This is a genomic window from Ottowia sp. oral taxon 894 (assembly GCF_001262075.1).
Taxonomy (GTDB): Bacteria; Pseudomonadota; Gammaproteobacteria; order Burkholderiales; family Burkholderiaceae_C; genus Ottowia; species Ottowia massiliensis.
In genome coordinates this window covers 1300153-1354148 of sequence record NZ_CP012073.1, presented here as the reverse complement: position 1 = coordinate 1354148, position 53996 = coordinate 1300153, and the positions used below count along the sequence as shown (strand labels likewise).

61 protein-coding genes and 2 riboswitches (2 of these 63 only partly in view) are annotated in these 53996 nt (G+C 62.6%); of the genes, 35 read left to right on the top strand and 26 right to left on the bottom strand.

Annotated features, from left to right (window positions below; translation table 11 throughout):
- Nucleotides 1-1465, bottom strand: the 5' portion of a protein-coding gene (locus tag ADJ79_RS05745) for an ATP-dependent helicase (RefSeq protein WP_050715161.1). Its footprint begins 593 nt before the window's first position; the window shows 1465 of its 2058 coding nt (coding positions 1-1465); it begins with the start codon at nt 1463-1465; the stop codon falls past the left edge of the window.
- Nucleotides 1466-1545: 80 nt separating this feature from the next.
- Here ADJ79_RS05745 and ADJ79_RS15185 point away from each other — a divergent pair, with 80 nt between their 5' ends.
- Nucleotides 1546-1785, top strand: a complete 240-nt coding sequence (locus ADJ79_RS15185; RefSeq protein ID WP_216597157.1) for a hypothetical protein — start codon at nt 1546-1548, stop codon at nt 1783-1785.
- A gap of 10 nt (nt 1786-1795) precedes the next feature.
- Here ADJ79_RS15185 and ADJ79_RS05740 read toward each other — a convergent pair whose 3' ends face one another.
- Nucleotides 1796-2341: an NAD(P)H-dependent oxidoreductase gene (locus ADJ79_RS05740; protein WP_050716448.1), complete on the bottom strand. Its 546-nt coding sequence runs from the start codon at nt 2339-2341 to the stop codon at nt 1796-1798.
- A gap of 89 nt (nt 2342-2430) precedes the next feature.
- Between ADJ79_RS05740 and ADJ79_RS05735 the strand changes: the two genes are divergently transcribed.
- A complete protein-coding gene (locus ADJ79_RS05735) occupies nt 2431-2817 on the top strand; it encodes a helix-turn-helix domain-containing protein (RefSeq protein WP_050715160.1) in 387 nt (128 codons plus the stop codon).
- Nucleotides 2818-2905: 88 nt separating this feature from the next.
- A complete protein-coding gene (locus ADJ79_RS13105; RefSeq protein WP_216597156.1) occupies nt 2906-3043 on the top strand; it encodes a hypothetical protein in 138 nt (45 codons plus the stop codon).
- Nucleotides 3044-3093: 50 nt separating this feature from the next.
- Here ADJ79_RS13105 and ADJ79_RS05730 read toward each other — a convergent pair whose 3' ends face one another.
- The 6 genes from ADJ79_RS05730 to hisI all read right to left on the bottom strand — a co-directional run bounded on the left by ADJ79_RS05730 (nt 3094) and on the right by hisI (nt 6932).
- Nucleotides 3094-4128: a homocysteine S-methyltransferase family protein gene (locus ADJ79_RS05730; RefSeq protein WP_050715159.1), complete on the bottom strand. Its 1035-nt coding sequence runs from the start codon at nt 4126-4128 to the stop codon at nt 3094-3096.
- Nucleotides 4129-4219: 91 nt separating this feature from the next.
- Nucleotides 4220-4585 carry a histidine triad nucleotide-binding protein gene (locus tag ADJ79_RS05725; protein ID WP_050716447.1) on the bottom strand — a complete coding sequence of 122 codons (366 nt, stop codon included), beginning with the start codon at nt 4583-4585 and terminating at the stop codon, nt 4220-4222.
- A gap of 144 nt (nt 4586-4729) precedes the next feature.
- Nucleotides 4730-5728, bottom strand: a complete 999-nt coding sequence (locus ADJ79_RS05720; RefSeq protein WP_050715158.1) for a patatin-like phospholipase family protein — start codon at nt 5726-5728, stop codon at nt 4730-4732.
- Nucleotides 5729-5740: 12 nt separating this feature from the next.
- Nucleotides 5741-6157 carry a hypothetical protein gene (locus ADJ79_RS05715; protein ID WP_050715157.1) on the bottom strand — a complete coding sequence of 139 codons (417 nt, stop codon included), beginning with the start codon at nt 6155-6157 and terminating at the stop codon, nt 5741-5743.
- Nucleotides 6158-6184: 27 nt separating this feature from the next.
- The gene (locus ADJ79_RS05710; RefSeq protein ID WP_050715156.1) at nt 6185-6526 is read right to left on the bottom strand and encodes a phosphoribosyl-ATP diphosphatase; all 342 of its coding nucleotides are present in this window, start codon (nt 6524-6526) and stop codon (nt 6185-6187) included.
- The gene (gene hisI / locus ADJ79_RS05705) at nt 6519-6932 is read right to left on the bottom strand and encodes a phosphoribosyl-AMP cyclohydrolase (RefSeq protein ID WP_050715155.1); all 414 of its coding nucleotides are present in this window, start codon (nt 6930-6932) and stop codon (nt 6519-6521) included. Before hisI ends, ADJ79_RS05710 begins: the two co-directional genes overlap by 8 nt.
- Nucleotides 6933-7307: 375 nt before the next feature.
- Here hisI and hisG point away from each other — a divergent pair, with 375 nt between their 5' ends.
- From hisG to ubiB, 3 genes are all read left to right on the top strand, one after another.
- Nucleotides 7308-7952 (top strand): ATP phosphoribosyltransferase, encoded by a 645-nt coding sequence (gene hisG, locus ADJ79_RS05700; protein ID WP_050715154.1) that lies wholly within the window; start codon nt 7308-7310, stop codon nt 7950-7952.
- A 175-nt stretch (nt 7953-8127) separates the two neighbouring features.
- Complete coding sequence (locus ADJ79_RS05695) at nt 8128-8760, top strand: SCP2 domain-containing protein (RefSeq protein WP_082203146.1); 633 nt, start codon at nt 8128-8130, stop codon at nt 8758-8760.
- Entirely contained in the window at nt 8757-10331 is a 1575-nt protein-coding gene (ubiB, locus tag ADJ79_RS05690) for a ubiquinone biosynthesis regulatory protein kinase UbiB (RefSeq protein ID WP_050715153.1), read from the top strand. Before ADJ79_RS05695 ends, ubiB begins: the two co-directional genes overlap by 4 nt.
- A 148-nt stretch (nt 10332-10479) precedes the next feature.
- Here the strand turns inward: ubiB and mutY are convergent, their stop codons facing one another.
- From mutY to ADJ79_RS05655, 7 genes are all read right to left on the bottom strand, one after another.
- Nucleotides 10480-11529: an A/G-specific adenine glycosylase gene (mutY, locus tag ADJ79_RS05685; RefSeq protein ID WP_050715152.1), complete on the bottom strand. Its 1050-nt coding sequence runs from the start codon at nt 11527-11529 to the stop codon at nt 10480-10482.
- Nucleotides 11526-13514, bottom strand: a complete 1989-nt coding sequence (locus ADJ79_RS05680; protein WP_050716446.1) for a dynamin family protein — start codon at nt 13512-13514, stop codon at nt 11526-11528. The genes mutY and ADJ79_RS05680 overlap by 4 nt, the downstream gene beginning before the upstream one ends.
- A 377-nt stretch (nt 13515-13891) precedes the next feature.
- On the bottom strand, nt 13892-14113 hold the full coding sequence (locus ADJ79_RS05675) for a hypothetical protein (protein WP_050715151.1): 222 nt from the start codon (nt 14111-14113) through the stop codon (nt 13892-13894).
- A 28-nt stretch (nt 14114-14141) separates the two neighbouring features.
- Nucleotides 14142-14241: riboswitch (S-adenosyl-L-homocysteine riboswitch) on the bottom strand.
- Nucleotides 14242-14307: 66 nt separating this feature from the next.
- A complete protein-coding gene (locus tag ADJ79_RS05670; RefSeq protein ID WP_172674034.1) occupies nt 14308-14799 on the bottom strand; it encodes a hypothetical protein in 492 nt (163 codons plus the stop codon).
- A gap of 84 nt (nt 14800-14883) precedes the next feature.
- Nucleotides 14884-15213, bottom strand: coding sequence for a hypothetical protein (locus ADJ79_RS05665; protein ID WP_050715149.1), 330 nt, complete (start codon nt 15211-15213; stop codon nt 14884-14886).
- A gap of 300 nt (nt 15214-15513) precedes the next feature.
- A complete protein-coding gene (gene metH, locus ADJ79_RS05660; RefSeq protein WP_050715148.1) occupies nt 15514-18315 on the bottom strand; it encodes a methionine synthase in 2802 nt (933 codons plus the stop codon).
- A gap of 37 nt (nt 18316-18352) precedes the next feature.
- Nucleotides 18353-18431, bottom strand: a riboswitch (S-adenosyl-L-homocysteine riboswitch).
- 263 nt (nt 18432-18694) lie between these two features.
- On the bottom strand, nt 18695-20410 hold the full coding sequence (locus tag ADJ79_RS05655) for a hypothetical protein (protein WP_050715147.1): 1716 nt from the start codon (nt 20408-20410) through the stop codon (nt 18695-18697).
- Nucleotides 20411-20740: 330 nt separating this feature from the next.
- Between ADJ79_RS05655 and ADJ79_RS05650 the strand changes: the two genes are divergently transcribed.
- Nucleotides 20741-21298 (top strand): META domain-containing protein, encoded by a 558-nt coding sequence (locus ADJ79_RS05650; RefSeq protein WP_082203145.1) that lies wholly within the window; start codon nt 20741-20743, stop codon nt 21296-21298.
- A 295-nt stretch (nt 21299-21593) separates the two neighbouring features.
- Here the strand turns inward: ADJ79_RS05650 and metW are convergent, their stop codons facing one another.
- The 3 genes from metW to ADJ79_RS05635 form a co-directional block, all read right to left on the bottom strand.
- Nucleotides 21594-22178 (bottom strand): methionine biosynthesis protein MetW, encoded by a 585-nt coding sequence (gene metW, locus ADJ79_RS05645; protein ID WP_050715145.1) that lies wholly within the window; start codon nt 22176-22178, stop codon nt 21594-21596.
- Nucleotides 22175-23338 carry a homoserine O-acetyltransferase gene (locus ADJ79_RS05640; protein ID WP_050715144.1) on the bottom strand — a complete coding sequence of 388 codons (1164 nt, stop codon included), beginning with the start codon at nt 23336-23338 and terminating at the stop codon, nt 22175-22177. Before ADJ79_RS05640 ends, metW begins: the two co-directional genes overlap by 4 nt.
- A 312-nt stretch (nt 23339-23650) precedes the next feature.
- A complete protein-coding gene (locus ADJ79_RS05635) occupies nt 23651-24241 on the bottom strand; it encodes a TMEM165/GDT1 family protein (protein WP_156304045.1) in 591 nt (196 codons plus the stop codon).
- A 203-nt stretch (nt 24242-24444) separates the two neighbouring features.
- On the opposite strand from ADJ79_RS05635, the gene ADJ79_RS05630 reads away from it, so the two are divergent.
- From ADJ79_RS05630 to rpoN, 8 genes are all read left to right on the top strand, one after another.
- The gene (locus tag ADJ79_RS05630; RefSeq protein WP_050715143.1) at nt 24445-24879 is read left to right on the top strand and encodes an RNA-binding protein; all 435 of its coding nucleotides are present in this window, start codon (nt 24445-24447) and stop codon (nt 24877-24879) included.
- Between the two features lie 117 nt (nt 24880-24996).
- Nucleotides 24997-25740 (top strand): bifunctional 2-polyprenyl-6-hydroxyphenol methylase/3-demethylubiquinol 3-O-methyltransferase UbiG, encoded by a 744-nt coding sequence (gene ubiG, locus ADJ79_RS05625; protein WP_050715142.1) that lies wholly within the window; start codon nt 24997-24999, stop codon nt 25738-25740.
- 44 nt (nt 25741-25784) lie between these two features.
- Entirely contained in the window at nt 25785-27458 is a 1674-nt protein-coding gene (gene argS / locus ADJ79_RS05620; protein ID WP_050716444.1) for an arginine--tRNA ligase, read from the top strand.
- On the top strand, nt 27458-28183 hold the full coding sequence (locus ADJ79_RS05615; protein ID WP_050715141.1) for an SPOR domain-containing protein: 726 nt from the start codon (nt 27458-27460) through the stop codon (nt 28181-28183). The genes argS and ADJ79_RS05615 overlap by 1 nt, the downstream gene beginning before the upstream one ends.
- 229 nt (nt 28184-28412) lie before the next feature.
- Complete coding sequence (locus ADJ79_RS05610; protein ID WP_050715140.1) at nt 28413-29069, top strand: thiol:disulfide interchange protein DsbA/DsbL; 657 nt, start codon at nt 28413-28415, stop codon at nt 29067-29069.
- 303 nt (nt 29070-29372) lie between these two features.
- Nucleotides 29373-29990 carry a lipopolysaccharide transport periplasmic protein LptA gene (gene lptA, locus ADJ79_RS05605; RefSeq protein WP_050715139.1) on the top strand — a complete coding sequence of 206 codons (618 nt, stop codon included), beginning with the start codon at nt 29373-29375 and terminating at the stop codon, nt 29988-29990.
- Complete coding sequence (gene lptB / locus ADJ79_RS05600) at nt 29987-30766, top strand: LPS export ABC transporter ATP-binding protein (RefSeq protein WP_050715138.1); 780 nt, start codon at nt 29987-29989, stop codon at nt 30764-30766. The genes lptA and lptB overlap by 4 nt, the downstream gene beginning before the upstream one ends.
- Nucleotides 30767-30780: 14 nt before the next feature.
- Nucleotides 30781-32325, top strand: a complete 1545-nt coding sequence (gene rpoN / locus ADJ79_RS05595; RefSeq protein WP_050715137.1) for an RNA polymerase factor sigma-54 — start codon at nt 30781-30783, stop codon at nt 32323-32325.
- A gap of 218 nt (nt 32326-32543) precedes the next feature.
- Here rpoN and glmS read toward each other — a convergent pair whose 3' ends face one another.
- The gene (glmS, locus tag ADJ79_RS05590; RefSeq protein ID WP_050715136.1) at nt 32544-34427 is read right to left on the bottom strand and encodes a glutamine--fructose-6-phosphate transaminase (isomerizing); all 1884 of its coding nucleotides are present in this window, start codon (nt 34425-34427) and stop codon (nt 32544-32546) included.
- A gap of 144 nt (nt 34428-34571) precedes the next feature.
- Here glmS and ADJ79_RS05585 point away from each other — a divergent pair, with 144 nt between their 5' ends.
- The 18 genes from ADJ79_RS05585 (at nt 34572) to ADJ79_RS14955 (ending at nt 46863) form a co-directional block, all read left to right on the top strand.
- Complete coding sequence (locus tag ADJ79_RS05585) at nt 34572-35075, top strand: Lrp/AsnC family transcriptional regulator (protein ID WP_050715135.1); 504 nt, start codon at nt 34572-34574, stop codon at nt 35073-35075.
- A gap of 95 nt (nt 35076-35170) precedes the next feature.
- Complete coding sequence (gene rpsL / locus ADJ79_RS05580) at nt 35171-35548, top strand: 30S ribosomal protein S12 (protein WP_050715134.1); 378 nt, start codon at nt 35171-35173, stop codon at nt 35546-35548.
- 181 nt (nt 35549-35729) lie between these two features.
- Nucleotides 35730-36200, top strand: coding sequence for a 30S ribosomal protein S7 (rpsG, locus tag ADJ79_RS05575; protein ID WP_050715133.1), 471 nt, complete (start codon nt 35730-35732; stop codon nt 36198-36200).
- Nucleotides 36201-36282: 82 nt separating this feature from the next.
- Complete coding sequence (fusA, locus tag ADJ79_RS05570; RefSeq protein ID WP_050715132.1) at nt 36283-38385, top strand: elongation factor G; 2103 nt, start codon at nt 36283-36285, stop codon at nt 38383-38385.
- 195 nt (nt 38386-38580) lie between these two features.
- Nucleotides 38581-39771, top strand: a complete 1191-nt coding sequence (gene tuf / locus ADJ79_RS05565) for an elongation factor Tu (protein ID WP_050715131.1) — start codon at nt 38581-38583, stop codon at nt 39769-39771.
- A 13-nt stretch (nt 39772-39784) separates the two neighbouring features.
- Nucleotides 39785-40096 carry a 30S ribosomal protein S10 gene (gene rpsJ, locus ADJ79_RS05560; protein ID WP_050715130.1) on the top strand — a complete coding sequence of 104 codons (312 nt, stop codon included), beginning with the start codon at nt 39785-39787 and terminating at the stop codon, nt 40094-40096.
- Nucleotides 40097-40283: 187 nt separating this feature from the next.
- On the top strand, nt 40284-40964 hold the full coding sequence (gene rplC, locus ADJ79_RS05555) for a 50S ribosomal protein L3 (protein WP_050715129.1): 681 nt from the start codon (nt 40284-40286) through the stop codon (nt 40962-40964).
- Nucleotides 40964-41587, top strand: a complete 624-nt coding sequence (rplD, locus tag ADJ79_RS05550) for a 50S ribosomal protein L4 (protein ID WP_050716443.1) — start codon at nt 40964-40966, stop codon at nt 41585-41587. The genes rplC and rplD overlap by 1 nt, the downstream gene beginning before the upstream one ends.
- A complete protein-coding gene (gene rplW / locus ADJ79_RS05545) occupies nt 41584-41919 on the top strand; it encodes a 50S ribosomal protein L23 (protein WP_050715128.1) in 336 nt (111 codons plus the stop codon). The genes rplD and rplW overlap by 4 nt, the downstream gene beginning before the upstream one ends.
- Before the next feature lie 3 nt (nt 41920-41922).
- The gene (rplB, locus tag ADJ79_RS13100) at nt 41923-42747 is read left to right on the top strand and encodes a 50S ribosomal protein L2 (protein ID WP_082203142.1); all 825 of its coding nucleotides are present in this window, start codon (nt 41923-41925) and stop codon (nt 42745-42747) included.
- A gap of 10 nt (nt 42748-42757) precedes the next feature.
- Nucleotides 42758-43033 carry a 30S ribosomal protein S19 gene (gene rpsS / locus ADJ79_RS13095; RefSeq protein WP_082203141.1) on the top strand — a complete coding sequence of 92 codons (276 nt, stop codon included), beginning with the start codon at nt 42758-42760 and terminating at the stop codon, nt 43031-43033.
- An 11-nt stretch (nt 43034-43044) separates the two neighbouring features.
- Nucleotides 43045-43374, top strand: a complete 330-nt coding sequence (gene rplV / locus ADJ79_RS05535; RefSeq protein ID WP_050715126.1) for a 50S ribosomal protein L22 — start codon at nt 43045-43047, stop codon at nt 43372-43374.
- Nucleotides 43375-43386: 12 nt separating this feature from the next.
- A complete protein-coding gene (gene rpsC / locus ADJ79_RS05530) occupies nt 43387-44250 on the top strand; it encodes a 30S ribosomal protein S3 (protein ID WP_050715125.1) in 864 nt (287 codons plus the stop codon).
- Nucleotides 44251-44252: 2 nt separating this feature from the next.
- Nucleotides 44253-44669: a 50S ribosomal protein L16 gene (gene rplP, locus ADJ79_RS05525; protein WP_050715124.1), complete on the top strand. Its 417-nt coding sequence runs from the start codon at nt 44253-44255 to the stop codon at nt 44667-44669.
- 19 nt (nt 44670-44688) lie between these two features.
- Complete coding sequence (gene rpmC, locus ADJ79_RS05520; protein ID WP_050715123.1) at nt 44689-44886, top strand: 50S ribosomal protein L29; 198 nt, start codon at nt 44689-44691, stop codon at nt 44884-44886.
- A gap of 9 nt (nt 44887-44895) precedes the next feature.
- Entirely contained in the window at nt 44896-45165 is a 270-nt protein-coding gene (gene rpsQ / locus ADJ79_RS05515) for a 30S ribosomal protein S17 (protein ID WP_050715122.1), read from the top strand.
- Between the two features lie 221 nt (nt 45166-45386).
- Nucleotides 45387-46013, top strand: a complete 627-nt coding sequence (locus tag ADJ79_RS13090) for a methylated-DNA--[protein]-cysteine S-methyltransferase (protein ID WP_082203140.1) — start codon at nt 45387-45389, stop codon at nt 46011-46013.
- Nucleotides 46014-46245: 232 nt separating this feature from the next.
- Nucleotides 46246-46863, top strand: coding sequence for a hypothetical protein (locus ADJ79_RS14955; protein ID WP_172674033.1), 618 nt, complete (start codon nt 46246-46248; stop codon nt 46861-46863).
- 510 nt (nt 46864-47373) lie between these two features.
- On the opposite strand, the gene ADJ79_RS05510 is transcribed toward ADJ79_RS14955, so the two are convergent.
- Nucleotides 47374-47829: a DUF2214 family protein gene (locus ADJ79_RS05510; RefSeq protein ID WP_050715121.1), complete on the bottom strand. Its 456-nt coding sequence runs from the start codon at nt 47827-47829 to the stop codon at nt 47374-47376.
- Nucleotides 47830-47962: 133 nt separating this feature from the next.
- On the opposite strand from ADJ79_RS05510, the gene ADJ79_RS05505 reads away from it, so the two are divergent.
- Nucleotides 47963-48724, top strand: a complete 762-nt coding sequence (locus ADJ79_RS05505) for a hypothetical protein (protein ID WP_050715120.1) — start codon at nt 47963-47965, stop codon at nt 48722-48724.
- A gap of 68 nt (nt 48725-48792) precedes the next feature.
- On the opposite strand, the gene ADJ79_RS05500 is transcribed toward ADJ79_RS05505, so the two are convergent.
- The gene (locus tag ADJ79_RS05500; protein WP_050715119.1) at nt 48793-49176 is read right to left on the bottom strand and encodes a TraR/DksA C4-type zinc finger protein; all 384 of its coding nucleotides are present in this window, start codon (nt 49174-49176) and stop codon (nt 48793-48795) included.
- A 104-nt stretch (nt 49177-49280) separates the two neighbouring features.
- On the opposite strand from ADJ79_RS05500, the gene ADJ79_RS05495 reads away from it, so the two are divergent.
- On the top strand, nt 49281-50045 hold the full coding sequence (locus ADJ79_RS05495) for a class II glutamine amidotransferase (RefSeq protein WP_050715118.1): 765 nt from the start codon (nt 49281-49283) through the stop codon (nt 50043-50045).
- 122 nt (nt 50046-50167) lie between these two features.
- On the opposite strand, the gene ADJ79_RS05490 is transcribed toward ADJ79_RS05495, so the two are convergent.
- From ADJ79_RS05490 to ADJ79_RS05470, 5 genes are all read right to left on the bottom strand, one after another.
- The gene (locus ADJ79_RS05490) at nt 50168-51232 is read right to left on the bottom strand and encodes a MucB/RseB C-terminal domain-containing protein (RefSeq protein ID WP_050715117.1); all 1065 of its coding nucleotides are present in this window, start codon (nt 51230-51232) and stop codon (nt 50168-50170) included.
- A 36-nt stretch (nt 51233-51268) separates the two neighbouring features.
- Nucleotides 51269-51904 carry a sigma-E factor negative regulatory protein gene (locus tag ADJ79_RS05485; protein ID WP_082203138.1) on the bottom strand — a complete coding sequence of 212 codons (636 nt, stop codon included), beginning with the start codon at nt 51902-51904 and terminating at the stop codon, nt 51269-51271.
- A 9-nt stretch (nt 51905-51913) separates the two neighbouring features.
- Nucleotides 51914-52537, bottom strand: coding sequence for an RNA polymerase sigma factor RpoE (rpoE, locus tag ADJ79_RS05480; RefSeq protein WP_050715115.1), 624 nt, complete (start codon nt 52535-52537; stop codon nt 51914-51916).
- A gap of 34 nt (nt 52538-52571) precedes the next feature.
- A complete protein-coding gene (locus ADJ79_RS14085) occupies nt 52572-53048 on the bottom strand; it encodes a hypothetical protein (RefSeq protein WP_050715114.1) in 477 nt (158 codons plus the stop codon).
- Between the two features lie 198 nt (nt 53049-53246).
- A protein-coding gene (locus ADJ79_RS05470) for a DUF945 family protein (protein WP_050715113.1) crosses the window boundary here: on the bottom strand, nt 53247-53996 show its final stretch. It continues 813 nt past the right edge of the window; 750 of the gene's 1563 nt are visible here — the last part of the coding sequence; the start codon falls outside the window, past its right edge — the gene reads right to left on this strand; it ends in the stop codon at nt 53247-53249.

Genomic DNA, 53996 nt, shown 5'->3' with positions numbered 1-53996 from the left:
CGTAGGCGATGTCTTGCAGCCACTCGCTTAGCAGCTGGCGCGCGGCGCCGTGGCCCACGGCGCCGCGCGCCAGCTGCTGCTGGCGGCTGACGAGGCGGCCAAATTCATGCAGCGCGGCCACGGCGCGCGCGGGCAGGGCGGCGGGCAGCGAGTGGGCAAAAAGCGCGCCAAACAGCGACAGGTGCGCGCGGCTGGCGAATTCGCCCAGCGCGGCCAGCGTCTGGTGGCCAATGCCCCGGCGCGGCGTGGTGGCGGCGCGCATGAAGGCCGGGTCGTCGTCTTCGTTGATCCACAGGCGCAGCCAGGCACACAAGTCCTTGATTTCGGCGCGGTCAAAAAAGCTCTGCCCGCCAGAAACCTTGTAAGGGATTTGCGCGCGGCGCAGGGCCTGCTCGAATGCCTTGGCCTGGTGGTTGGCGCGGTAGAGCACGGCAAAGTCGCGCCAGCTGCGCTGCGGCGCGGTAGCGCGCAAGGACTGGATGCGCGCCACGGCCCGCTCGGCTTCGTGCTGCTCGTGGTCGCAGGCCAGCACGCGCACCGGCTCGCCTTCGCCCAGGCTGGAATACAGGCGCTTGGGAAACAGCTTGGGATTGGGGCCGATCACGTTGTTGGCCGCGCGCAAGATGGCGCCGGTGGAGCGGTAGTTCTGCTCCAGCTTGATGACTTTGAGCTGCGGAAAGTCGCGCGGCAGCTGGCGCAAGTTGTCCAGCGTGGCGCCGCGCCAGCCGTAAATGCTCTGGTCGTCATCGCCCACGGCGGTGAAGTTGGCCGCCTGACCCACCAGCGCCTTCATCAGCTGGTATTGCGTGGCGTTGGTGTCCTGGTATTCATCGACCAGCGTGTGCGCCAGGCGTGCCTGCCACTTTTGCGCCACTTCGGGCTGCGTGAGCAGCAGGCGCAGCGGCAGGCCGATCAAATCGTCAAAGTCCACACTCTGGTAGGCGGCCAGGCGCTCGTGGTAGCGGGCCATGATTTGCGCGGTCTGGCGCTCGATTTCGCCCTGGGCCTGCGCGGCGGCTTCTTCGGGCGAGAGACCCGCGTTTTTCCAGCGGCTGATGGCCCATTGCCACTGGCGGGCCGTGGCGCTGTCGGTGGTTTTGCCGCAGTCTTTGAGCAAGCTCAGCGCGTCGTCGCTGTCCAGAATGCTGAAGCCAGGCTTCAGACCCAGCGCCGCGCCATCTTCGCGCAGCAGGCGCACGCCCAGCGCGTGAAAGGTGCAAATGATGACCTGGCCCGCCTCCTTGCCCGCCAGCTGGCGGGCGCGCTCGCGCATCTCGGCGGCGGCCTTGTTGGTGAAAGTGATGGCCGCAATGCGGCTGGCCGGCACGCCTGTTTGCATCAGCCGCGCAATCTTGTGGGTGATGACGCGCGTCTTGCCCGAACCGGCCCCGGCCAGCACCAGGCAAGGGCCGCGCAAATGGTTCACGGCATCTTGCTGGGCGAGGTTCAGGCCATCGGCGGACATGGGGCGAAGCAGGCAAAAAAGCGGGCAATCATAGGCAGGCGTCCAAGGCGCCGCAGCTGCTGCCTCGCCGCAGGGTGTTGATGGGGCCAAAAGGGCCGCAAGTCCTAGTGGAATGGGCGCGAGGCGCTATTGAATCAGGAGCAACAGAAGGGCTCAAGAAAGAGCGTCCGAAGCCTGCCCGAGAGCCGGCTCTCACGCCTGCGCCGCGTAACCGCGAACAATCGTCCAAACTCGTCCCCGCGCTGGGCGTGAACTACATCGTCGAAGCCGACGAGCAAACCGCCCTGCAAAAGGCGGAAGAAGCGTTGAAGGCCGTCTGAAAACACCGCTTTATCTTTCCAACCGCCGCAGCAGCGTTACCAATCCTTCCGTACAGGTTTCCGCCCGATTTTTGATTTCATCTGTGCTGTAAAGCGCAGGCGACGTGCCGTGGAAATAAAACGGGTCGATATAGTTCATTTGCGTGTAATAGGCCGTTTGTTCGAGATTCTTGCAAAACTCGTACACGCGGAAATGCGCCTCGCCGTCGGCTCGGTAATCCTGTTCGGGCGCGCCGATGGTGATGCTGGGCACGAAGTTTTTACCCTTCAATTTATCTCCGCCCGTACCGTAGGCAAAACCGTAAGTCAGCACGCAGTCGAAATACTGCTTTAAAATCGCGGGCATGTTGTACCAATAGAGCGGATATTGAAACACAATGGTCTGATGGCGCAGCAATGCCTGCTGCTCGGCGGCGGAATCGATTCGGTAGTCGGGATACAGTGCGGCGAGGTCGCGGATTTCGATGTCCAAACCGCTGTTTTGCAGATGTCCGACAACGGCTTTGTTGGCTACGGACCGGCTGAAATCGGGATGCGCCAAAATGACGAGGGTCATGATTATTCCTTCTTGGATATTGAAAACGGTGCGATTGTAGGCAGCCGGAAACAGCCGATCAATAACTATCCTTTTGAATAGGTGGAACAATGAAAACAGAATGTCAAAGCGAATATTTCGGCTTCGGCGGCAAAACCTACCCATGCCCGCTGAGTGTGGCGATGGATTTGATCGGCGGCAAATGGAAGGCGGTCATCCTCTACCACCTGCAAGGCGGTGTAAAACGCTTCGGCGAACTGCACGAATGTCTTCCGGGCATCACCGAAACAATATTAAGCCGCCTGCTCAAACAGTTGGAACACGACGGACTGGTGTCGCGGCAGGTATTTGGCATCAAACCGCCATTGAAAACGGAATATGCCTTGACGGTATTCGGCAGCAGTTTTCTGCCCGCACTGGCCGCCCTGACCGACTGGGGTAACCAAGTGGTAACGGAACGCGGCAGCTTATCGGTGCAAACCCGACGTGCCCTGTAACAAAACCCCTTACCGCTTTATCAACAAGCTGAACCCGCTTTCAGACGGCCTTTGTCCTTCATTCTGCCCGCCCCAAGGAAAACGCCACATGATGTCGCAAACCCTCGCATCCCCCTCCCCGCGCGACTGGCTGCTGCTTATCGACGGCAGCACCTACAAATTCACGCTGACCGGTTTTTATCTGGTCGCGCTGGTCGCTATTTTGAAAACCATGGTTACAGCCTGAACCAACTGAGCTGGATACATTTAATCGGCGGTATCGAAGCGGCGAAGGTGTTATTTGAAGCGCGCCACCTGCACGCCGCGCGGCGCCAGCGGCATGACGGCGCGGGCAATGGCGTTGATGTGATCGGGCGTGGTGCCGCAACAGCCGCCCACAATGTTCACCAGCCCTTCGGCGGCAAATTCGTGCACGAGGCGGCTGGTGACTTCCGGCGTTTCGTCAAAGCCGGTTTCGCTCATCGGGTTGGGCAGGCCCGCATTGGGGTAGCAGCTGATGAAGGTGTCGGGCGCGGCCTTGGCCAGCTCCTGGATGTAGGGGCGCATGAGCGCCGCGCCCAGCGCGCAGTTCAGGCCCACGGCCAGCGGGCGGGCGTGGCGCACGCTGTGCCAGAAAGCCGTGACGGTCTGCCCCGAGAGCACGCGGCCCGAGGCGTCGGTGACGGTGCCGCTGATGATGACGGGCAGGCGCTCGCCCGTGGCGTCAAACGCTTGCTCGATGGCAAAGAGCGCAGCCTTGGCGTTGAGCGTGTCGAAGATGGTTTCCACCAGCAGCACGTCCGCGCCGCCTTCAATCAGCGCCAGCGCCTGCTCCAGATAGGCAGCGCGCAGCTGCTCGAACGTGATGTTGCGCGCGCCCGGGTCGTTCACGTCGGGGCTGATGCTGGCGGTGCGCGGCGTGGGGCCTAGCGCCCCGGCCACGTAGCGAGGGCGTTCGGGCGTGGCGTGGCGATCGCACGCGGCGCGCGCCAGCCGGGCGGAGGCCAGGTTCATCTCGCGGGCCAGATCGGCCATGCCGTAGTCCTCCTGCGCAATGCTGGTGGCGCCGAAGGTGTTGGTTTCAATCAGATCGGCGCCGGCGGCCAGGTATTTGTCGTGAATGTCGGCAATCACATCCGGGCGGGTGAGCGAGAGCAGCTCGTTGTTGCCCTTGACATCGCGCGCGAAGTCTTTGAAGCGCTCGCCCCGGTACTGCGCCTCGTCCAGCTTGAAGCGCTGAATCATGGTGCCCATGGCCCCATCCAGAATGACCAGGCGCTTGCTCAAAGTGGCAGGCAAGTCTTGGGCGCGGGTGTAGGCGGGCAGGTTCATGGCAGGCGCAAGGGAAAAAACCGGAAGCGGTCCGGGGAAACAGGCAAAGGGGGCGGATTTTTGCCCCCTCAAACAGATTGCAAACTGGCGCTCACCCCCTGGCCCAGGGGCGCGGCCCGCCCATCACGTGCACGTGCAGATGCGGCACTTCCTGGCCGCCTTCCGCGCCTGTGTTCACCACCACGCGAAAGCCCCCTTCGGGGTATGGCTTGCAGCCTTGCTCCAGCGCCAAGCGGGGCGCGAGGAGCATGATGCGGCCCATCAGCCGCTCATGCTCGCTGCCCAGCTGCGCCATGGAGGCAATGTGCGTTTTGGGCACGATGAGAAAGTGCACGGGCGCCCACGGCGCGATGTCATGAAAGGCGTACAGCTCTTCGTCCTCATACACCTTGCGCGAGGGGATCTGCCCCGCCACGATCTTGCAGAAGATGCAATCGGCGTCATGCGTATGGCTCATTTCAGTTTCCTCCAGCTGGAGCGGCTTCAGGCGCTTGCGCACCCAACTCAATTCGCTCCTTGATTGATAGCATCATGTCCCGTCGAACAAGCGGCAACCGGCATTTTCTGCGGCCTTAATTCGCTCCTGATTCGCAAGCAAAGCCTAGCGCAGAAAATCGATGCTGGAGCGCTCGCCCAAATCGTCAAAATGCTCCTTCAGCCAGGCGCGCCCCGCTTCGCGCCCGCGCGCAAAGAGGCGGCGCACAAAGGCCGAATCGGCCCGCAGCTTGCTGGCGTTCAGCACCGTCAGCGCCGAGCCGCCGTCCACGCGGTGCATCAGCATGCGCTTGTAGCGGTTCTTGTCCAGGCGGCCTTCGTCCAGCAGGCGCGTCACGAAGTCAATGGCGCGGAATTCGGCCAGCAGCGGCGCATTGAAGGTGATTTCGTTGATGCGCTCCATGATGTCCTGCGCTCCTGCGCTGCGGTCGTAGGGCGCTTCAATCGGGTTGATTTGCACCAGCAGCACATCCACGCTGCGGGTGTTGTAGATCAGCGGATAAATGGCCGGGTTGCCCGAAAAACCGCCGTCCCAGTAATGCTCGCCGTCAATTTCCACCGTTTGATACAGCGTGGGCAGGCAGGCCGAAGCCATCACCGCGTTCGCCGTGAGACGCTCGCCGGAAAAAATCTCGCCGCGCCCCGTGCGCACGTTGGTCGCGTTCACGAACACCTTGATGAGCGACTGGCTTGAAAGCAGCTCGAAGTTCACCTCGCGCTCCAGCAGGCGGCGCAGCGGGTTCAGCCCCATCGGGTTCATCTGCGAGGGCGCAAGCCACTGCGTCACCATGGTCATCATCGTCTGCACGCCCGGCACGGGAATGCCCGAGACGAAATTGCCCAGCAGCCCCACGCCGTCCCAAAAGCGCGCCAGCGCCGCGCGCGCGGCCTCGCGCGCGGCCACGCCTTCCAGGCCATCGGCTTGCGCCTTGGCCAGGCCATGCGCCAGCGCCACGGCATTCATGGCGCCCGCGCTTGTGCCGCTGATGCCTTCAAACGTCAGGCGGCCATCTTCCAGCAGTGCGTCCAGCACGCCCCAGGTAAAGGCCCCGTGCGAGCCGCCGCCTTGCAGCGCCAAATTGATTGTTTTGCTTCGTTTTCCCATTTTTTTGCTGCCTCACAAGTTCATGGCGCGGCCCGCGCTCATGCGGACCATGCCTTTGACGATGCGGTAGAGAAACCACACCGAAATCACCGCCCAGGCCAGGTAGCCCGGCACAAAAAGCAGAAAAAACAGCGGCGCCGTGAGCACATACAAAACCCCCGCCCAGATCACCGAGCGGATGCGCCAGACGAAGTGGCTTTCCTGCCAGCTGCCCTGCGCGTCTTCCTTTTTCGCCAGGTCCATCACCAGCGCGATCAACAGCAGCGTCACGCCGCCTTGCGCGCCCGGCACCACTGCGCTCAGCGCCACGATCAGGTGCAGCGCGTAACTCACCCAGCTCCAGCTTTTGAGCGAGTCGTCGCGCTCGCGGGCGGCCTCGCCGCCTGGCCGGGCGTTTTCCGGCGTCACGTCGATCACGTTGTCGTCCATCACTCTCATGGCATCAGCTCCTTGCCTTCAATGATCTTGCCGCGCGGCCTTTTCCGCCAGCCCGCCCAGCCCTTCGCGCCGCTCCAGCTCGGCCAGCACGTCGGCGGGCGTCAGGCCGAAATACGCCAGCGCCACCAGACCGTGAAACCACAAATCGGCCATCTCGGCCACGATCTTTTCGCGCGGGCCGCCGTACTCGGCGTCCTTGGCGGCCATCACGACCTCGGCGGCTTCTTCGCCCACTTTTTTCAAAAACGCATCCGGCCCCTTGGCCAGCAGGCGGGCCACATAGCTCGTTTCGGGGTTGGCGCCCTTGCGGCTTTCCACCACCTGCGCCAGGCGTGCGAGTACATCGCTTGAATCAGTCATGGCCTTTGCCCTTGTAGATGCTGCCCGGCGCTTTGAGCACCGGCTCGGCCGCCTTCCAGCGGCCGTCTTGCAGCACGTTGAAAAAGCAGCTGTGGCGCCCCGTGTGGCAGGCAATGCCTGGCTCATGCCCAAGCTGGGTGACTTTGAGCAAGATGACGTCGCGGTCGCAATCGGCGCGGATTTCATGCACCTGCTGCACGTGGCCCGACTCCTCGCCCTTGAACCAGAGCCTGCCGCGCGAGCGGCTGAAGTACACGGCGCGGCCCAGTTCGGCGGTTTTTTGCAGCGCCTCGCGGTTCATCCACGCCAGCATCAGCACGTCGCCCGTGGCCGCTTCCTGCGCAATCGCAGGAATCAGGCCCTGCGCGTCCCATGTCAATTCGTTGAGCCAGTCATCATCAATCATGAGCTTGATTATGGATAAGCGCCGCTTTTGCCGCTCCAGCAGCCGGTTCGAGCCTGGCTGACGGGCCTGCGGCTGATTTTCCTGCTCTACAGCATCAGAAACAGGAGCAAATACAGAAGCCTGAAATGCCGCTTCGCGCAGTTTTCACTAGGACATATAGCTATCAATAAAAGAGCAAAATTAACCTGCTTGCCCGCTATCTTCACCTTGGCTATTTCGGTCCGGTCTTTCTGCCTGTCAGGCGGCCCCCGGGGAACCCGTTCCGCCTGCGTTTGAAGGCCGCCAGCGGATCAAGTTTGAGTTTGGATTTGAGGCCTGACCGCCTGGCAAGGCTTCACAATTCGCGCTTTCGCCCTGCTTGGAAGGAAAACACCCGTGATCACCCTGGCGCTGTCCAAAGGCCGCATCTTCGACGAAACCCTGCCGCTGCTGGCTGCTGCGGGCATTGAAGTGCTGGAAGACCCAGAGACTTCACGCAAGCTCATCCTGCCAACCAGCCGTGATGACGTGCGCGTCATCCTCGTGCGCGCCAGCGACGTGCCCACTTACGTGACCTACGGCGGCGCCGACTTGGGCGTGGCCGGGCTGGATGTGCTGGCCGAGCAAGGCGCGCCGGGCCTGTACCAGCCGCTGGACTTGGGCATCGCCCGCTGCCACATGGCCGTGGCCGTGCCTGCGGGCTTTGACTACGCCAGCGCCACCCGCGCGGGCGGGCGTATCACCGTGGCCACCAAATATCCGGCCATTGCGCGCGAGTTTTTTGCCCGCAAGGGTGTGCACGTGGACCTCATCAAGCTCTACGGCAGCATGGAGCTGGCGCCTCTGACGGGCCTGGCGCAAGCCATCGTCGATCTGGTCAGCAGCGGCCAGACGCTCAAGGCCAACCGGCTGGTGGAAGTCGAGCGCGTCATGGACGTCAGCTCCCGCCTCGTCGTCAATCAGGCCGCGCTCAAGCTGCACACCGCGCCGCTGCGCCGCATCATCGACGCCTTCGCACAAGCCGTACACGAGCAGGCCTGAGAGCTTGTTTGCAATCTGGCCGCAGGGGCAAAAAGCCGGCTTTGGGCGGTCTGTGGCGTTGAATAATCTCCGCTCGATCTGGGCCTGCGCGCGGCGCGGGCTTTGTCCTTTTGTCTTTCCGCCCGGGCTGCTTGCGCCACGCGTGCCAGGGCGGTTTTCCTGACCAGACACCGCCATGACGACCACCCCGCCCCCTCCTTTCGCGCTGGCTTCGCAGGCGCTTGAAAAGCTCTCATCGCTGGCCTCGGGCTTGCCCCGCCCTCCCGCGCCGCCGGCCTGGCTGACGGATGAGGCAGCGCGCCGCGTGGTGCTGCTGCTCAATCACGTGCTGATGCAAGAGCCTGAGGCGCGTGCGCGGCTGGCGCGGCAAAAGGGCCGCGTGGTGCGCGTGCAGTGGCGCGGCTGGGGTGCGCAGCTGGCGGCCACGCCAGCGGGCTTGTGCGAGCTGGCCGCTGCGGACGGGCCGCCTGATCTGGTGCTGACGCTGGCCGATGAGTCGCCCCTGGCGCTGGCGCAAGCGGCCCTGAAAGGGGCTTTGCACGGCGAAAAGCCGGCGGTGCGCATTGAAGGCGACGTGCAATTGGCTGCCGAGGTGAACTGGCTGGCCGACCACGTACGCTGGGATGTGGAGGAAGACCTGGCGCGCCTGCTGGGCGACGCGCCCGCGCACGCGCTGGCCCAGGCGGGCCGCGCGCTGGCGCAGGGGTTGCGCCAGATTGCCGCCGGGCTGCCGGGCGGCGCGGGCCGTGCGGGTTGTTCAGGCGGCGCAGCTGATGTTTCCATGAACGCAGGCGCGCCACGGCCATGAAAAAACTCTTTCGCGCCTGCTTCATCGCCTGGACGGCGCTGCGCTACGGGCTGGACGAAATGGCTCTTTCCTGCCTGCCGCGCCCGTGGCTGCGCGCGCTGGGGCGGCTGACGCGGCGCGGCCGGCGGCTGACGGCGCCGCGCGGCCAGCGCCTGCGCATGGCGCTGGAGCGGCTGGGGCCGATCTTCGTGAAATTCGGCCAGGTGCTCTCCACCCGGCGCGATTTGCTGCCGCCTGACGTGGCCGATGAACTCGCCTTGCTGCAAGACCGCGTGCCGCCTTTTGCGACGAGTGAGGCCATTGCCATCATCGAAAAAGCCTTTGGCCGCCCGCTGGGGGACATCTTCACCAGCTTCGAGCGCGAGCCGGTGGCCAGCGCCTCCATCGCGCAAGTGCACTTCGCCACGCTGACAGACCGCGAGGGCAAGGCGCGCGATGTGGCCGTGAAGGTGCTGCGGCCCGGCATGCTCAAGGTGATTGACCAGGACCTGGCGCTCATCCACATGCTGGCTGGCTGGGTGGAGCGCCTGTTTGCCGACGGCAAGCGCCTGCGCCCGCGCGAAGTGGCCGAAGAATTCGACAAATACCTGCACGACGAGCTGGATTTGACGCGCGAAGCCGCCAGCGCCGCCCAGCTGCGCCGCAACATGGCCGGGCTGAACCTGGTGCTGGTGCCCGAAATGTTCTGGGACTACATCCGCGACAACGTGCTGGTGATGGAGCGCATGAGCGGCATCCCCATCAGCCAGACGCAGCGCTTGCGCGAGGCGGGGGTGGACATCCACCAGCTCGCGCGCGACGGCGTCACCATCTTTTTCACGCAGGTGTTTCGCGACGGCTTCTTTCACGCCGACATGCACCCGGGCAACATCATGGTCAGCGTCGCGCCCGGAACCTTTGGCCGCTACATCTCGCTGGACTTCGGCATCGTCGGCACCCTCACCGAGTACGACAAGGAATACCTGGCGCAGAACTTCACCGCCTTTTTCCGGCGCGACTACAAGCGCGTGGCCGAGCTGCACGTGGAAAGCGGCTGGGTGCCCGCCGACACCCGCATCGACGAGCTGGAAGCGGCCATCCGCAGCGTGTGCGAGCCTTACTTTGACCGCCCGCTCAAGGAAATTTCGCTGGGCATGGTGCTGATGCGGCTGTTTCAGACCTCGCGGCGCTTCAACGTTGTCATCCAGCCGCAGCTGGTGCTGCTGCAAAAAACCCTGCTCAACATCGAGGGCCTGGGCCGCCAGCTCGACCCGGACCTGGATTTGTGGAGCACGGCCAAGCCGTTTCTGGAGCGCTGGATGAACGAGCAAATCGGCCCGCGCCGCCTGCTGCGCGAACTCAAGGCGCAAGCGCCCTACTACGCCAAGCTGCTGCCCGAGCTGCCGCGCCTGCTGCACGCCCACCTGCAACATTCGGCCGGCCTGCCGCAGCTGCAACAGCAGGTGCGCGATCTGGCCCAGGCGCAGCGCAAAGGCCGCCGCCTGGCCGCGCTGGCCTGGTGCGCCGCAGGCTTTGCCCTGGGCCTGCTGGCCATGCTGGCGGCGCAGCGCGCTGGGTGGTGGCACGCTTGATCAGGCTTTCCGCGCAGCTTGCCTGAAGCGGCCCAGAATGCTTTGAAAAGAGAAGCAAATTCAGAGCTTGAAAAAGTGCTCTTGCGCCCGTTCCACTAGGACATCATGCTCTGAATAAAGGAGCGAAATTGCGCCTTTCGCCGTCTGCTTAGGTTTGCTCCTGTTGCAGCAGGCGGCGCATGGGCGCGGGCAGGCCCAGGTCAGGCCAATCGCGCCGCCATTGGCCGGCAATGGGCAGGCGGGCCGTGGCGGGCAGGTGAACGCGGGCGGTGTGCAAGGTGAGGTCTCTGTGCGTGAGCGCGTGCGCCAGCGGCGGCAGCCACGCCACGCTGGCGCTGGCGGGCAGCGCGTCGAGCAGGGCCTCGCGGCTGTCGAACACGGGCAAGGCGTGCAGGCCCGCCCAGATGCCTTTGGCGGGGCGCTTTTCCAGCCAGCACGCGCTTTGCGCTTCGGGCAGCGTTTGCGCCAGCAGCAGCCACAAGGTTTGGGCGCTGCGGCGCAGCTTGCGGGTTTTGACGGGGTAGCTTTCCGGGCGGCCTTGCTGGCGGGCGATGCAGTCGGCGGCAACGGGGCAGCGGCCGCACTGGGGCTGGCGCGGCGTGCAGACGGTGGCGCCCAGGTCCATCAGGCCTTGTGTGTAGGCGGGCATGTCGGCGCTGTTGGCGGGCAGCAGGGCCAGGGCGCGGGCGTGCAGGGCGCGGACGTTGGCGGCCACGGCCAGGTCGCTGGCGTCTCCCAGGTGGCGGGTGAGCACGCGCTTGACGTTGCCGTCCAGTATGGCTGCGCGTTCGTCAAAGCAGAAGGCGGCGATGGCGGCAGCTGTCGAGGGGCCGATGCCTGGCAGGGTTTGCAGCAGGGCGGCGCTGCGGGGAAATTGGCCGCCGAAGCGCTCCATCACCTGCTGCGCGCACTGGTGCAGGTTGCGGGCGCGGCTGTAGTAGCCCAGGCCGCTCCAGAGGGCCATGACTTCGTCAGACGAGGCGGCAGCCAGCGCGGCTACATCAGGAAAGCGCTGAATGAAGCGCGCGAAGTAGCCCAGCACGGTGGCCACTTGCGTTTGCTGGAGCATGATTTCCGACAGCCAGACGCGGTAAGGATCGCGCGCGCCCTGCCAGGGCAGGCCGTGGCGGCCATGCTGGCGCTGCCAGCGAACGAGGCGGGCGGCGAAGCTGGCGGGCGGCCCGCTCGCGCCGCTCACGAAAGGGCGGGCAGCATGTCGGCCACCGTGGTCTGGTAGGCGGCGGAAGGCCGGGGCGACACGGAGGCCGGGCTTTGCGCGCGGATGTCGTGCATGTGCGCGGCCAGCCCTTTTTCGGTTTCGTCCAGCAGGGCCATCTGCTCGTCGATTTCGCTCAGGCGCTGCTCCAGGTTGCCAGCGGCTTCTTCAATGCGGATGATGGCTTCCATGCGGCGGTTGAAGGCGCGGCGGCGCTCGCGAAGCTGCGTGTCCACCTGCGAGGAGGAGGTTTTGTTCCACAGCTCGATATCGCCCAGCGCGGTTTCAAAGATGGAGCGGATGCGCGAGGCCAGCGCGCGCACGAGCTTTTCGGTGAATTCGGGGCGGGCGAGCTGGAAGATGTTGCCCATGCCCAGGTACTGCAAATGGCTGCGCTCGACGGCGCCCAGGTCGTCGATGAAGCGCGACATGTCGGGCGCGGGCGGCGGCTGGAGCGTGAAGCCGTATTCGGCGTTGAGCTGGCGGAAGGTGGCGTTGAGCATGGTCTCGATTTCCATCTCCATCGTCTGCACTTGCCTGACGATGTCGCGCAGGTTGTCAAACGCCTTGCCGTAGGCTTTTTTCAGGCCGAACTTGATGCCCGGCTCGCGCAGCGAGGTGCTCAGCTCCAGCAGCTCGCGCTTGATGCTGGAGGCGCCCAGCAGCTTGATGATTTCGCGCAGCAGCTTCATGTGCACGGCGCGCACGGCCTGCACGTTGGCGCCGCTGCGGTCGAATTCGCCTTTGTCCATGTCCACGCGCATGCGCATCTGGCGGATGACGGTCTGGTTCTTGCCGCGCAGGCCCTGCAATTCCTGCTTTTGCTCGGCCAGCTCGCGCTTGCGCACGGCCAGCACGCGGTGGCAGGCGGCTTCCACGTTGCCCAGCGCCGCGCGCAGGGCGGATTCGAGCACGGCCTCGCGCTCGCCCAGCATGCGGCGGCCCAGCAGGTCTTCAAAGCGGGGCAGGCGGCTTTCCTGAAGCAGCTGCTCGTCGCCGCGCACCTTGGCCAGCAGGCCTTTCTGGGCGGACAGGGCGATCACCTGGTCTTTGTCCAGCGAGAGGATTTCGGCCGTCTGCTCGCATTGGCTGGTGATTTGCTGCTCGATGCGCGCGGGGCTGCTCAGGGCGTCCCACAGCGTATCGATCTTGTTGAGCACCACAAAGTGCGAGCTGGCGCCCGCCGTCATGGGCGAGAGGTGCTCGCGCCAGATGGTCTGGTCGGACTTGGTCACGCCCGTGTCGGCGGCCAGGATGAACACCACGGCCTGCGCCTGCGGAATCAGGTTCACCGTCAGCTCAGGCTCCGCGCCAATCGCGTTCAGGCCGGGCGTGTCCAGCACCACCAGGCCCTGCTTGAGCAGCGGATGCGCCATGTTGATGAGCGCGTGCCGCCAGCGCGGCACTTCCACCAGGCCCTGGGCGTTGGTGGGCGGGTTGTCGTCGGGCTGCTCGTCGTGCCAGAAGCCCAGCGCGCGCGCCTGCTCCACGGGCACGTGCAGGGTTTCGGAGACTTTTTCCATCACGCTGGCCAGCTGCTCGGCGTCGTTCACGTCCAGATCAAAGCGCGTCCATTTTTCGGGCGCCATGCGCCAGTCGGTGAGCGACTGCGGCTGCAAGCGCGTTTCAATGGGCAGCAGGCGCAGGCAAGGGGGCACGCTGGCGTCCCAGCCCAGCTCGGTGGGGCACATGGTGGTGCGCCCGGCGCTGGCGGGCATGATGCGGCGGCCATATCCGGCGAAAAACACGGCGTTGATCAGCTCCGACTTGCCGCGCGAGAACTCGGCCACGAAAGCGACGGTGACTTTTTCGGAGCGCAGCTGGTCCTGCACCTGCTGAAGGCGCTCGACGGCGGCATCGTCCAGCAAGTCGCGCGCGCCCAGCCATTCGGTGAGCGTGCGCAGGCGGCGGGACATGGCGTCGCGCCAGACATGGTGTTGGTCAAATTGTTGGTTGAAAGCGGTCATCGTCATCGCTGCGGCCTTGCCCCTGGGCAGTTGTTTGCCAAACGTAAGCTCAGGGATATTACCTGCTGCCTGCCGCCGCGCTCTTCCGTTTGGCGGACGCCAGACGCCTTTCCTGCCCCCGGTCAGCCGCCCGAGCCGCACCCGGCGCATCAGACCGCAAGAACGGGAGCTATTCTGCTTCTGTATCCATAGAAGACTCTCCAGGTTTGGCTAAGGCCTGTTGAGAATTGCTGAAATTGAATCACAACCGAAGCCAGATAGATCACCGCCTTGAAGCTGGCGTCGGTCTTGTCACTGTGTATGGCACAAAGCGTTTGAACTCCTTGAGCTTGCCAAAGAAGTTTTCAATGAGGTGAGGCCAGAGGTACATGTGCTCGTCAATGGACAAAGGCTGGTCTTTGTGAGATCACGATTGGCACGCCTTGCGCTTGCAATAGCTCTATCAGCCATTGGACATCAAACGCCTTGGAGCCGCTGACGTTGGTGCGCTCGCCCACATTCACGAACAGCGAGTGTTCATCAATTACCAGCGGCTCAAGGCCAGACAAGCGCAAGGGGGCAAAGCCGGACAAGGCAACGGCAGGGGCAAAAGCGTGCATGAAAAACACTCACCTACGAGGGCGCAGAAGCAGGCGAGCGTCGTTGCAAAAGGGCAAGCCGCCAAGCCAGACAGGGCAGCGCACACGGCCATTCGATGCACAGCTCTGCTGCAACGCTCCTTGGCGAGTCGGGTGTGATTTCGGGATCAGCCCCGTGCTTTTAAAACCGCTGCCGGACGGCTTCAGCCCCACCCCTAGCGGCCATACATCCACCAGACCCAGGGCAGGTAGTGGATGAAGCCGTGTTGATCTGAGCGGTGATATGAGTTTGCTTTGATCCACTGGATGACTTGACGCCACCAGACATCAAATCTTTCCGGGTCGTAGGCATAACGGCTCACCTTGTCTTCGCCGAGATATGGCCCATCAATAGTCACGCCGCGCGACCAGAACAGCCGCCCGGCTTCGCGCGAAGGCACAAAAAAGGGGTGGCGCAAGTACTCGATGACCGGCGCACGGTGCGCGTTGATCACGCCTGCGCCGTGCTGGAAGGTTTGGATTTCCGGCTCCCAGTCGAAGGCACGGTTCCAGAGTACAAAACCTCGGCTCAGCCTGTCTTGGCTGCGCCGGGGCGGAAAGGCGTTTAGCCACACGTGATCAGCACTGGGGCTGTTGAGCGCCAGGATCTGCACATCCGCCGTCGTGCGCAAAAAGGCCAGAAACCTGCGCTCGTCCCGCACGGTCATGGCCACGGCGATTTGTTTTCCACTTCTGGCACTCATTAGAACGATCTCGCAGACAGTCTCTCTGTGCGTTTCCAATGCGCGGTATCAGAACAAACTGCGGGTGCCATCCAGCAACTTCTTGCCTGCAAAGCTCCGGCAATGCCGCCCATGATGCCGTTGATGATGCATCCCACAGACGCCCCAGGAGCCAGCCGCACCACCGGCTAAACCGCTGGTGGCACGGCCGGTGGTGACATCTATGCGGTTTCCTCCTTCTCGGAACGCCTGCGTAACATTGATGGAATCCAGCATGATGCCCACAGGACGCACGATGCGCCCCGCTTTGCCTAGCCGCTGCCCGATACAAAGGATGGCCCGGTTGTCTGCAAGCTGCTGAGCGTCTTTTAAAACCTGCTCACAGGCGCCGTTCTTCATGCTAAAGCCCTGATTGAGCTTGCGCCTTGTTCAGTGAGCAGGGCGGCGGCAAATCCGCTCCTGACACACGCTCAATTCCATGCTGGTGCATTAGCGCTTCCAAAGCGACCCTAGACCTGCCTTTGTTCGTTCAAGCACTTTGCGTGAATGCCCAACGCTTCACCCAATGGGGCTTTGAGCGCTTGTCCCCAGAGAGGAAATTTGCAGCAAACAATCGTCATGTATCCAAGTGACATGAGCGATGAACAGTGGGGCACAACGCCTGGGACATGATTAAGTCATCTTTTTCGTAGCAGGCTCTTACAGGTTGAGATTGGGCGCGAGGATGCGGCGCATCTGCTCTGGCTCAATGCCCCGGCGGCGGGCCATGTCGCCGGCCTGCTCTTCGTTGATCTTGCCGACGCTGAAGTAGGTGGATTCGGGGTGGCTGAAGTAAAAGCCGCTGACGCTGGAGGCGGGCATCATGGCCATTTGGTCGGTCACGCACATGCCGATTTCGCCCGCGCCCAGCAGCTCGAACAGGGGCTGCTTGACGGTGTGGTCGGGGCAGGCGGGGTAGCCGGGCGCGGGGCGGATGCCCTGGTACTTTTCGGCAATCAGTTCGGCGTTGTCCAGCGCCTCGTCAGCGGCGTAGCCCCACCAGTCGGTGCGCACGCGGCGGTGCAGCCATTCGGCGCCGGCTTCGGCCAGGCGGTCGGCCAGGGATTTGAAGAGGATGGCGTTGTAGTCGTCGTGGCGGGCCAGGAATTGGGCGGCTTTTTCTTCCACGCCGATGCCGGCGGTGACGGCGAATGCGCCGATGTAGTCCTTCAGCACGGGGCCATCGTGGCTGCCCTCGGGCCAGTGGCGCGGGGCGATGAAGTCGGCCAGGCAGCGGCTGGGGCGGTGCAGGCCGGTTTTCGCGTCTTTGGGGCGCTCGGTTTGCTGGCGCAGACCGTGCCAGGTGAGCAGCACGCGATCGCGGTTTTCGTCGGCGTAGAGGGCGATGTCGTCGTCGTGCACGCGGTTGGCGGGCCAAAAGCCCACCACGGCGTGGGCGGTCAGCCAGCGGCCTTCGATGATGTGGCGCAGCATTTTCTGGCCGTCTTCATACACCTTCGTGGCTTCCGCGCCCACGATTTCGTCTTGCAAGATGGCCGGGAATTTGCCCGCCAGGTCCCAGGTCTGGAAAAACGGCCCCCAGTCCATGAAGGCGGCCAGCTCGGCCAGCGGCAGGTTGCGGATGACGCGGCGGCCCAGAAAGTGCGGCGCGGGCGGCTGGTAGCGGCCCCAGTCTATGGGCGTTTTGTTGGCGCGCGCCTGCGCCAGGCTCCACAGCGCAGCGGGCTTTTTGCGCGCGTGCAGCTGGCGCACGTTTTCATAGTCGGCCTGCACTTCGGCCACGTATTGCGCCGCGCCTTCGCCCAGCAGGCCCTGGGCCACGCCCACGCTGCGCGAGGCGTCGGGCACGTAAACCACGGGGCCGTCGTAGTGCGGGGCGATTTTCACGGCGGTGTGCACGCGGCTGGTGGTGGCGCCGCCGATGAGCAGCGGAATCTTGCGCAAGCGGAAATAGTCGTCCTTTTGCATTTCGCCGGCGACGTATTGCATTTCTTCCAGGCTGGGGGTGATCAGGCCCGACAGGCCGATGATGTCGGCCCCTTCGCACTTGGCGCGCGCCAGGATTTCGTGGCAGGGAATCATCACGCCCATGTTCACCACTTCAAAGTTGTTGCATTGCAAAACGACGGTGACGATGTTCTTGCCGATGTCGTGCACGTCGCCCTTGACGGTGGCGACGATGATTTTTCCCTTGCTTTTCACGTCTTTGCCGGCGGCCTCGTCGCGGCGCTTTTCTTCTTCGATGTAGGGCACCAGGTGGGCCACGGCCTGCTTCATCACGCGCGCGCTTTTGACCACTTGCGGCAAAAACATCTTGCCCTGCCCGAACAAGTCGCCCACCACGTTCATGCCGTCCATCAGCGGGCCTTCAATCACATGCAGCGGGCGGCCGCCCTTGGCGATGGTTTCCTGATACGCCTCTTCGGTGTCTTGCGTAATGAAGTCGGTGATGCCGTGCACCAGCGCGTGCGAGAGGCGCTCGGCCACGGGCGCGGGGTTTTCGGGCGTGCCGCGCCAGGCGAGTTTCTGGCTGTCGTCGCGGGCTGCGCCTTTGGCGGTTTCGGCAATTTCCAGCAGGCGCTCGGCGGCGTCGGGGCGGCGGTTGAGCACCACGTCTTCCACGCGCTCGCGCAAGACGGGTTCCAGCTCGTCATACACGCCGATCATTCCGGCATTGACGATGCCCATATCCAGCCCCGCGCGTATGGCGTGGTAGAGAAACACGGTGTGAATGGCCTCGCGCACCGGGTCATTGCCCCGGAAGCTGAAGCTCACGTTGCTGATGCCGCCCGAAACCTTTGCGCCCGGCAGATTCTGCTTGATCCAGCGCACCGATTCGATGAAGTCCACCGCGTAGTTGTCGTGCTCGGGCATGCCCGTGGCAATGGTCAGCACATTGGGGTCAAAGATGATGTCTTCAGGCGCAAAGCCCACCTCATCGACCAGCACGCGGTAAGCGCGCGAGCAAATTTCAATGCGCCGCTCCAGTGAATCGGCCTGGCCTTTTTCGTCAAACGCCATCACCACCACCGCCGCGCCGTAGCGCTTGATGAGCGTGGCGTGATGCTTGAACACCTCTTCGCCTTCTTTCAGGGAAATGGAATTGACGATGCCCTTGCCTTGCAGGCAGCGCAGGCCCGCTTCCAGCACGCTCCACTTGCTGGAGTCCAGCATCACTGGCACGCGGGCGATATCCGGCTCGCTGGCCATCAGGTTCAGAAAGCGCACCATCGCCACTTCGGCATCGAGCATCGGCTCGTCCATGTTCACGTCGATGATCTGCGCGCCGTTTTCCACCTGCTGGCGCGCCACGGCCAGCGCCTCTTCGTACTGCTCGGCCAGGATAAGCCGCGCAAACGCCTTGGAGCCGCTGACGTTGGTGCGCTCGCCCACGTTCACGAACAGCGAGTGTTCATCAATCACCAGCGGTTCAAGGCCAGACAGGCGCAGCGGCGAGATGGGCGGTTGGGAGGCGTCGGCGGAAGCGGCAGAAGCAGACATGGGATTCACTGAAAACCGGAAAACGCAGCCAGGAGGGCAGGCGCGAGCCTCGTTTTCGCGCTGGATATCCGCCAAGCCTGGCGGAAAAAAGCTCCGTTGCGACGCCCCTTGGCAAAAGGGCGCGCATTCTAGGCAGCTGCTACGCGCCATGCCGCCGACGCCGCCCAAAACAGGCTTGCACAAGCGGTCTTTCACCACCGTCGAGCGTAGCGCTGCAAGCCTTGGGCCGCGCTTGTCTGGTTTTATAGAAAAGGGAGCAAAAATGAAGGGCCAATAATGCCGCTTGACGCTGTTTTTATCGGGGTTTATAGCTACAGATTCAAGAGCAAAAAATAGTTTATCTATTTCATGCTCTTACGGCCAGGCTTTGAACAGGCGCTTACGGCCTGCCGTCTGCGGCGTTGCGGGCGAAGACGAGCAGCGTGTCGCCCTTGTCCGTGGGGCGGGGCACTTCCAGGCGCTGCGCCCATTGCTGCTGCGAGGGGCTGGCTGTCAGCGGGGCAATCAGCCACGGGCAGGTGGCGGGCGCGTCAAAGCGCGGCAGCGGCTCCAGCTGCCAGCCGCCATGAAAGCGCAGGGCCGCCAGCTGGGTGGCGTTGAGCGCAAACGTATTGACGCACGCGCCCTGGCCGACGATGGCCGCCACGCTGCGCACCTGCGCGGCCAGGCTGCGGCCATAGTCCAGCGCGGGCAGCCACAGCGTCATCAGCAGCAGCCAGCACAGCGTGGCGCCAGCGGCGGGCAGCACCAGGCTTTTCCACAGCGCGGCGCGGTGGCGGCCCGTGCGCCAGCGCGCCAGCCAGGCCCAGGCCAGCGTGGCCGCCAGCGCCGCCAGCAGCGCGGGCCACTGGAAAATCGGCTCAAAGCCCGGCGCCAGCCGCGCCACATTGGCCGCCGGTTTGGCGGGCACGCCCGTTTGCAGCGAAATCCACACCACCCAAATCACGATGGCCCAGCCGCTGAAAAACAGCACGGTGAACCAGTCAATGAGCGCTGCCATGCCGCGCCGCAGCGTGGGCAGCGCCAGCGCCGCCAGCGCCGCCAGCGGCGGCAGCGCCGCCAGCAGCGAGCGGTCACGCGCGGGCGTGAACACCGCCGCCAGCATGGCCATGCCGGCCATCATCAGCGGCAGGCCCAGGTGGCGCTGCTGACGCGGGCGCGGCAGCTGGGCGCGCCAGCGCCACAGCGTCCACAGCGCCAGCGGCCAAATGGGCCAGGTGAACCAGGCAAACAGCCGCGCCAAAGAGCGCCACTGCGCCGCCGCCAGCGGCCACGTGATTTGCCAGCGCCACAAGCCCAGCCGCCAGCCCAAGGCCGCGCTGGCCAGCATGGCCGCCAGCGTGGCCAGCAGCAGGCGGCGGCGCGCGCCTGCCTGCAAGGCGTTGGCAGGCGCGGCGGCTTGCCAGCCCGGCCACAGTTGCGCCAGCACCGCTGCCGCGCCATATGCCAGCGCCAGCGTGGGCGCGCCCGACAGCGCCAGCGCGGGCAGCCCCAGCAGCGTGGCCGCTACCGCCGCGCGCGGCTGAAAAGGCATGGCCGCAAAGCCAAAAAACACCAGCGCCGTAAAACACAGCTGCGCCAGCGCAGGCGTGGTTTCGTGCGTCAGCTGCGCCATGCCCAGCGTGGCAATGAGCGCCAGCAGGCTGCCATCGGCCAGCGCACGGGCGTAATCGCGCGGCTGCGCCTCGCCGCCAAACGCCAGCGCCACGGGCTGCGCGCCGGGCAGGCGGGTCAGGTTATAGGTGGCGTACCAAGTGGCCGCCAGCGTGCCCGCCAGCATCAGTGCAAACGGCAAACGCACGGCCACATCAGGCGCCAGCCAGCCGGCCGTGGCTTTGAGCGCGAGCGCGCCCAGCCAGTAAGGCAGCAGCGCGGCCACATCGGGCGACAGGCCGTCGAGCTGCGGCGCCAGCCAGCCCGAGCGCCCTTCGGCCATGGCCTGCATGAAGCCGAAAGAAGCCAGGTCATCGCCCTTCCACGGCTGCCGCCCCACAAAGCCCGGCAGCACATAAGCCAGACACAGCAGCCACAAGGCCAGCCTGGGCAGCCGGCGGGCCGCTTCTTGCGTAACGAGGGCGGGGCGGGGGGTATTCACGTGCGAAAAGGCGGGAAAAGTGACGGACGAAAGGCCGGGATTGTCGCCGCGCCCGCGCTTGGCTCATGGCAGCGCCTTTGCATTCAAGAACCTGTTCAAGGCGCTTCAACGATGCAAAGACAGGAGCAATTTAAATGGGCCGAAAATGCCTTCTGCGCTGTATGCACCAGGACATCATGCTATGGATAGAGGAGCGTTCTGGCGCGCTTTCGTCCTCGCCTGCCGCCCTTTCGCGGCCCAGGCCGTGCGTGGTTCGATTCACAACCTCGCGCGGCTATCATCCTTGCGTCATTCATAAGTGGCTCTGCTTATTCTGAAAGGAGGCCTTCAATGTTTCGCCGGATGATTTCGCCCAACTGGAAAACCCTGGCCGTGTGCTGCGGCGCATGGGCGGCTTGCGCCAGCATGGCCCAGCCCGTGCAGATGACGCCGCAGGCTGCGCCTGCGCGCCCGCAGGCGGCTGAACTGCTGGCGCCCGGGCAGCAGGCGCTCACGGCCTGGCGCTGGCGCTTGCAGGCCGTGCGCGGCAAGGATCGCGCCTGGTTCACGCGCGCTGCCGCCGCCCTGTCTGAACCGGTGGTGCTGCGCTTTGACGAGGCTGCCGTGAGCGTGGCCGCTCCCTGCAACCAGTTGCGCGGGCGCTATCTGCTTTCAGGCGAACGCATGCTGATTGAGCCGCTGATGGGCACCAAGAAGGGCTGTGCCGACGCCCGCTTGATGGCGCTGGAAGACCGTCTGGAGCAAATCCTGCCCACTGTGAAGGATTGGCGGCTGCAAACTGCACGCCAGCAGAGCGGCCAGCCTGCGGCGAGCTTGCGCCTGCGCTTTATCAACGGCAGCGAGTGGCTGCTGCAAGGCGAGCCTGCTGGCGCGCCAGGTTCGCTTTGACGCCAGCGGCGCGCGCACCGTTTTGCGCGTGCGCCGCCAGCCCTTGGGAGCTGGCTATGTGCGGCAAGAGCGCATCAGCTACGGGATGGAGCCATAGGAGTCATAGGGAGCCATAAGCCGGAAGCGGCGGGCCGCCTTGTTGATGGCAACGGTGCTTTGGATTTGCTCCTTTATCCGTAGCATGACGTCCTAGTGGAATCTGCGCGAGGCGGCATTTCGATACCCCTGAATCCGCTCTTGTTTTTGATGCCGCTCGCCCCTTCGGACGGATGGCGGGGCGCAGCCGGGCCGGTTCTCAGCCGCGCGCGATTTTGAAAACCGCCGTGCCCGCCAGCAGGTTGGGCAGGCGGCGCACGGGGCGGCCCTGGTGCAGGCCGAAGGCGTCAAGGATTTGCAGGCCGTTTTTGCGGGCGAGGATTTCAAAGTCCTTGAAGGTGCCTACGCGGATGTTGGGCGTGTCGTACCACTGGTAGGGCAGGCGGCGGGTGACGGGCATGCGCCCGCGCAGCACGGCCAGGCGGTTGGGCCAGTGGGCGAAGTTGGGAAAGGCGATGATGCCCACGCGGCCCACGCGGGCGGTTTCGCACAGCATGGTTTCGGCGTTGCGCAGGTGCTGGAGGGTGTCGATTTGCAGCACGGCGTCAAAGCTCTGGTCGCCAAAGTCGGCCAGGCCTTCGTGCAAGTTGAGCTGGAGCACGTTCACGCCGCGCTGCACGCAGGAGAGCACCTTGGCGTCGTCGATTTCAATGCCGTAGCCGGTGCAGCCGCGCTCGCGCATGAGGCGCTGCATGAGCGCGCCGTCGCCGCAGCCCAGATCGAGCACGCGCGCGCCTTCGGGCACGAGGCTGGCGATGACTTGCTGAATGGCGGCGTCGCTCATGCCGTGCCTCCTTGGGCTTGCGCCGGGGTGTCGATGCGGTTTTCAAAATACGAGCGGATGAGGCGCATGTAGCGCGCATCGTCCAGCAAGAAGGCGTCGTGGCCGTGGGGGGCGTTGATTTCGGCGTAGGCCACGTCGCGGCGGTTGTCCAGCAGCGCCCGCACGATTTCGCGGCTGCGGGCGGGGGCAAAGCGCCAGTCGGTGGAAAAGCTCACGAGCAAAAAGCGCGCTTGCGTGCCCGCCAGCGCAGCGGCCAGGCTGCCGCCGTGGGCGCGGGCGGGGTCGAAGTAGTCCAGCGCGCGGGTGATGAGCAGGTAGGTGTTGGCGTCGAAGTAATCGCTGAATTTTTCGCTCTGGTGGCGCAGGTAGCTTTCAATCTGGAATTCAACGTCTTGCGTGGAGTAGCGGTAGCCGCTGGCGTGGCCGGCCACGGCCTGGCGCAGCTGGCGGCCAAATTTGGCGTTCATCACGTCGTCGCTCAAATAGGTGATGTGGCCGATCATGCGGGCGATGCGCAGGCCGCGCTGCGGCACCACGCCGTGGCGGTAGAAGTGGCCGCCGTGAAAGTCGGGGTCGGTGATGATGGCGCGGCGCGCCACTTCGTTGAAGGCCAGGTTTTCGGCGGTGAGGTTGGGCGCGCTGGCAATCACCACGGCGTGGCGCACGCGCTGCGGGTATTGCAGCGTCCAGCTGAGCGCCTGCATGCCGCCCAGGCTGCCGCCCATGACGGCGGCCAGCTGCTCGATGCCCAGCGCGTCCAGCAGGCGGGCTTGCGCGGCCACCCAGTCTTCCACGGTGATGACGGGAAAGTTCGCCCCCCAGGCCTGGCCCGTGGCCGGGTTGATGTCTTTCGGGCCGGTGGAGCCAAAGCACGAGCCGAGGTTGTTGATGCCGATGACGAAAAAGCGGTTGGTATCCACCGGCTTGCCGGGGCCGACCATGTTGTTCCACCAGCCCAGGCTGCGCGGCTGGCCCGCGTATTCGCCCGCCACGTGGTGCGAGGCATTGAGCGCATGGCACACCAGCACGGCATTGCTGCGGCTGGCGTTGAGCTGGCCGTAGGTTTCGTAGGCCAGCTGGTAGCCGCCCAGGCTGGCGCCGCTTTGCAGCGCCAGGGGCGCGTCAAAGCGCATGGTCTGCGGCGTGGCAATGAAAGTCATGAGGCAAGAAAAAAAACCCGGTTGCGCCAAAAGGCGGAACCGGGCCGGATTTCCGTCATTTAGCAGCATTTGTCAGAACTGGTTCAAAGCCCGTTTGTGAGGGCAGACTCTGAACCGGTTCTCGGAAGCGCCCGCAAGCAGGAAAGCAAATCGGCGCGTGAAAACGAAAGGGCGGCCAGTATAGCCAGCCGCCAGACGGCCCGGCCCAGCCGGATTCACTCTGAAAAAAAGGAGCGAATTCAAGCGGCCTTTTTGGCCTGAGGTCCTAGAGAAACCAGCGCAGGCAGCTATCGTAAGAAGAGCGAAACATTTCTATCCTAACCCCATGCGCCAGCCCAGCAGGGCAGCCAGGCCCAGCGCCGCGAAGACGGCGGCGCACGCCAGGTGCACGGCGCGCAGGGGTAGTTTCTTCATCAGCCGCTCGCCAAAGCACACCACGGGCGCATTGGCCAGCATCATGCCCAGCGTGGTGCCGGCAATGACGGCCAGCGCTGCATCCGGGTGCTGCGCGGCCAGGGCCACGGTGGCCAGCTGGGTTTTGTCGCCCATTTCGGCCATGAAGAACACGGCCAGCGTGGCACCGAACACGCCCCAGACGCCCCAGCGCGCGGCCCGCGCGGGCTGCTGGTCGTCATCGAGCTGGTCAGGCGCCATCATCCAGCCCGCCATCATGATGAAAGACAGGCCCAGCGCCCAGCGCAGCGCCTCGGGCGCAAGCTGCGTGGTCACCCATGCGCCCAGCGCTCCAGCCAGCGCGTGATTGGCCAAGGTGGCGGCAAAAATGCCCAGCGCGATGGGCCAGGGCTTGCGAAAGCGCGCGGCCAGCAGCAGCGACAAAAGCTGGGTTTTATCGCCCATTTCGGCCAGCGCGACGATGCCGGTGGAAAGGAAAAAAACGCTCACGGAAGACGGTGCGAAACGCAGGGCCGCGCGATTGTAAAAATATTCGTTTGACGTGGATATTTGAAATATATGCAGGGGCATAATGCCCGCCGCGCGCGAAAGCGCGTGCGTTTTCCCGGTGTTTCTTCTTGGCCCTCGGGGGCGTTGGCAGACTCCATCCGGTTTTTTCTTTTTCACCTTGTGTATTTCGAGGAGCGCCTTCGATGGGCAACAAACTTTATGTCGGCAATCTGCCGTATTCCGTGCGCGACGCCGAGCTGGGCCAGGCTTTTGCCGCGTTTGGTTCCGTGGTCAGCGCCAAAGTGATGATGGAGCGCGATTCCGGCCGCTCCAAAGGCTTTGGTTTTGTGGAAATGGGCAGCGACGCCGAGGCGCAAGCCGCCATTGAAGGCATGCACGACAAACCCCTGCAAGGCCGCAATCTGGTTGTGAACGAGGCCCGCCCGATGGAGCCGCGCCCGCCGCGCGCCAGCTTTGGCGGCGGGCGGCGCGATGACCGTGGCGGCTACGGCGGCTTTGGCGGCGGCAATGACGGGCGCTTCCGCAGCCCCTATGGCCCCGGCCCGCGCGGCAATGGCGGCTTTGGCGGCCGGCGCGACGATCGCGGCTTTGACCGTGGCGATCGCGGCGAATACTGATCGGGCCAAGTTCCCGGCAAAGGCCGGCGCGGTTTTCGCGTCCGGCCTTTTTTGCGCCTGCGATAGCGGCGCAAGCCATGAAGCCGCGCAAGGCGGGGCATGTGAAAATCCCGCGCCATGACCGCCCCGAATGCCGCTCTGAACGCCGGATCCAACGCCACTTTGAACGCAGATGCCGCCGAGCTGGACAAATTTGCCGCCCTGGCCCACCACTGGTGGGATGCCGGGGGCGAATTGGCCACGCTGCACCACATCAACCCCTTGCGGCTGAACTGGATTGACGCACAGCGCCCGCTGCAAGGCGCGCGCGTGCTCGATGTGGGCTGCGGCGGCGGCATTCTGGCCGACGCCATGGCCCGCAAGGGCGCTGAAGTGCTGGGCATAGATTTGGCCGAAAAATCCTTGCAGGCCGCCCGGTTGCACGCGCTGGAGGCCGAAACGCCGCGCGTGAGCTACCGCGCCGTGGCCGCCGAGGCGCTGGCCGCCCAGGAGCCCGCTTCGTTCGACGTGGTCACGTGCATGGAAATGCTGGAGCACGTGCCTGATCCGGCCGCCATCGTGGCCGCCTGCGCCGCGCTGGTCAAACCCGGCGGGCAGGTGTTTTTTTCCACGCTCAACCGCAACCCCAAATCGTGGCTGATGGCCATTGCCGGCGCGGAATACGCGCTGCGCCTGCTGCCGCAGGGCACGCATGACTACACCCGCTTCATCCGCCCCAGCGAGCTGGCGGCCTTTTGCCGCGCTGCCGGGCTGAGCGTGCAGCGCGTCTCGGGCCTGCACTACAACCCGCTCACGCGCCGCTGCTGGCTCACGCCCGATGCCAGCGTGAACTACATGCTCTCGGCGCTGCGCCCTGCGTGAAAAGCGCTTTTTTGCCTTACCAGCCCCTCATCCCACAAAAAAACATGCAAACCGTCAAAACCGAACTGCTGGACGCCCTCAAAGCCGCGCTGGAGACGCTGCTGCCCGGCGCAGGCGACAAAGCCGCGTTTGAATCGCCCCGGCAGGCCGCGCATGGCGATCTGGCTTGCACCGCCGCCATGCAGCTGGCCAAGCCGCTCAAAAGCAACCCGCGCGCCGTGGCCGAACAGCTCAAGGCCGCGCTGCTGGCCACGCCCGCCTTTGCGCGGTGGGTGGATGCGCTGGAAATCGCCGGCCCCGGCTTCATCAACATCCGCCTCAAGCCCGCCGCCAAGCAGCAAACCGTGCGCGAAGTGCTGGCGCTGAAAGAAAACTACGGCCGGCAAGCGCAAACCAGGGACCGCGTGCTGGTGGAATTCGTCAGCGCCAACCCCACCGGCCCGCTGCACGTGGGCCACGGGCGGCAGGCCGCGCTGGGCGACGCCATCTGCAACCTGCTGGCCTCGCAAGGCTGGCAAGTCACGCGCGAGTTCTATTACAACGACGCGGGCGTGCAAATCGACACCCTCACCACTTCCGTGCAACTGCGCGCGCAGGGCATCAAGCCCGGCGATGCCAACTGGCCCGAAGCCGCCTACAACGGCGACTACATCCAGGACATCGCCAACGACTTTCTGGCCCGCAAAACCGTGCAGGCCGATGACCGCAGCTTCACCGCCAGCGGCGACGCCAGCGACCGCGAAGGCATCCGCCAGTTCGCCGTGGCCTACCTGCGCCGCGAGCAAGACCTGGACCTCAAAGCCTTTGACGTGCGCTTTGACAACTACTACCTCGAATCCAGCCTCTACAGCAGCGGCCGCGTGCAAGCCACGGTGCAAAAGCTCATCGCCAGCGGCCACACCTACGAAGAAGGCGGCGCCCTGTGGCTGCGCACCACCGGCTTCGGCGACGACAAAGACCGCGTCATGCGCAAGCAAGACGGCACCTACACCTACTTTCTGCCCGATGTGGCCTACCACATCGCCAAATGGGAGCGGGGCTTTCACAAGGCCATCAACATCCAGGGCACCGACCACCACGGCACCATCGCCCGCGTGCGCGCGGGCCTGCAAGCGGCGGGCGTGGGCATACCCAAGGGCTACCCCGACTACGTGCTGCACACCATGGTTCGCGTCATGCGCGGCGGCCAGGAAGTCAAGATCAGCAAACGTGCGGGCAGCTACGTCACCTTGCGCGACCTGATCGAGTGGACCAGCAAAGACGCCGTGCGCTTTTTCCTGCTCTCGCGCAAGCCCGACACCGAATACACCTTCGATGTCGATCTGGCCATCCAGAAAAACAACGACAACCCCGTTTACTACGTGCAATACGCCCACGCGCGCATCTGCTCCGTGCTGGACGCCTGGGGCGGCGAGCGCGCCGCGCTGGCGCAAGCCGATCTGGCCGCGCTCGACACCGCCGCCGCGCAAGCGCTCATGCTCAAACTGGCTGAATACCCGGCCATGCTCGCCGCCGCCGCGCAAGACTTCGCCCCGCACGATGTCACCTTTTATTTGCGCGAACTGGCCGCCAGCTACCACAGCTACTACGACGCCGAGCGCATCCTGGTCGATGACCAGGCCGTCAAAACCGCCCGCCTGGCGCTGGTAGCCGCCTGCGCGCAAGTGCTGCGCAACGGCCTGCAACTGCTGGGCGTATCCGCCCCGGAGCGCATGTGATGCACGCCAAACCCGCCTTCTTCGCCCCCTCGCCTTCGCGCCAGCTTGGCGGCACGTTGCTGGGCCTGATTCTGGGCATCGTCATCGGCCTGGGCATCGCCCTGGGCGTGGCCCTTTACATGGCCAAAGTGCCCGTGCCCTTCATCCACAAAGCCTCCTCGCGCAGCACCGAGCAAGACGCCGCCGAAGCCGAACGCAACCGCGACTGGGACCCCAACACGCCCCTGCACAGCCGCTCGGCAGGCGGCGCTGTCACGCCCATGCCAGCCGCGCGCTCCGGCAACAACGCGCCTTCGCGCCCCGTGCCCGCGCCAGCGGAAGTCAGCCGCCCGGCCACGCAGGCGGCGCCTGCGCCCACCCAGGCGCAGCAAACCACTTCGTCCGACCCGCTGGGCGACTTCATCGCCGCACGCACCGCGCGGCAAAGCCAGCAGCGAGCCGGGCAAGAGCAGACCGTGGCTTCCGCCTCGCCCATCATGGCGGGCGAGCCTTTCATCTACTTCGTGCAGGCAGGCGCCTTCCGCGACCAGGACGAGGCCGAAGCCCAGCGCGCGCGCCTCACGCTGGCAGGCATACAGGCGCGCGTGACCAGCCACGAGCAGGCGGGCCGCACGGTTTACCGCGTGCGCATCGGCCCCTTCCAGAAGAAAGACGAAGCCGACAGCGCCAAGGAGCGCGTGGTCAGCAGCGGCTTTGACGCCGCGCTGGTGCGCGTGCAGCGGTAAGCGCCTGCCTGCGCTGCTCCTGATACAGAAGCGAATTCAGGCCCCCGAAAAATACGTTTATCGCTTATTCGACGGGGAGACCATGCTATTGATACAGAAGCAAAGATACCGGCGCATCTTCACCAGAAAAGCGGCCTGTCCCCACGGCCGTCCCGCATGCCGGGAACTTGCCGCACGCTCCTGCTTCTCAGCCCCCCTTTCAACCCGCCCAAAAAAGGAAAAACAGACCATGAAACGCCGTGATTTCGCGCTCACTGCCGCAGCTGCTGCCACGCTGGCCGCGCTGCCCGCCGCCTTCGCGCAAGGCCAGCCCTTCACGCCCAAGGAAGGCGAGAACTACCTCGTCGTCAATCCCGCCGCTCCGGTGGATACGTCTGCTGGCAAAGTGGAAGTCGTCGAATTCTTCTCCTACGGCTGCCCCCACTGCCGCGACTTCGAGCCGATATTTGACAAATGGGCCGCCGCCCAGCCGCAGGATGTGGTGGTGCGCCGCATGCACGTGGGCTTTTCCAATGCCTTTGAGCCGCTGCAGCGCATCTTCTTCGCGCTGGAAGCCATGGGCCTGAATGAAAAAGTCCACACCGAAGTCTTCAACGCCATCCTCAACGAGAAAAAGCGCCTGAACACGCTGGAAGAGGTGCAGCCCTGGATGACCGAGCGCGGCGTGGATGGCGCCAAATTCGCCGCCGCCTACAAATCCTTTGGCGTGGCCAGCAAGATCAGGCGCGCCATCGAGCTGCAAGACGCCTACCACGTGGAGGCCACCCCCAGTTTCGGCATCGCCGGGCGCTACTACATGGACCCCGGCATGACCAAGGGCTTTGACGGCATGCTGAAAACAGCCGACGCGCTCATTGCCAAGCTGCGCAAATCCGGCGGCCAGTAAGAGCCTGCCGCGAGCCGCCCGCCTGCGGCCTGCGGCAGCCGCTCCGAGATCCTAAAAAAAGGAGCGAATCGAGAGGGTAAAAATGGTCTTTCGCGCAGTATCCACTAGGACATCTTGCTCCCGATACAGGAGCAAAAACAAGGCTGTGCGCCCCGCTCCTTGAACAGGCTCGCGACGCCGCTTCAGCATCCGCCACGGCGGTTTTTGGGCCTCTGCCGCAAGCGGGCGCGGCCAGGCAATCCTTGAGGGCGCGGCCCCTACAATTTGTGTCAGCCCTCAACCCGCTCCTTCATTCCTGCTTTCATGCCGCGCCTGTCTGTTTTTTCTTCTCCCTTTTCGCGCTTGGCCCCGCTGGCGCTTGCCGCCTTGCTGGCTTGCGCGGGCGCGCAGGCTGAAAAGGCCGATCGTGACCAGCCCATGAACATCGAGGCCGACGCCTTGCGGCATGAAGAAAAAAGCCAGACCAGCACCTTCACCGGCCATGTCGTGCTCACCAAGGGCAGCATCCTCATGCGCGGCGCGCGCCTGCAAGTGCAGCAGGCCGGCGATGGCCAGCAAAGCGGCACGCTCACGGCGGAAAAAGGAGAGCGCGCGTTTTTTCGCCAAAAGCGCGACGGCGCAGATGAATACATTGAAGGCGAAGCCGAAACCATTGAATACGACAGCCGCGCCGATACTGTGCGGCTTCAGGGCCGCGCGCGCATGCGCCGCCTCGAAGGCGCGAAGCTGGCCGATGAAGTGACGGGCGCGCGCATCACCTACAACAGCGTTTCGGGCGTTTACACCGTCGATGGCGCGCCGCAAGGCAAGGCTGGCAAGGGCGAGCGCATACGCGCCACGCTCGGCCCCAGAGGCGCTGGCGCCCAGCCCGCCCAGCCCGCCGCGCTGCGCGGCAGCTCGAGCCTGTCTAAAAAGCCGTGAGCGAGTCTGCTTCCAACCTCACGGCGCCCGCGCCCGCCAGCTCGCTGCAAGTGCGCAACCTGCGCAAGCACTACGGCGCGCGCCGCGTGGTGCAAGACGTGTCGCTCACCGTCAAAAGCGGCGAGGTGGTCGGCCTGCTCGGCCCCAACGGCGCGGGCAAGACCACGTCGTTTTACATGATCGTCGGCCTGCTGCGCGCCGACGCGGGCAGCATCACCATTGATGGCCGCGCCATCGAAAAAATGCCCATTCACCAGCGCTCGCGCCTGGGCCTGTCTTATTTGCCGCAAGAAGCGTCCATCTTCCGGCGGCTGACGGTGGCCGAAAACGTGCGCGCCGTGCTGGAGCTGCAACGCGGGCCAGACGGCCGCCCGCTGCCCGCGCCTGAAATCGAGCGCCGCCTGGACGAGCTGCTGAAGCAGCTTTCTGTTTCCGAACTGCGCGACACCCCCGCGCCGGCGCTCTCGGGCGGCGAGCGGCGGCGCGTGGAAATCGCGCGGGCGCTGGCCACGCAGCCGCGCTTCATCCTGCTGGACGAACCCTTCGCGGGCATCGATCCGATTGCCGTTATTGAAATCCAGCGCATCGTCACCTTCCTGAAAGAGCAAGGCATTGGCGTGCTGATTACCGACCACAGCGTGCGCGAAACGCTGGGCATTTGCGACCACGCCGTCATCATCAGCGAAGGCCGCGTGCTGGCTGCCGGCACGCCCGCCGAAATCGTCGCCAACCCCGACGTGCGCCGCATCTACCTGGGCGAGCACTTCCACCTCTGAAGGCCGCAAGCCAAGTGAGCACCGGCCTGTCACTGCGCGTCTCGCAGAACCTTGCCCTCACGCCCCAGTTGCAGCAAGCCATCCGCCTGCTGCAACTGTCCACCGTCGATCTGGAGCGTGAAGTGCAAACCATGCTCGACGAAAACCCCTTTCTGGAGCGCGCCGATGACGCCGCTCCGCGCGAAGAATTCGGCCTGGCGCGCGCCGATGCCCCCGTGAGCGAAGGCGACCGCAGCAGCGAGGCGGCCGCCAGCAGCGACAGCGGAAACGACGGCGAAGGCAGTGACAGCGAAACCGCCGCCCCCGATGACTGGGACGGCGACGGCAGCAGCGACCTGGCCCCTGACGACGGCGAATGGGGCGGCGAAGCCCCCGCCCGCCAGCCGGGCGACGACACGCTCGACCCCGCCGAACGCGCCAGCCTGCAAGAAAGCCTGACCGAACACCTGCACCGCCAGGCGCTGGCCCTGCGCCTGGCGCCCGAAGACATGGCTGCGCTGCGCTTTCTCATCGAATCTGTCGATGACGACGGCTACCTGCCAGACTCCCTCGCGCAGCTGGCCGCCACCCTCATGGACGACGACGACGGCGTGGAAGAAATGCAGGAACTCGTGCACCGCTTCACCCTGGCCCTGAAGCTGCTGCAATCGCTGGAACCCACGGGCGTGGGCGCGCGCAACCTGCCCGAATGCCTGGCCCTGCAACTGAAAGAACGCCTAGGCGCGTCAGACCCGAGCGATCCCGGGCGGGCGGCCATCGAAAACGCGCTGAAACTCTGCACCCGCCACGGCGCGCTGGAGCTGCTGGCCCGCCGCGACACGCGCCGCCTGGCCGCGCAACTGGGCATCAGCGAAGACGAGCTGCGCGCCGCCCAGGCCGTCATCGCCCGGCTCGAACCCAAGCCGGGCCGGCGCTTTGCCAATGCAGAGCGCGAAATCATCGTGCCCGACGTCATCGTCACCGCCAGCGGCAGCGGCCCCACGCAGAAATTTCACGTACGCCTCAACCACGACCTCATCCCGCGCCTGCGCGTGCACGACGCCTACGCCAGCGCCCTGCGCGGCAGCAAAAATGCCGATCTGGGCCAGCGCCTGCAAGAAGCGCGCTGGTTCGTGCGCAACGTGCAGCAGCGCTTTGACACCATCTTGCGCGTGGCCGAACTCATCGTCGAGCGCCAGCGCGGCTTTTTCGTGCATGGCCCCATCGCCATGCGCCCCATGCTCCAGAAAGACATCGCTGAAGCGCTGGGCGTGAACGAATCCACCATCAGCCGCGTCACCACCGCCAAATACATGGCCACGCCACAAGGCACCTTCGAGCTGAAGCACTTTTTCAGCTCGTCGCTGGGCACCGAAGCAGGCGGCAGCGCCTCTTCCATCGCCGTGCGCGCGCTCATCAAGCAATTCATCGAAAACGAAAACCCCGCCCAGCCCCTGCCCGATGGCCAGATTGCTGATTTGCTGAAAGAGCAAGGCATCGATTGCGCCCGCCGCACCGTCGCCAAATACCGCGAGGAAATGCACATTCCCGCCGCGCCCCAGCGCAGGCACAAGGGCTGAAAGTCTGCTGGAGCCTGCTGGCAAACAGGCCCCCAGGGCCTGCGCCATGAGCCAGACCGGGCGCAACGATGGCCAAAAGCCATGCTCTCCGGCTGGCGCCATCTGCCAAGCCGCCTTGAAAAGAAGGAGCAAATTCAGGGGGGCAAAAAGCCGTCCAGCGCAATTTCTACTAGGACCCAATGCTATTGTTTGAGGAGCTGATTTGACTGCTTCAGCGGCTATTCCACCGTGACGCTTTTGGCGAGGTTGCGGGGCTTGTCCACGTCGGTGCCGCGCGCCACGGCGGTGTGGTAGGAGAGCAGTTGCAGCGGCACGGCGTGCAAGATGGGCGAGAGCAGGCCGTAGTGCTCGGACATGCGGATGACGTGCAGGCCCTCGCCGCTTTCGATGCGCGTGCCGGCATCGGCTAGCACGTAGAGCACGCCGCCGCGCGCGCGCACTTCCTGGAGGTTGCTTTTGAGCTTTTCGAGCAGCGCGTCGTTGGGGGCGACGGTGACGACGGGCATGGCGCTGGTCACGAGCGCGAGCGGGCCGTGCTTGAGTTCGCCAGCGGCATAGGCTTCGGCGTGGATGTAGCTGATTTCCTTGAGCTTGAGCGCGCCTTCTTGCGCGATGGGGTAGTGCAGGCCACGGCCCAGGAAGAGGGCGTTTTCCTTGCTGGCGAACTGGCTGGCCCAGGAGATGATTTGCGGCTCCAGCGCGAGCACGGCTTGCAAGGCGGCGGGCAGGTGGCGCAAGGCCTTGAGGTGGGCGGCTTCGTCGGCGGCTGACAGGCGCGCGCGCGTTTTGGCCAGGGTGAGCGCAAGCAGAAACAGCCCCACAAGCTGGGTGGTGAAGGCTTTGGTGGAGGCCACGCCGATTTCAACGCCCGCGCGGGTGAGCAAGGCCAGGCGGCATTCGCGCGCCAGGGCGCTGGCGGCGACGTTGCAGATGGCGAGGGTGTGCGCCATGCCCAGGCTTTGGGCGTGGCGCAGGGCGGCCAAGGTGTCGGCGGTTTCGCCGCTTTGGCTGACGGTGACCACGAGCGTGCGCGCGTCGGGCACGGACTGGCGGTAGCGGTATTCGCTGGCGATTTCCACGCTGCAGGGCAGGGCGGCAAGGGCTTCGATCCAGTCGCGCGCCACGCAGCCGGCGTAGTAGCTGGTGCCGCAGGCGAGGATGAGCACGCGCTCGATTTGTGCGAAGGCGCTGGCGGCGTCGCTTTGGCCGCTGGCGCCGGTTTTGTCGAACAGGGCAGGGGTGATGGCTTGCACGCCTTCGAGCGTGTCGGCAATGGCACGGGGCTGCTCGAAGATTTCTTTTTGCATGTAGTGGCGATACGGCCCCAGCTCGACCGCGCCGCCGCTGGCCGGCACGGTTTGCACGGGGCGGCTGGCGGCGTCCAGGCGGCGGCCCCGGGCGTCGGCAATCCAGTATTTGCCGGGCTGCACGTCGGCGATGTCGCCTTCTTCCAGGTAGATGATTTGGTCGCTCACGCCCGCCAGCGCCAGGGCGTCGCTGGCCAGCCAGGTTTCGCCGTGGGCCGTGAGGCCCAGCACCAGCGGCGAGCCAGCGCGTGCGCCAATCAGGCGGTGGGGTTCATCGCGGTGCAGCACGGCGATGGAGTAGCTGCCGCGCAGGTGGGCGCAGGCGGCCTGCACGGCTTCAAACAGATCGCCCTCGTAGAGGCTGTCGATGAGGTGGACGATGACTTCGGTGTCGGTCTGGCTGGCGAAGCGGTAGCCCCGGGCCTGAAGGCGCGCGCGCAGCTCTTCATGGTTTTCGATGATGCCGTTGTGCACCAGCGTGACGCGGCCCTGGGCGTCATCGCCTGTTTGCGCGAGCGGCCCCATGCTGAAGTGCGGATGGGCGTTGTCAATGGCGGGCGCGCCGTGTGTGGCCCAGCGCGTGTGCGCGATGCCGGTGCAGCCGTGCAGGTTTTCAGCCTGCGCCTGGCGGGCCAGATCGGCCACGCGCGCAATGCCGCGCACCCGCGCCAGCCCGCGCCCGGTGTGCACGGCCACGCCGCAGGAGTCGTACCCCCGGTATTCCAGCCGCTGCAAGCCCTGTATCAGCAAGCCCACGATGTCGCGCGAAGAAACCGCGCCTACGATGCCGCACATGTTTTTCTATCCTCTTGAACGGGTGATGCGAAGGGGCGATGCTAGGCTCTATGAGATGAAATGTGCTGTTGAAAAATCAGGTTTTAAGAATTCAAATTTCATTTTGGAGTAAACACGAAATCTGATTTCGTAAAAATATCTTTTATGGAAGAAGCGGAACTGGATGCGGTGGACTGGGCTTTGCTGGATGCCTTGCAGCAGGATGCGGCTTTGAGCAATCAGGCGCTGGCCGCGCGCGTGCATGTGTCGCCGCCCACGGCTTTGCGCCGCGTGCGGCGTTTGCATGAGCTGGGGCTGATTGAGCGGCAGGTGGCCGTTCTCAATGAAGACGCCGTGGCGCGGCGGCTGGGGCATGGGCTGAGCGTGATTGCCGAGGTGTCGCTGGACCGGCAGGGCAGCGAGTGGCTGGATGCCTTTGAGCGCCGCGCCGTGCAGGAAGCGGCCGTGCAGCAGTGCTGGCGCGTTTCGCCGGGGCCGGATTTCGTGCTGGTGCTGCGCGTGCGCGACATGCCCGGCTGGCATGCGCTGGCCCAGCGTTTGTTCACGCAGGATGCCAATGTGCGCAACGTGAAGACGTTTTTCGCCGTGCATCGCGGCAAGTTTGAAACGCGCCTGCCCCTTGACAAAGAGAAGGAGGCGGGCCGCTAAACAGGCCTGATTGCATTACAATCTGCCGCTTTTGCTTTTCTTGGAAGGACGCTTGACGGGCGTTCTTTCGTTTTTTCACGCTAGGGAAATATCCAATGCCAACCATCAATCAACTGGTGCGTCAGGGGCGGACGGTCGAGAAGATCAAGTCCAAAAGCCCCGCGATGCAAGACTGTCCGCAGCGCCGGGGCGTCTGCACCCGCGTTTACACCACAACGCCCAAGAAGCCGAATTCGGCCCTGCGCAAAGTCGCCAAAGTGCGCCTGACCAATGGTTTCGAGGTCATCTCCTACATCGGCGGCGAAGGCCATAACCTGCAAGAGCACTCGGTGGTGCTCGTGCGCGGCGGCCGCGTGAAGGACCTGCCGGGTGTGCGCTACCACATCGTGCGCGGCTCGCTCGACTTGCAAGGCGTGAAAGACCGCAAGCAGGCGCGTTCCAAGTACGGCGCCAAGCGTCCGAAGAAGGCTTGAGCGTCTTTTTCGCAGTGAGTGAATCAAAAAAAGGTGTCTGAATCGGAAGGCTGACGGCCCGGATTCAGGCGTAGTGATCGAAGACAAAGATCGAGTAAGTGCAGGCCCCGGATGGACCTGCGAGGCAGCCAGGCCAAACATGACGCGCCCCGGCTGTCGGCTGAAGCAAATGAGGTGAAACATGCCACGTCGTCGCGAAGTTCCCAAGCGTGAAATCCTGCCGGATCCCAAGTACGGCAATGTCGAGCTGTCCAAGTTCATGAACGTCATCATGGAAGGCGGCAAAAAAGCAGTGGCCGAGCGCATCATTTATGGTGCGCTGGAACACATGGAAAAGAAAAGCGGCAAAGACCCGCTGGAGCTTTTTTCCACGGCCATCAACAACGTCAAGCCCGTGGTGGAAGTCAAGTCCCGCCGTGTGGGTGGCGCCAACTATCAGGTGCCCGTGGAAGTGCGTCCGGTGCGCCGCCTGGCGCTGTCGATGCGCTGGATCAAGGAAGCGGCCCGCAAACGCGGCGAGAAATCCATGGCTTTGCGCCTTGCCAATGAACTGCTGGAAGCCAATGAAGGCCGTGGCGGCGCCATGAAAAAGCGCGATGAAGTGCACCGCATGGCCGAGGCCAACAAGGCATTCAGCCACTTCCGCTTTTGAGCATCAAGTCGTTCCCGTTTTAGTTGTTTGAAATGCGGCCCGCCACTGTGCGGGCCTGCATGTTTCAAGAAAGAGATTCATCATGGCTCGCAATACCCCCATCGAGCGCTATCGCAACATTGGCATTTCTGCGCACATTGACGCTGGCAAGACAACGACCACCGAACGCATCTTGTTTTACACAGGTGTGAATCACAAGCTGGGCGAGGTGCATGACGGCGCTGCCACCATGGACTGGATGGAGCAGGAGCAAGAGCGCGGCATCACGATTACTTCGGCGGCCACGACCTGCTTCTGGAAGGGCATGGACATGTCCTATCCGGCTCACCGCTTCAACATCATTGACACCCCGGGCCACGTGGACTTCACGATCGAGGTTGAACGCTCCATGCGTGTGCTGGACGGCGCCTGCATGGTGTATTGCGCCGTGGGCGGTGTGCAGCCGCAGTCTGAAACAGTTTGGCGCCAGGCCAACAAATACAAAGTGCCGCGTCTGGCTTTTGTAAACAAGATGGACCGCACGGGCGCCAATTTCTTCAAGGTGGTCGAGCAGATTCAAACGCGCCTGAAAGGCAATCCGGTGCCCATCGTCATCCCCATTGGGGCGGAAGAGAACTTCCAGGGCGTGGTGGATTTGCTCAAGATGAAAGCCATCATCTGGGATGAAGCCAGCCAGGGCATGAAGTTCGAATACAAGGATGTTCCGGCAGAACTTCTGGATACCGCCAAGGAGTGGCGCGAAAAGATGGTGGAGGCTGCGGCTGAAGCCAACGAGGAGCTGATGAACAAGTACCTGGAAGAGGGCGGCTTGTCAGAAGATGAGATCAAGCAAGGCTTGCGTCAGCGCACGATTGCCACGGAAGTTCAGCCCATGCTTTGCGGCACGGCCTTCAAGAACAAAGGCGTGCAGCGCATGCTGGATGCGGTGATCGATTTTCTACCTTCGCCAGTGGATATTCCGCCGGTGGCTGGCACCGATGAGGATGAGCAGCCTGTGACCCGCAAGGCGGATGATGGCGAGAAGTTCTCTGCGCTGGCTTTCAAATTGATGACGGATCCTTTTGTGGGGCAGCTGACCTTCGTGCGCGTGTATTCAGGCGTTCTGAAGAAAGGCGACACGGTGCTCAATACCGTCAAAGGCAAGAAAGAACGTATCGGCCGTATCGTGCAGATGCACGCCAACAACCGCGAAGAAATCGAGGAAATCATTGCAGGCGATATTGCTGCCTGCGTGGGCTTGAAGGAAGTGACGACAGGCGAAACGTTGTCTGATCCATCGGCGCCTGTCATCCTGGAGCGCATGGTGTTCCCCGAGCCTGTGATTGCCCAGGCGGTGGAGCCCAAGTCCAAGGCTGACCAGGAGAAGATGGGCATCGCCTTGTCGCGCCTGGCTGCTGAAGATCCGTCGTTCCGTGTGCGCACGGATGAAGAGTCTGGTCAGACCATCATCGCCGGTATGGGCGAGCTGCACCTTGAAATCATCGTGGATCGCATGAAGCGCGAGTTCAATGTGGAGGCCAATGTGGGCAAGCCCCAGGTGGCTTACCGCGAGACTGTGCGCAAAGCAGTTTCCGATGTGGAAGGCAAGTTTGTGCGCCAATCAGGCGGCAAGGGCCAGTATGGTCACGTTGTGTTCCGCCTGGAGCCGAACGAGCCGGGCAAGGGCTTCGAGTTCATCGACGAAATCAAGGGCGGCGTCGTGCCGCGCGAATACATCCCTGCAGTGCAAAAGGGTGTGGAAGAAGCATTGACCAGCGGCGTGCTGGCGGGCTACCCCGTTGTTGATGTGAAGGTGGCGCTCACCTTCGGCTCATACCACGACGTGGACTCGTCTGAGCAGGCGTTCAAGATGGCTGCCATCTTTGGTTTCAAGGAAGCAGCGCGCAAAGCCAATCCTGTCATTCTGGAACCCATGATGGCGGTGGAAGTGGAAACGCCTGAAGAGTACGCTGGCACGGTTATGGGCGATCTTTCAAGCCGCCGTGGCATGGTTCAGGGTATGGACGATATGGTGGGCGGTGGCAAAGCCATCAAGGCGGAAGTTCCGCTTTCCGAAATGTTTGGCTATGCAACTTCGCTGCGCTCCATGACGCAAGGTCGCGCCAACTACACGATGGAATTCAAGCATTATGCAGAGGCGCCCAAGAATGTAGCCGACGCCATCATTGCGGCGCGCGCCAAATAAGCGTTTCTGGAAAGAACTGCCAGTGTTCGCGACAAGCGGGCTTGGCAGTGCTTTCATTTTGGCGAGCGAGGTGCTTGCCAGGTCTGCGATGTGGAGTCCGCGTTGCGCCCGTGCGATGCGATCAATGGCATCCAGATGCAGACTTGAAACCAGTACGCGGGCATTGTTCATTCAATTCAGTAAAGGAAAGCCATCATGGCGAAAGAGAAATTCGAGCGGACGAAGCCGCACGTAAACGTAGGCACGATTGGTCACGTTGACCACGGCAAGACCACGCTGACGGCGGCGATCACGACCGTGCTGTCCAAGAAGTTTGGCGGCCAAGCCAAAGCTTATGACCAGATTGACGCTGCTCCCGAAGAAAAAGCGCGCGGCATCACCATCAATACGGCACACGTGGAATACGAAACGGCCACGCGCCACTACGCCCACGTGGACTGCCCCGGTCACGCCGACTACGTCAAGAACATGATCACCGGCGCAGCCCAGATGGACGGCGCCATCCTTGTTGTCTCTGCTGCTGACGGCCCCATGCCGCAAACGCGCGAACACATCCTGCTGTCCCGTCAAGTCGGTGTGCCCTACATCATCGTCTTCCTCAACAAAGCCGACATGGTTGACGACGCCGAGCTGCTCGAACTCGTGGAAATGGAAGTTCGCGAACTTCTCTCCAAATACGAATTCCCTGGCGACGACACCCCCATCATCAAAGGCTCCGCCAAACTCGCTCTGGAAGGCGATACAGGCGAGTTGGGCGAACAAGCCATCCTGAAGCTGGCAGATGCTCTGGACAGCTACATCCCCACGCCTGAGCGCGCGGTGGACGGCACCTTCCTCATGCCCGTAGAAGACGTCTTCTCCATCTCTGGTCGTGGCACCGTGGTCACTGGTCGCGTGGAACGCGGCGTCATCAAAGTTGGCGAAGAAATCGAAATCGTCGGCATTCGCCCCACACAGAAAACCACCTGCACCGGCGTCGAAATGTTCCGCAAACTGCTGGATCAAGGTCAAGCAGGCGATAACGTCGGCATTTTGCTGCGCGGCACCAAGCGCGAAGAGGTGGAGCGTGGCCAGGTTCTGGCCAAGCCGGGCACTATCACGCCGCACACGCACTTTACTGGCGAGGTCTATGTGCTCAGCAAGGAAGAAGGCGGTCGTCACACGCCCTTCTTCAACAACTATCGTCCTCAGTTTTACTTCCGCACCACGGACGTCACAGGCTCCATTGAGCTGCCTGAAGGCAAGGAAATGGTCATGCCTGGTGACAACGTGAGCATCACGGTCAAGCTGATTGCGCCGATCGCCATGGAAGAAGGTCTGCGCTTTGCCATCCGCGAAGGCGGCCGCACGGTGGGCGCTGGCGTGGTGGCAAAAATTATTGAGTAAGGCGAGTGTCGAGATGCTCAAGCAAAAAATCCGTATTCGCCTTAAAGCGTTTGACTACAAGCTGATTGATCAATCTGCCGCTGAAATTGTTGATACAGCCAAACGCACTGGCGCTGTCGTCAAGGGGCCAGTGCCATTGCCAACGCGCATGCGCCGTTTCGACATCTTGCGCTCGCCGCATGTGAACAAGACAAGTCGCGATCAGTTTGAAATTCGCACGCATCAACGCTTGATGGATATCGTCGATCCGACCGATAAAACGGTCGATGCTTTGATGAAACTTGATCTGCCTGCGGGCGTTGATGTTGAGATCAAGTTGCAATGACGCAGCTTGACAGCAGTGAACTGACGATGAAGGGTGCCTGAAACGCAAGTTTGCTGCTATACTTCTCCTCTTGCCTTGAAGCAACTCTTAACTTTTTGAGTGCTTTGAGGCAAGTCGTTCAACCCTCTTTCGCATATCAACACACGGGCCAATTGCAGAACGTGTGGCGAAAGTTTAGGAGCTATAAATGAGTCAAAGCAATCGTTTGGGATTGCTTGGGCGCAAGGTTGGTATGACGCGTTTTTTTACCGATGACGGCGAATCTGTTCCCGTCACGGTGGTGGATGTGTCTAACAATCGTGTGACCCAAGTTAAAACCCAAGAAAATGACGGATATGTCGCTATTCAAGTGACGTTCGGTTCGCGTCGTTCGTCTCGTGTTACCAAGCCGCAAGCGGGGCACCTCTCTAAAGCAGGAGTGGAGGCTGGAGAGATTGTTCGTGAATTTCGCGTTGATGAGGCGGTGGCGAGTAAATATCCCGCAGGGTCCGTTTTGCCGCTTGTGGATATATTTGCGAGCGGTCAGAAAGTGGATGTTCAGGGAACATCTATCGGCAAGGGTTATGCGGGTACGATAAAGCGTCATAACTTTGGGTCGCAGCGCGCTTCTCATGGCAATAGTCGCTCGCATAATGTTCCTGGTTCTATCGGCATGGCCCAGGATCCGGGACGGGTTTTTCCCGGTAAAAAGATGACGGGGCACTTGGGGTGCGAATCCGTCACAACCCAAAATCTTGATCTGTTTCGTGTGGACGCTGAGCGTCAATTGCTGCTCATTAAAGGAGCTGTTCCGGGTTCCAAAGGCGGCTTTGTAACGGTGCGTCCCGCCATCAAAAGTCGGTCGGCTGCCAAAGGAGATGCTCAATGATGCAAATTGATCTTCTTAATGAGCAAGGGCAGGCTGTATCGAAGTTGGATGTGCCCGAGACTGTTTTTGGTCGCGAATACAATGAGGCACTGGTGCATCAGCTGGTGGTTGCTTATCAGGCAAATGCCCGTCAAGGGACTCGTGCGCAAAAAGATCGCGAGGCGGTTCGCCATTCTACTAAAAAGCCTTTTCGTCAAAAAGGAACGGGTAACGCTCGCGCTGGTATGACGTCTTCGCCTCTGTGGCGTGGGGGCGGACGTATCTTTCCGAATTCTCCGGAAGAAAATTTCAGCCAGAAAATCAATAAAAAAATGTATCGTGCTGGAATGGCTTCCATCTTTTCGCAATTGGTACGCGAGGGGCGTATTGCTGCTGTTGAGTCCATAAAGCTGGATGCGCCGAAAACCAAATTGTTTGCGTCTAGGCTTAAGGCAATGAATCTGCCTGAAACGGTTTTGCTAATTGCTGACGAAGTGGATGAGAATCTGTTTTTAGCTTCTCGTAATCTCTGCGGTGCGCTGGTGGTAGAGCCGCGTTATGCAGATCCTGTTTCGCTTGTGCATTATAAAAAAGTGCTGGTTACTAAAGGCGCTATCGAAATGTTGAAGGAGATGTTCTCATGAGCCGAGTTAATCCGACTCCCGCAGAACGCAAGTTTGACGAAGGGCGCTTGATGCAAGTTCTTGTTGCGCCTGTCGTTTCGGAGAAGGCAACCCTTGCTGCGGAAAAGTCTAACGCAGTGGTTTTCAAGGTGCTTCAGGATGCCACCAAGCTAGAAATAAAGGCTGCCGTTGAGTTGATGTTTCCGGTGAAAGTGCAAAGCGTTTCTGTTGTTAATGTAAAAGGCAAGGCTAAGCGTTTTGGTCGAAGCATTGGCCGCCGCTCCAACGTGCGCAAGGCCTATGTGTTGCTGAAAGAGGGGCAAGACCTCAACTTTTCCGGGGAGGCTGCGTAATTTATGGCTGTTATTAAAATGAAACCGACCTCGCCCGGCCGCCGTGCTGCGGTGAAGGTGACGCGTGATCATCTTTATAAAGGGGCGGCTTATGCTCCTCTTCTAGAAGCACAGTCCCAGAAAGCGGGTCGCAATAATAATGGTCATATCACGACGCGTCACAGAGGTGGCGGACACCGTCATCATTATCGAATCGTGGATTTCCGTCGCGATAAAGATGGAATCCCCGCAAAAGTCGAACGTATCGAATATGATCCTAATCGCTCGGCTCATATTGCTTTGGTGTGTTATGCGGATGGTGAGCGCCGCTATATCATTGCGCCGCGTGGAGTAGAGCCAGGTACGCAGCTGCTGAGCGGATCTGAATCTCCGATTCGTGTCGGTAATGCGTTGCCAATTCGCAATATCCCTGTGGGTTCCACAATTCACTGTATAGAATTGAAACCAGGTGCTGGCGCGCAAATTGCCCGATCTGCTGGAGCTTCTGCAACGCTGTTGGCTCGTGAAGGGGTCTATGCCCAAGTCAGGATGCGATCTGGCGAAGTCCGAAAAATCCATATTGAATGCCGGGCTACGATTGGCGAAGTTGCCAACGAAGAGCATAGTTTGCGTCAGTATGGCAAAGCAGGTGTCAAGCGCTGGATGGGGATTCGCCCGACGGTGCGCGGCGTCGTTATGAATCCGATTGATCACCCGCATGGCGGTGGTGAAGGCCGTACGGGTGAGGGGCGTGCTCCGGTTGATCCGTGGGGTAATTTGACCAAAGGTTATCGCACTCGCAACAACAAGCGCACCCAAAATATGATTGTGTCGCGTCGTAAAAAATAAGAGGTAGCAAATGACTCGTTCTCTCAAAAAGGGTCCGTTTGTTGACCATCATCTGTTGGCCAAAGTTGATAAGGCCGCAGCCTCAAAAGATAAAAGGCCCATTAAAACGTGGTCGCGCCGCTCGATGATCTTGCCTGAATTTATCGGTTTGACGATCGCTGTCCACAATGGAAAGCAACATGTGCCAGTTTACGTGACTGACCAAATGGTGGGTCACAAGCTCGGTGAATTTGCACTGACGCGTACCTTTAAGGGGCATGCGGCGGACAAAAAAGCCAAGAAATAAGGATCTGACCAATGGAAACTCGTGCAGTCCTACGTGGCGTGCGTCTCTCTGCTGACAAGGGACGCCTTGTGGCTGATCTGATTCGCGGCAAGAAAGTGGAGCAGGCGCTCAACATTCTTGCATTCACGCCCAAGAAAGCCGCAGTTATTGTCAAGAAAGTGCTGGAGTCGGCGGTTGCCAATGCCGAGCATAATGACTCTGCTGATATTGATGAGCTGCGTGTTACCTCAATTTATATTGAACAGGGCACAACCCTCAAGCGCTTCACGGCTCGCGCTAAAGGTCGTGGCAACCGTATCAGCAAACCGACGTGCCATGTGTACGTGACGGTTGGTTATTGAAAGGCGGTATTCATGGGACAGAAAATTCATCCTACTGGTTTTCGCCTTGCGGTCAGCCGTAACTGGGCGAGTCGCTGGTATGCCAACAACCGTGATTTCGCTGGTATGCTGGCGGAAGATGTGAAGGTGCGAGAGTACCTGAAAGCGAAGCTGAAAAATGCAGCTGTTTCTCGCGTTTTGATTGAGCGGCCTGCTAAAAGCGCGCGCATTACCATTTATTCTGCTCGTCCGGGCGTGGTGATTGGTCGCAAAGGCGAAGATATTGAAAAGCTCAAGAAGGATCTGGCCGAGAAGCTGGGAGTGCCGGTCGCGGTTAATATCGAAGAAGTTCGCAAGCCTGAAGTGGATGCACAGTTGATTGCCGACAGCATCACGCAGCAGCTTGAAAAGCGCATCATGTTCCGCCGGGCCATGAAGCGCGCCATGCAGAATGCGATGCGTCTTGGCGCTCAGGGCATCAAGATTATGTCTTCTGGCCGCTTGAATGGCATTGAGATTGCCCGTACCGAATGGTATCGGGAAGGTCGCGTGCCGCTTCATACTTTGCGCGCCGATATTGACTATGGTTTTAGCGAAGCCAAGACGACATATGGCGTTATCGGCGTCAAGGTGTGGGTCTACAAAGGGGACACGCTGGGACGCAGCGATGTTCCCTCACTGGATAGCACACCTCGTCCCGAGGGAGATGAGCGCCGTGGGCCGCGCTCTGCTCGGCGGGGTGCTTCTCGTCGTGACCGGACTGTTGCAAATGCCGCTCCTGTTGATGGCAGCGACAAACCTGCAGAAGCAACAGGAGGTGATGCCAAATTAGCCGTTAAGCGCGTTCGTCAAGTCGCCGCGCCCGCTGCAGCAGCGGACGGCGCTCAAGGAGAATAAATATGCTGCAACCTGCACGCAGAAAATATCGCAAGGAACAGAAGGGCCGGAATACCGGTCTGGCGACTCGTGGAAATACTGTCGCTTTTGGTGAATTTGGACTGAAATCAACAGATCGCGGTCGACTGACGGCCCGGCAGATTGAAGCCGCGCGTCGTGCCATCACGCGTCATGTCAAGCGTGGTGGCCGTATTTGGATTCGTGTGTTTCCAGACAAGCCAATTTCTACCAAACCTGCAGAAGTTCGTATGGGTAATGGCAAAGGCAACCCTGAGTACTATGTGGCTGAGATTCAGCCAGGTAAGGTGCTCTATGAAATTGTCGGTGTTCCCGAGGTGCTGGCACGGGAAGCTTTTGCTCTGGCTGCTGCCAAGTTGCCGCTGCGGACAACTTTTGTGACCCGCATGATTGGTCAGTAATCCAGAAAGGACTAAGCAGATGAACGCCAAAGAACTGCGCCAGAAGGACGAAGCTGCGCTAAAAGCAGAGGTCAAGGAATTGCAGAAGGCGCATTTTAACTTGCGCATGCAGAAAGCGACCCAGCAATTGAACAATACCAGTCAATTGCGTATGACGCGCCGTGCGATTGCACGGGCGAAAACTATTCTTGCCGAAAAGAAGGCTGCAGCCAAATAAGGAAGTGACATGACGGAAGAAAAAAAATCCCTCAAGCGCACCCTCGTTGGTAAAGTGGTCAGTGACAAGCGTGCCAAAACGGTGACGGTGCTTATTGAGCGACGGGTGAAACATCCGATTTACGATAAGATTGTGGTCAAATCCAGCAAGTATCATGCTCATGATGAGAAAGGTGAGTACAAGCTGGGCGATGTGGTAGAGATCACGGAGAGCCGTCCCATTTCAAAGACGAAGAATTGGGTGGCTACTCGTTTGGTGCAAAAAGCCTCTGTGGTTTGATGCGGCCAGATAACCTTTGAGAAAAGGTGTTTTATAAAACCCGCGCTTCGCGCGGGTTTTATTTTGCCCGTTGGATAGGCTTTGGATGCTCACATTTATATGTATTTGATTGATGTCGCTGGATGGCCAAAGATGGGTTGATTAATGGCTTTGCTGCTGCGACCGATATCTTGCTTGATGACGGCAGATCTTGTTAATTTGAATTTCATGATTTTTGCGCCATGAAAATGCACCAACCAGTTGCTCATTTGTCATTCGAAACCTCGTTAGGCATGATGCGCCTGGCCGCTTCTGTGCAGGGTCTGTCTGGCGCATGGTTTGTGCAGGGGCAAAAGGACTGCCCCGATATCAGCGGCTGGGGAGAGGAGCGGTCTGATCACGAGGTGCTGGCGCAGGCAATGTGCGAAATCAATGATTTTTTAGCGGGGAAGCGAAATAGCTTTGACGTGCCTCTGGACTTGTCCGCCGGAACACCTTTTCAACAAGCCGTTTGGCGCGCTTTGATGGGCATTCCATTTGGCTCTTCCTGTAGTTATGGAAAGATAGCTGCCGTTATTGGGCGTTCCGGGGCGGTGCGTGCGGTTGGGGCGGCGGTGGGAGCCAATCCCATCAGCATCATTGTTCCCTGTCATCGGGTTCTGGGAGGGAATGGTTCGTTGACGGGTTATTCAGGGGGACTGTCCAGAAAGGCGGCGCTGTTGCGCGTGGAGGGCTGGGCGATGGAGCATTTTGTGAATGGCGAATTACCTCGTCATTTAAGACCCTTGCCTCCAAGAGGACAGACGAAAAAATTTGATTTGCAAGAGAACGATGGATGCGATTGGCTGAAATTACCACCCTACAGCTGAAGTTTGTCTGGCCAGACGGTGCAAGGTTAGATATATGGAGAGCTTGGTGGAGTTAAAAACATTCAATGTCATTGGGAAGTAACTTGATAATTAGTGGAAATTGATTGCAGCCAGCCGGGTGAATAACAGTGGCAAAGCCGCTACTGCCCCTTGTCGCTGCACATGGCAAGGCGCTTGATCTCGCCAAAGAAGTTTTTGATTGGATAACGCCTGCTGTCCATGCGTTCGGCGATTGACAGTTGCATGCAGCGGCCGGGCCATCTGCGAGAGCATCGCTTTCACCTTCTCGCCTCAAGCGCTTGAATCAGCCCGTTGGCATCGCGTTTTGTTGGGCAAGCTACGTTCCAAACGCGAGGCCATCAATACGCGAACGCCCTATAGGATGATTTCGAGCCGCTCTTTTGTGCTTGTCTGTGGCAGCAGGCTTTCATGCTTGTGGTATTCGTCATGGCGTATTCCTATCGGGCTTGCCGCTTGCCACATCGCAGATGCCCGTGTGAAGCACATCGGTCTTGATTCAATCGCGGCCGCGTCTGAACTTATGCTGCGGCGTTGCCGGCACGTATCGTTTATCACGCGGCCTCGATGGATAGACGGTGGCCCGCACTCTTTTGCCCTGTATCGCCAGGCTTTGCAGGATCAAGGCAGGGTTATAAATTTCTACTGTTTTGCGCTTAATGCTTTTGCATCGTCGCACAGTGGATATGTCCATTTTCAAAAAAACCAACTGCTTGTGCTTGAGAAAGCCAAAAATGGGCTTTGCAGTCTGCGAGGCTTTCAAAACCGGAATGCGGTTTGTCTGGAGCAAGAGGCAGGCGCGCTTCGCTCGCTGTGGGCGGGTGCGGAATGAACGGGAGGGTCTTTCGAGCTGCTCCTGGCTTGCCCGGTTCGTCTTGAGGTATTAGAAATAGGAGCAAATTCAAGGGGGTAAAACGCATTCTTGCGTACATTGCACTAGGACATCGTGCTATGAATAAAGAAGCTAGAAGTGCTGCTTCGCCCTTGGCTCAGGTTTGGCTATTCCGATTCGATCACTTCTCTCGCAGGCAGGGCAAGCGGCGAATAGACTTTTAGTTTGACGAATGCGCTTGCGTGTATCGGCGCTGCTGCGCGCGGATGGGCATGCAATGAGACGGAATCATGGGCCGTCAAAATCAAGGCCAATGAGTGAAACGCTTTTTCAATTTACGCCTTGCTGATTTTGAAAGGCATGAGGCAATCATTTTATGAATAGCGGCGCATTAAGCATATTCAGCTTATTTGTGACGCGAATGGCAGACCCAAATGAAACGGCGCTGGCGTTGTCAGGTGGGGGGCGGCTTGGCGGGCGAGTTGAATACTGGAACTGGCGCGCCGCGTTTTAGCGCACCCATACGCCGCGCGCCAGCATAACGGCGGCGATGGGGATGAGCGTCATCACGTGTGCTTCCACCATCACCAGCCGGCGCGTGCGGTTGAGCGCGGCGGCATCGGGCAAGATGCCTGTGGCATCCAGATTGCGCTGCCAGCGGCGAATGTCGCGGTGCACGAATATTCCCAAGCCGACCATGATGACGAACAGCGTGATCTTGATGTGCAGGAGCGGCTGCCCCCAGAGCCATTGGGCGCTTTTGACGCTGAACTGCACTCGCGCCAGCCCGCTGAGCAATACGGCGGCGGCAAAAATGGTGACCCAGCGGTCCAGCACGGCCAGCCTGCGGATGGCGGCGGCGTTGGCCCAGTCGCTGCGGCACAGCGCCGCCTGGCTGGCGATGAAAACGGTCAGGCTCAGAAAGGCCAGAATATGGCAATAGGCAAGAATGGATTCGAGCAGCATGATGGCGCGCGATTGTGGCAGCGGGCGCGGCAGAAGCTGACGGCTGGCGCGCCTGCCCGCATGGACGGCATGGACACTGTGCGATCATGCGCGGTCTGTCTGTTTCCGCCGCTATTGCCGCAAGAGTTTCTCCATGCCTGACGACAAACACCACGCCAAGCCGCAAATTGATGTGCGCACGCTCAATTTGGCCCAGCTCAAGATGCTGGCTGACAAAGGCAGCCGGCGCGCGCGCGCCGAATTGGAGGCGCGCATGAGGGCGATGTCGGCGGGCGCCGCGCCTGAAGCCGCCAGCCGCGCCCGCAGCGGCGCACCAGCGCAGCCTTCAGCTTCTTCGGGATTCGCGCCGGTCACGGATTTTTCCGCGCTTTTGGCGCAGCCGGCTTCATTGCAGGGCAGCGCGCCGCAGCCGTCGCCAGCCGCCATGCCTCTTTCGCGAGCTGCGGTACCGCCCATGCCTGCCGTGCCAGCGGCACAGAACGAGCCGCTTCATGAACATGACGCCATGCTGGAGCGCCTGCACTTGCTGGGCCAGCAGGAAGACGCGCGCCGCCGCACTGAAGGGCCGCCGCGGCTGGTGGGCATGGTGCTGATGGGCTGGGGCGGGCTGGTCGTGTTGGCCGGTTTGGTCACCATACTGGCAGGCAGCCATTACCGGGGCATTGGCGGCTATTACCTTTTGGGGGGCGTGCTGTGCGCAGTGGCAGGCAAGCTGCTGTGGAATAACCGCCGCCTGGCTATTTACGTGCATGCGGCTGCATCGGCGCTGATGTTGCTTTGGGGTATGTACTGGAGCCGCTCGGATGGCGTGTTTTCAGCGCTGATGCAGTCAGCGCCCATCTGGCTGTCTGCCTGCTGGATGGCCGTGGGAGCCATCCGGGATCCGCTGGAGTGAATTCCCCGGCCGTCCATGCAGCAAAAAGCCCCCTGGCGCACCGGACGCCAGGGGGCTTTTTGCTGGAATCAGGCGCGCGCCGCGCGCTGTTTTTGCTCCCAGCGTGATTTGCATTGGACGCAATGCTGGGTCATTGGCTCCACCTTCAAGCGCTCGAAGGGAATATTGCAGCCGCATTCCTCGCATTCGCCGTATTCGCCGGTTTCAATCAGCTCCAGCGCGCGATCAATGCGGGCCAAGTCGGCCGCGTCCAGCGCCGTCAGCGTGGCATCGACTTCGCGGGTCTGGTTGCTCAGGCGCGCGCTTTCGTCTTGCGAAACGCTGCCAGCGTGATTGACGGCGGGCGCCAGGTTCTCGCGGTTTTGCGCCATTTGCGCTTGCAGGTCACGGCGGCGCTCCAGCAGCAGTTCTTTTAATTCGGCGCGTTGGGCGGGTGTCAGTTTCGGGGTCATGATGCGAGCTTCTCCTGCAAAAAAATGTGTCGCTGGCACAGAATAGCATTCCTCATCTGTGCCATCGCGCATTCCAGAACAAGAAAGCCTGAAAGACACCCGCCATGTGCCAGCTGCTCGGCATGAATTGCAATACCCCGACCGATGTCACCTTCAGCTTCGCCGGCTTTGCGCAGCGCGGCGGGCGCACCGACCATCATGCCGATGGCTGGGGCATTGCCTTTTTTGAGGGGCGGGGCGCGCGCCTTTTCATTGACAGCAGCGCGGCCTGCTCTTCGCCCGTGGCCGAGCTGATTCGGCGCTACCCCATCAAAAGCAGGAACGTCATTTCCCACATTCGCAAGGCCACCGTGGGCGATGTGCGGCTGGAGAACTGCCACCCTTTCGTGCGTGAGCTGTGGGGGCGTTACTGGGTGTTTGCCCACAATGGCGATCTCAAGGACTACGCGCCGCGCCTGCACGGCCATTTTCACCCTGTGGGCGATACCGACAGCGAGCGCGCCTTTTGCTGGCTGATGCAGGAGCTGGCCAAGGCGCATGCCAGCGTGCCGCCCGTGGAGGAACTCACCCGCACTTTGCGCGAGCTGACGCCGCAGATTGCCTCGCATGGCACTTTCAACATGCTGCTGTCCAATGGCCAGGCGCTTTGGGCGCATGCTTCCACCAAGCTGTGCTACGTGGTGCGCCAGCACCCGTTTTCAAACGCGCGGCTGGCTGATGAAGACCTTTGCGTCAATTTCGCAGAGCACACCACCCCCAGCGACCGCGTGGCCGTGGTTGCCACCACGCCGCTCACATCCAACGAGCAGTGGACGCCCTTTGCGCCCGGCGAGCTGAAAGTGTTCGTGGACGGCGCGCCTGTGGCGTGAAAAGAGCCGCTTGAGGCATCCGGTTTCAGGCATCAAACCGCCCTGAAGCGCCCGTGGAATGGGCGCAGGCAGCTATCTTTTTGGGAGTGAAGGCGCAAACGGCGCTTTCCAAACGGCGCTTTCTATTCGCCGGCTTTGGCGTCCATGCGCCTGAGCGCCTGGGCGAAGGCTTGCAGGGTTTGCGGGGGCACTTCGCCCACGGCGGTCAGCCACCAGCCGCTGGCTGGCGCGGGCAGGCGCAGCATCAGGCTGTGGGTGGCGCCCATCGCAAGCAGGCCGCCGCGCGTGTGACGGCGGGCGTCGTAGGGTTCCAGAAAAAGGGAAACGGTGGCCAGGCCGTCGGAAAAAATCCACTGCACCACGCCGCCTGCGCCGGAAGCGTTTGATGCGCCGCCGTGCTGGTAGCACTGGCGGGGCCGAAAGCCCGGCACGGGGCTGGCAAGCGTCCAGCCTTCGCTGTCGGCGCGGGTGGGGGCGTGGCCTGCTTTTTCAATGTGCCAGCCCTGGGTGTCATCCATCATCTGCGCGAGCTTGTCCGCCTCCAGCGGAGAGCTGAATTGCAGCTCTGAAAAGGCCGACTGCTCCAGCACGCGGCCTGCGGCGTCCAGCGTTTGCATCTTGATGACCAGGCCGGTGCGCCGCTCGCTCCAGATGCGGTAGCCATAGCGCCAGCCGTCTTGCGCAGCCAGGCGCACGATGTCGGCGTCAAACCCGGCCACGCGGCCCTGGCCTTCGGGGCGGGCGTCGTAGTAGCTGGCGACTTCGGCTTCTTCGCCGGGGCGCAGCTGGCCCTTGAAAAGGCTGCCGGATTCGCGCCGCTCGGCGCGGATGGTGCGCTGGCCAGGCTGGAAGATGAGGATGTCGTCATCGCGCCGGTACGTGGCGCGGGGCGGGCCGGAGAGGTTTTCCACGCGCTCGATTTCCTGCGTGCCCTGGCAGGCGTGCCAGATGCGGGCGCTGGAGAGCACGCCTTCAGGCGCGGAAACGACAAAAGTGCCGCTGTAGGCCGGCACGCGCGAGGCGCGTTGCAGGCGCGCCAGCCACTGGGCCACGGTGCGCGGCGGCGCTTCGGATTCGGAAACGGCGGGCGAAGCGGCTGGCTGCGCGGCGGCGGGCGCGCGGGTCTGGGCCAGCGCGGGGCTGAAGGCGGCCAGGCAAAGCAGGGCGGCGCAGGCGTTGCGGGTCATGCCGGTGTCGGAAGTGTTCAGGCGGCCTGCCGGAAGTCAGCGGCCTGCCGCGCTGCCATCCACAAAGGTGGCGTTGCGCAAAAAGCCTTGCGTCTGTCCCAGTGCTGAGGCGCCAGCGGCCTGGCGATGGGCGGCCAGAAACTCGTCCAGACGGCTGTCGCGCAGCATGGCGCCTTGCGGCGTGCCGACGGCGTAGGCGGCCGGGGTGGCGGCCTCAACAGGGGCGGCAGCTTGTGCGGCAACTTGTGTCGCAGGCGCGGTTTGCGCCAGTTGCGGGCCGGCGGCGCTGCCGGACAGGCTCCAGAAGTTCCAGCCGATGGCGGCTGCGGCGGCAAACGAAGCCAGGCCCGCCGCCAGCTTCCAGCGGCGGTCATTGGCCGCTGGCCGCGCGGGCGGCAGGGCCGTGGCGGCAATGGGCGGCTGAGCTTGCTGGCCAATGCGCTGCATCACGCAGGCGGTGAAGGCCGCGCCGTGGCGGCAGGCAGCCAGGTCGGCCGAGCGCAGCACGTCGCCCGCCACATGCCAGGCATGCCAGTCGGCGCGGGCCGCATCGCCGCGTGAGTCGCTGGCGCAAGCCTGGGAAATGGCCTGATGCAGCGGCTCGCCTTGCAGGCGGCCGTCCATCAAGTCGCAAAGGGTTTGGCGGGGGTCGGTCATGGGAGCGTCGGTCATGGTTGCGGCTTACCAGCGCTTGCCGCCCTGATGGCTCAAAAGCGGCTTGACTCTGGCTGAAATGGCCTCGCGCGCGCGGAAGATGCGCGAGCGCACCGTGCCAATCGGGCAGGCCATCAATTCAGCGATTTCCTCGTAGCTCAGGCCCTCGATTTCGCGCAGGGTGATGGCCTGGCGCAAATCGGGCGAGAGCGCTTGCATGGCTTCATTGACGGCGGCGGCGATTTCGCGCGCGGCCAGCTCGGTTTCGGGCGTGCTGTCCGAAATAGGTTCCGCGTCGGGGCGGAAATTTTCATCGTCGTCGCCCTGGCCCTTCAAGGCCGCTTGCGTGATGAGCGGATCGCGCTTGAGGCCCAGCAGCGCGCGCTTGGCGGTATTGACGGCAATGCGGTAGAGCCACGTGTAGAACTGCGCCTCGCCCCGGAACTGCGGCAGCGCGCGCCAGGCGTTGATGAAGGTTTCTTGCGCGATGTCCTGCACCAGATCCACATCGCGCACCATGCGGCCAATCAGGCGCTCGATGCGGCGCTGGTACTTGATGACCAGCAGCTCGTAAGCGCGCGTCTGGCCCTGCACGGCGCGCGCGACCAAAGCGGCGTCGCTGTCGTCGGGGGAAGGGGCGGATTCAGGCACGGGGCGGGCGGGGCGGGCGATGGGCGCAGCGCGGTCAGCGCCAGGCGCAAGAACGGGCGGAACCGGGGGCAGGGCCAGGGGCGGGCGAATATAGCGCGCAGCGCAGCAGGCGCCACGCGGCAGCGGCGGCGCTGCCCGCGCCGCGCCGCAGGCACAGCCAAAGGGGCGGCGCGCCCGCGCGCTCCAGCCGCAGCAGCAAAAAGCGCTGGCCGTCCAGCGCCACCTGAACGCGTGAGACGGCCTGGTCAGGGCGGCCCGGCTCGCGCAGCAGCCAGCCCTGCCCGTCAAACGCCAGCTCGCGCGGCGTCTGCTGCCGCCAAAAGCGCCACAGCCCGCCGCCTATCAGCGCCAGCGCCAGCCAGGGCGCGCCCAGCCACGCGCCAGAGCGGGCGCTGCCGCTCAAGGCCGCCGCCAGCGTGGCCAGCAGCGCGGGCAGCCACAGCGCCAGCAGCAGCGCCGCCAGCCAGCTGGCGCGGCCAGCGGGGTGGGCCAGGGCAGGGGGCGTGCGCATGGCGGCGGTCAGCTTTGGGCGCTGGCCCGCAGCCTTTTCTTGCGGAGAAGGAGCGGGCCGGAAGGTGGGAAGGGGCGCATCAGAGGCATGACAATCTTGCTCTTGTATCCATAGCAAGAGGTCCTAGTGAAAATTGCGCAAAGCGGCATTTCAGGCCCCTCGAATTCGCTCCTGATTTTGATGCGTTGCGGCCCGTGTTCAGCGCATCAGGGGCTGGCCGTTGAGCAGCATCTTGCCGCCGGGTTCGACTTCAAAGTGGGCGCTCCAGGCGCCGTTTTCGTTTTTCACGAAGCCCTGGGCGGCAAAGCCGTCGGCCATTTGCTCCAGCGATTCGGCGCTGACGCGGGGGTCGCCAGCCATTTTGGCGACGACGGCGCTCCAGGCGCGCGGGATGTGAAGGCTGGCCTTGATGCTGGCGCGCTGCATCAGCTTGAACATCGCGGGCAGCTGGATGGGCGATTCCTTGGCCTGCGCGTCGGCGGCGGCCAGGGCCACGCTGTATTCAAGCGAGCCGGCCTGCTGGTCGATGGTGGCACCGTAGCGCACCTGCACGGCTGGCTCGCCAGCGAGCAGCTCTTGCAGCAGCGCCTCGGTTTCGCCCTTGAACTGCTCTTGCATGGCTTGCAGCGCGGCCTGGCGCTCTTCGCCTTGCAGGCTCTTGTCGGTGAGCGCGCCCCACGCGCGCGCCAGCATCTGCTGGGCTTGCAGCAGGGCGGCGGCGCTGATCTTGTCGAGCTTGACGTCGTAGCTCAGCGCTTGCAGCGCCACGCCGCCGATTTCGCCTGCGGTGGCGTAGTGGCCGTGGGAGCTGATGGCGTCGCCCTGGCGGGTGGTGTCCACTTTGTAGGTGAGCTGGTCGAAGCGGAAAAGGTCCTTGCCGCCCATGCTGGCCTGCATGCTGGCCACGCGGCCCTCTTGCTGGCCGGGGGCCAGCAGCCACAGGCCGGA

Excerpts from the sequence above, each read along its gene's own strand:
- ADJ79_RS05615 (WP_050715141.1), top strand. The coding sequence starts at position 27,458 with ATGCACGCCAAACCCGCCTTCTTCGCCCCCTCGCCTTCGCGCCAGCTT.
- rpsJ (WP_050715130.1), top strand. The coding sequence starts at position 39,785 with ATGCTCAAGCAAAAAATCCGTATTCGCCTTAAAGCGTTTGACTACAAG.
- ADJ79_RS13090 (WP_082203140.1), top strand. The coding sequence starts at position 45,387 with ATGAAAATGCACCAACCAGTTGCTCATTTGTCATTCGAAACCTCGTTA.
- ADJ79_RS05490 (WP_050715117.1), bottom strand. The coding sequence starts at position 51,232 with ATGACCCGCAACGCCTGCGCCGCCCTGCTTTGCCTGGCCGCCTTCAGC.
- ubiG (WP_050715142.1), top strand. The coding sequence starts at position 24,997 with ATGACCGCCCCGAATGCCGCTCTGAACGCCGGATCCAACGCCACTTTG.
- ADJ79_RS13105 (WP_216597156.1), top strand. The coding sequence starts at position 2,906 with ATGATGTCGCAAACCCTCGCATCCCCCTCCCCGCGCGACTGGCTGCTG.
- rpsS (WP_082203141.1), top strand. The coding sequence starts at position 42,758 with ATGACTCGTTCTCTCAAAAAGGGTCCGTTTGTTGACCATCATCTGTTG.
- ADJ79_RS05695 (WP_082203146.1), top strand. The coding sequence starts at position 8,128 with ATGACGACCACCCCGCCCCCTCCTTTCGCGCTGGCTTCGCAGGCGCTT.
- rplC (WP_050715129.1), top strand. The coding sequence starts at position 40,284 with ATGAGTCAAAGCAATCGTTTGGGATTGCTTGGGCGCAAGGTTGGTATG.
- metW (WP_050715145.1), bottom strand. The coding sequence starts at position 22,178 with ATGAGCGACGCCGCCATTCAGCAAGTCATCGCCAGCCTCGTGCCCGAA.
- ADJ79_RS05675 (WP_050715151.1), bottom strand. The coding sequence starts at position 14,113 with ATGCACGCTTTTGCCCCTGCCGTTGCCTTGTCCGGCTTTGCCCCCTTG.
- rpsG (WP_050715133.1), top strand. The coding sequence starts at position 35,730 with ATGCCACGTCGTCGCGAAGTTCCCAAGCGTGAAATCCTGCCGGATCCC.
- ADJ79_RS05680 (WP_050716446.1), bottom strand. The coding sequence starts at position 13,514 with ATGACCGCTTTCAACCAACAATTTGACCAACACCATGTCTGGCGCGAC.
- argS (WP_050716444.1), top strand. The coding sequence starts at position 25,785 with ATGCAAACCGTCAAAACCGAACTGCTGGACGCCCTCAAAGCCGCGCTG.
- metH (WP_050715148.1), bottom strand. The coding sequence starts at position 18,315 with ATGTCTGCTTCTGCCGCTTCCGCCGACGCCTCCCAACCGCCCATCTCG.
- ADJ79_RS15185 (WP_216597157.1), top strand. The coding sequence starts at position 1,546 with ATGGGGCCAAAAGGGCCGCAAGTCCTAGTGGAATGGGCGCGAGGCGCT.
- lptA (WP_050715139.1), top strand. The coding sequence starts at position 29,373 with ATGCCGCGCCTGTCTGTTTTTTCTTCTCCCTTTTCGCGCTTGGCCCCG.
- rpsL (WP_050715134.1), top strand. The coding sequence starts at position 35,171 with ATGCCAACCATCAATCAACTGGTGCGTCAGGGGCGGACGGTCGAGAAG.
- ADJ79_RS05495 (WP_050715118.1), top strand. The coding sequence starts at position 49,281 with ATGTGCCAGCTGCTCGGCATGAATTGCAATACCCCGACCGATGTCACC.
- rplV (WP_050715126.1), top strand. The coding sequence starts at position 43,045 with ATGGAAACTCGTGCAGTCCTACGTGGCGTGCGTCTCTCTGCTGACAAG.
- ADJ79_RS05610 (WP_050715140.1), top strand. The coding sequence starts at position 28,413 with ATGAAACGCCGTGATTTCGCGCTCACTGCCGCAGCTGCTGCCACGCTG.
- ADJ79_RS05715 (WP_050715157.1), bottom strand. The coding sequence starts at position 6,157 with ATGGACGACAACGTGATCGACGTGACGCCGGAAAACGCCCGGCCAGGC.
- ADJ79_RS05510 (WP_050715121.1), bottom strand. The coding sequence starts at position 47,829 with ATGCTGCTCGAATCCATTCTTGCCTATTGCCATATTCTGGCCTTTCTG.
- fusA (WP_050715132.1), top strand. The coding sequence starts at position 36,283 with ATGGCTCGCAATACCCCCATCGAGCGCTATCGCAACATTGGCATTTCT.
- ADJ79_RS05500 (WP_050715119.1), bottom strand. The coding sequence starts at position 49,176 with ATGACCCCGAAACTGACACCCGCCCAACGCGCCGAATTAAAAGAACTG.
- ADJ79_RS05640 (WP_050715144.1), bottom strand. The coding sequence starts at position 23,338 with ATGACTTTCATTGCCACGCCGCAGACCATGCGCTTTGACGCGCCCCTG.
- ADJ79_RS05720 (WP_050715158.1), bottom strand. The coding sequence starts at position 5,728 with ATGGGAAAACGAAGCAAAACAATCAATTTGGCGCTGCAAGGCGGCGGC.
- ADJ79_RS05740 (WP_050716448.1), bottom strand. The coding sequence starts at position 2,341 with ATGACCCTCGTCATTTTGGCGCATCCCGATTTCAGCCGGTCCGTAGCC.
- ADJ79_RS14085 (WP_050715114.1), bottom strand. The coding sequence starts at position 53,048 with ATGCGCACGCCCCCTGCCCTGGCCCACCCCGCTGGCCGCGCCAGCTGG.
- ADJ79_RS05650 (WP_082203145.1), top strand. The coding sequence starts at position 20,741 with ATGTTTCGCCGGATGATTTCGCCCAACTGGAAAACCCTGGCCGTGTGC.
- ADJ79_RS05710 (WP_050715156.1), bottom strand. The coding sequence starts at position 6,526 with ATGACTGATTCAAGCGATGTACTCGCACGCCTGGCGCAGGTGGTGGAA.
- ADJ79_RS05665 (WP_050715149.1), bottom strand. The coding sequence starts at position 15,213 with ATGAAGAACGGCGCCTGTGAGCAGGTTTTAAAAGACGCTCAGCAGCTT.
- ubiB (WP_050715153.1), top strand. The coding sequence starts at position 8,757 with ATGAAAAAACTCTTTCGCGCCTGCTTCATCGCCTGGACGGCGCTGCGC.
- rplD (WP_050716443.1), top strand. The coding sequence starts at position 40,964 with ATGCAAATTGATCTTCTTAATGAGCAAGGGCAGGCTGTATCGAAGTTG.
- rpsC (WP_050715125.1), top strand. The coding sequence starts at position 43,387 with ATGGGACAGAAAATTCATCCTACTGGTTTTCGCCTTGCGGTCAGCCGT.
- ADJ79_RS05485 (WP_082203138.1), bottom strand. The coding sequence starts at position 51,904 with ATGACCGACGCTCCCATGACCGACCCCCGCCAAACCCTTTGCGACTTG.
- ADJ79_RS05725 (WP_050716447.1), bottom strand. The coding sequence starts at position 4,585 with ATGAGCCATACGCATGACGCCGATTGCATCTTCTGCAAGATCGTGGCG.
- rpsQ (WP_050715122.1), top strand. The coding sequence starts at position 44,896 with ATGACGGAAGAAAAAAAATCCCTCAAGCGCACCCTCGTTGGTAAAGTG.
- hisI (WP_050715155.1), bottom strand. The coding sequence starts at position 6,932 with ATGATTGATGATGACTGGCTCAACGAATTGACATGGGACGCGCAGGGC.
- glmS (WP_050715136.1), bottom strand. The coding sequence starts at position 34,427 with ATGTGCGGCATCGTAGGCGCGGTTTCTTCGCGCGACATCGTGGGCTTG.
- ADJ79_RS05670 (WP_172674034.1), bottom strand. The coding sequence starts at position 14,799 with ATGACCGTGCGGGACGAGCGCAGGTTTCTGGCCTTTTTGCGCACGACG.
- rplW (WP_050715128.1), top strand. The coding sequence starts at position 41,584 with ATGAGCCGAGTTAATCCGACTCCCGCAGAACGCAAGTTTGACGAAGGG.
- tuf (WP_050715131.1), top strand. The coding sequence starts at position 38,581 with ATGGCGAAAGAGAAATTCGAGCGGACGAAGCCGCACGTAAACGTAGGC.
- ADJ79_RS05585 (WP_050715135.1), top strand. The coding sequence starts at position 34,572 with ATGGAAGAAGCGGAACTGGATGCGGTGGACTGGGCTTTGCTGGATGCC.
- rpmC (WP_050715123.1), top strand. The coding sequence starts at position 44,689 with ATGAACGCCAAAGAACTGCGCCAGAAGGACGAAGCTGCGCTAAAAGCA.
- rplP (WP_050715124.1), top strand. The coding sequence starts at position 44,253 with ATGCTGCAACCTGCACGCAGAAAATATCGCAAGGAACAGAAGGGCCGG.
- ADJ79_RS05505 (WP_050715120.1), top strand. The coding sequence starts at position 47,963 with ATGCCTGACGACAAACACCACGCCAAGCCGCAAATTGATGTGCGCACG.
- rplB (WP_082203142.1), top strand. The coding sequence starts at position 41,923 with ATGGCTGTTATTAAAATGAAACCGACCTCGCCCGGCCGCCGTGCTGCG.
- ADJ79_RS05630 (WP_050715143.1), top strand. The coding sequence starts at position 24,445 with ATGGGCAACAAACTTTATGTCGGCAATCTGCCGTATTCCGTGCGCGAC.
- ADJ79_RS05730 (WP_050715159.1), bottom strand. The coding sequence starts at position 4,128 with ATGAACCTGCCCGCCTACACCCGCGCCCAAGACTTGCCTGCCACTTTG.
- ADJ79_RS05735 (WP_050715160.1), top strand. The coding sequence starts at position 2,431 with ATGAAAACAGAATGTCAAAGCGAATATTTCGGCTTCGGCGGCAAAACC.